Genomic DNA, 57,671 nt, shown 5'->3' with positions numbered 1-57,671 from the left:
ATGTTCTCCACCCCGTTGGCGTGCAGCACCACGTTGTCTTCGATGCGGATGCCACCAAATGGTCGCAGCGCCTCCACCTTGTTCCAGTTGACCCGTTTACCCTGTTCGCCCTGACGCAGCGGCTCCAGCAAACTGTCGATGAAGTAGAGCCCCGGCTCGATGGTGAACACCTGACCCACCTCCATCACCCGGGTGCAGCGCAGATAGGGGAACAGCTCGGGCGCCGCCAGATGGGTGCCGCGCTCATCCTGCATGAAACCGCCCGCATCGTGCACCTGCAAACCGAGGAAGTGGCCGAGGCCGTGAGGGAAGAAGACGTTGGTCACCCCGGTGTTGATCATCTCGTCTACCGACATATCCACCAGCTCGGTCGCTTGCAGCAGGCGCGCCAGCTTGTGATGCATCAGCAGGTGCAGCTCGCTGTAGCGACGACCCGGTTTGATCTCCTTGATGATCTCCTGCTGCTGCTCGTCGAGTGCTGCAATCAGGTCGGCAAACTCGCCGCGGCGCCACGCCCAGGTGCGGGTGATGTCGGAGGCATAACCGTGGAAATCGACACCAGCATCGATCAGGAAGGAGTGGCGCTCCGCATCCGGCACCCGCAAGGCAGACAAATGGGTGTAGTGAAGGATGGCCGCGTTGCGGTTGATGGCGACGATATTGCCGTAGGGCGCCTCATTGGCCCCCTGCCCGACCGCCTTCATGTAGGCTAGATTAATCTCGAACTCGCTCGCCCCCGCCATAAAGGAGTCCTTGGCGGCGATATGGCCGCGTACCCCAATCCGGTTCGCCTCGCGCAGACACTCCAGCTCGTAGGGTGTCTTGTAGGCGCGGTGATAGTGCAGGTAGTTGAGCACCGCCTCCGGATTGGGCTGGGTCAGCCCCAGCAGTTCAGCCACTTCCAGATGACCGCCCAAATAGGCCCACTCCTGCTTGTTGGCAGGTAGATGGTCGGCCACCTGTTCCGGCCGGGTCAGGAAACGGATATCGAAGAACTCGACCCAGAAGGCATTGGGCAGATCCGCGACTTTGTGCCAGAAATCCACCGGGCGGTAGAACAGCAGGATTGGTTTGTTCACCCCGTCCACCAGCAGCCAGCAGTGGGGATTGTCCAGCACCGGCAACCAGGCCTTGAAGTGGGGGTTTACCTTGAACGGGTAATCCTGATCATCGAGGAAGATGCGGTGGGTCTGGCCGGAGTGGATGGCCAGTCCGCTGAGCCCCTGTTGTTGCAGAATGTCGCGGGTGCGCTGCTGCAAGGTATCGAGGTGCTGGGCTAAAAGTTGGCTGTAGCTGCTCATGGCGTCCTGCTCCGAGGTGAATGTGATTGCAGCATAACATCAAGCGCTTGGCGGCTCGACCCGTCAAGCTGCCGCTTCGTGAGGTAACGCATACGTTACAAACGTGTTTGTTATCAACACAAAACCAATCATTAACAAATCAAAAACAATTCAATACACTGCCGGTAGATACATGAAGTCAGGGATTACTCATGGACAACCTCTGCCTGTGGCAACCGGATCCGCTCGGGATGCAGCAATCCAACCTCTACCGTTTTATGGCGGAGGTGAACCGTTTCCACGGCTTGCAGTTGCAGAACTACCCGCAGCTTTATCAATGGTCGGTGGAGAAGACCACCCGTTTCTGGCCGCTGGTATGGCAGCACTGCGGCGTCAAGGGCGAGCTCGGCAACATAGTGGCGGAGAACCGTCAGGATATGCAGCGCACCCGCTGGTTCCCCGACAGCCGCCTCAACTTCGCCGAAAACCTGCTACGCCGCCAGGACGAGAGCCCGGCCATCATCTCCCGCATCGAAGGGAGCCCAAGCCGTCCCCTGAGCTGGCGTGAGCTGGGGGAACAGGTTGCCCGGCTGGCTCAATGGCTGCGCAATCAGGGGATTGGTCGTGGCGATGTGGTTGCCGCCTATCTGCCCAATATCCCGGAAACCGTGGTAGCCATGCTGGCAACCACCAGCCTCGGGGCGATCTGGACTTCCACCAGCCCCGACTTTGGCGAGGCCAGCGTGGTAGAGCGCTTCGGCCAGACCCAACCACGAGTGCTGTTTGCGGTGGATGGCTATCGCTACAACGGCAAAGCTATCGACATTCAACAGAAGGTCGCCAGCGTGGTGAGCCAGATCGGCAGCATAGAGCAGACGGTGATGATCCCGCTGCTCGGCAACCCGCTACTGCTTGGCCACGACTGGCAACAACTGCTGGCGAGCCAGCCGGACGCTGGCCTCCAGTTCGAGCCGATGGCTTTCAACGATCCGCTCTATATCCTCTACTCCTCCGGCACCACCGGCAAACCCAAGTGCATCGTGCACGGCATCGGCGGTACCCTGCTGCAACATCTGAAAGAGCACCAACTGCACTGCGACATCAAGCCGGGGGAGCGGATCTTCTATTTCACCACCTGTGGCTGGATGATGTGGAACTGGCTGGTAAGCGCCCTCGCCTCCGGCGCCACCCTGGTGCTCTACGACGGCTCGCCGTTTTACCCGGATGGCAACGTGCTGTGGGATCTCGCCCGCGACGAGCAGGTCAGCTTGTTCGGCACTTCGGCCAAGTATCTCGATGCGCTGCACAAGCAGGGTTATGCCCCCATCAACAGTCACGATTTGCCGCACTTGCGGCTGATCTGCAGCACCGGCTCTGTGCTGTCGCCGGAGGGGTTCGACTACGTCTATCAGCAGATAAAGCAGGATGTGCAGCTCAGCTCCATCTCCGGTGGCACCGACATCTGCTCCTGCTTCGTCATCGGCAATCCGCTCAGCCCGGTCTATCGTGGCGAAAGTCAGGGTCGTGGCCTCGGTCTCGCGGTGCAGGTATTCAACGAAGCGGGTCAGCCGGTGCAGGGGGAGAAGGGCGAACTGGTCTGCACCAAGCCGTTCCCGGCCCAGCCCATCTACTTCTGGGGCGACGAGAATGGCGACAAGTACCATGCCGCCTACTTCGAACGGTTCGACAACATCTGGTGCCACGGCGACTGGATCGAGCTGACCCCGACCGGCGGCATTCTGTTCTACGGCCGCTCCGACGCCACCCTCAACCCGGGGGGCGTGCGCATCGGCACCAGCGAGATCTATCGCTACGTCGAACAGCTCGACGAAGTGGAAGAGAGCATCGTCATCGGCCAGCAGTGGCAGCAGGACGAGCGGGTGGTGCTGTTCGTCAAGCTCAAGACGGGCTGCAAGCTGGATGAGCCGCTGCGCGAGCGGATCCGTCAGCAAATAAAGCAGCACTGCACCGCCCGCCACGTGCCCGCCCGCATCCTGCAGGTGGATGCCATCCCCCGCACCAAGTCCGGCAAGATCGTCGAACTGGCGGTGCGCGAAGTGGTACACAACCGGCCGGTCAACAACACCCATGCCCTCGCCGATCCCGAGGTGCTGAACCAGTATCGCAACCGGCCTGAACTGGTCAGTTGATAACAAACTCATATTCATCCGAGGCGCCGCAAGGCGCCTCTCTTTTGCCCATTCTGTGATGAAGAGCTTTTACTCGAGCCATGTTAAACAAATGTTTTAAATAGGTGTTGAAAATGTCTCCTTTTGGATCAATAGTGAGCCTCGCCCCCTGCTGGGGATTAAGGAGCACCACTCCCCACTGAGTGGGAACAAGGAGACACTCTCATGATCTACCAAGGCGAAACCCTGTCGGTCAGCTACCTCGAAAACGGCATTGCCGAGCTGAGGTTTGATGCCCCGGGTTCAGTCAACAAGCTGGATCGCGCTACCCTGCTCTCCCTGAGCGAAGCGATCGCCGCATTACAACAAGAACGTGAACTAAAAGGTCTGATCCTCACCTCCGGCAAAGACGCCTTTATCGTTGGTGCCGACATTACCGAATTCCTGGAACTGTTCGATCTGCCGCAAGAAGATCTGCTCGGCTGGCTGAAAAAGGCCAACGACATCTTCAACGCCATCGAAGATTTGCCAGTCCCGACCCTCTCCGCCATCAAGGGACACGCTCTGGGCGGCGGCTGCGAGACCATTCTCTCCACCGACTTCCGTCTGGCTGACACCAGCGCCAAGATTGGCTTGCCCGAGACCAAACTCGGCATCATGCCGGGCTTTGGCGGCACTGTCCGTCTGCCGCGGGTGATCGGCGCTGACAACGCGCTTGAGTGGATCACCACCGGTAAGGATTACCGTGCCGATGACGCCCTCAAGGTGGGCGCCATCGACGCCGTGGTCGCCCCGGATGCACTGCAGAGCGCTGCGCTGCAGATGATCAAGGACGCCATAGCGGGCAAGCTGGACTGGCAGAGCCGTCGCGCAGCCAAGAAAGCGCCGCTGCGCCTCTCCAAACTGGAAGCCATGATGAGCTTCACCACCGCCGCCGGCATGGTTGCCGCCGTGGCGGGCAAACACTATCCAGCACCGATGACTGCGGTGAAAACCGTCGAAGCCGCCGCAGGTATGGGCCGTGACGAGGCGCTGGTCGTTGAAGCACAGGGCTTTATCAAGCTGGCCAAAACCGACGTGGCCAAGGCACTGGTCGGTATCTTCCTGAATGATCAGCACATCAAGGCGCTGGCCAAGAAGGCTGCCAAACAGGCGAGCAAGGCTACTGGCCACGCCGCCGTACTGGGTGCCGGCATCATGGGTGGCGGCATCGCCTACCAGTCTGCCAGCAAGGGCATTCCGGCGGTGATGAAGGATATCAACGAGAAGGCGCTGGCACTTGGCATGGGCGAAGCCACCAAGCTGCTCAACGGCCAGCTCGAAAAGGGCCGCATCGATGGCATCAAGATGGGCCAGGTGCTCTCTGCCATCACTCCGACCCTCAGCTATGACAACGTCAAGCATGTGGACGTCGTGGTCGAAGCCGTGGTCGAGAATCCCAAGGTGAAAGCCGCCGTACTGGGCGAAGTGGAAGGGATCATTGGCGAAGACGCAGTGCTCGCCAGCAACACCTCCACCATCCCAATCTCCCTGCTGGCCAAGGGGCTGAAGCGCCCGCAGAACTTCTGCGGTATGCACTTCTTCAACCCGGTGCACCGCATGCCACTGGTGGAGATCATCCGCGGCGAGCAAACCTCCGATGAAACCATCAACCGCGTGGTGGCCTATGCCGCCGCCATGGGCAAGTCCCCGGTGGTGGTCAACGACTGCCCGGGCTTCTTCGTCAACCGCGTGCTGTTCCCCTACTTCTTCGGCTTCAACAAACTGGTTGCCGATGGCGCCGACTTTGCCGCCGTCGACAAGGTAATGGAGAAGGAGTTTGGCTGGCCGATGGGCCCCGCCTATCTGCTGGATGTGGTCGGTATCGACACCGGTCACCATGCCGGCGACGTGATGGCGCAGGGTTTCCCGGCACGTATGAGCAAGGACGGTCGCACCGCCATCGACGTGATGTACGAGGTCAACCGCTTCGGTCAGAAGAACGGCAAGGGCTTCTACGCCTACGAGCAGGACAAGAAGGGCAAGCCGAAGAAGGTGGCCGACGCAGCTAGCTACGAGCTGCTGGCCCCCATCGCCAAGCCGAAACAGGATTTCGACAAGGAAGCCATCATCGCTCGCATGATGATCCCGATGATCAACGAGGTGGTGCTCTGTCTGGAAGAGGGCATTGTCGCCACGCCAGCCGAAGCCGACATCGCGCTGGTCTACGGTCTGGGCTTCCCTCCCTTCCGCGGCGGCGTGTTCCGCTATCTGGACACTATCGGTCTGGATCGCTACGTGGCCATGGCCGACCAGTATGCCGACTTGGGCCCGCTCTACCGCGTCAGCGACAAGCTGCGTGAAATGGCAGCCCAGGGCAAAACCTTCTACTGATTGCGGAAAGGAGATCCATTCATGAAAGACGTAGTCATTGTCGACTGTATCCGGACCCCGATGGGCCGGTCCAAGGGCGGCGCCTTCCGCAACGTGCGTGCAGAAGATCTGTCCGCGCACCTGATGAAATCCATCCTGCTGCGCAACCCCAACCTCGACCCGAACGAGATCGAGGATATCTACTGGGGCTGCGTGCAGCAGACCCTGGAGCAGGGCTTCAACATCGCCCGCAACGCCGCGCTGCTGGCCGGCATTCCGAAGCAGGTGGGGGCGGTCACCGTCAACCGCCTGTGCGGCTCCTCCATGCAGGCGCTGCACGATGCCTCTCGCGCCATTCAGGTGGGTGATGGGGATATCTTCATCATCGGCGGCGTCGAGCACATGGGTCACGTGCCGATGAGCCACGGCGTTGACTTCCACCCCGGCATGGCCAAGTCGGTGGCGAAAGCCTCCGGCATGATGGGGTTGACCGCCGAGATGCTCGGCAAGCTGCACGGCATCAGCCGCCAGCAGCAGGACGAGTTTGCCGCCCGCTCCCATCGCCGCGCCCACGCGGCAACCGTGGAAGGGCGCTTTGCCAAGGAGATCGTCGGGCTGGAAGGCCATGACGCCAGCGGCGCCCGCTTCTTCTACGACTACGACGAGGTGATCCGCCCGGAGACCACGGTAGAAACCCTGAGCCAGCTGCGCCCGGTGTTTGACCCGGTCAACGGCACCGTCACCGCCGGCAGCTCCTCGGCCCTGTCCGATGGCGCCGCCGCCATGCTGGTGATGAGCGCGGATCGCGCCAAGGCCCTCGGCCTCACGCCGCGCGCCAAGGTTCGTGCCATGGCCATCGCCGGCTGCGACGCCGCCATCATGGGTTACGGCCCGGTGCCGGCGACCCAGAAGGCGCTCAAACGGGCCGGTCTGACTGTCGGTGATATCGACCTGTTCGAGCTGAACGAGGCGTTTGCCGCCCAGTCCCTGCCCTGCGTGAAGGATCTGGGTCTGCAGGATCAGGTGGACGAGAAGGTGAACCTGAACGGTGGCGCCATTGCGTTGGGTCACCCCCTTGGCTGCTCCGGCGCCCGCATCTCCACCACCCTCATCAATCTGATGGAGGAGAAGGATGCCACCCTGGGGGTTGCCACCATGTGTATCGGTCTGGGCCAGGGCATCGCCACCGTGTTTGAACGGGTGTGATAACCAGCCGGATCGACGGGATGCACTACTGAGAGTTGTCCCTTTTCGGGGCCAGTCTGACTGGCCCCTTTTCAAGTCTGTGACGATCGCCACACGGGGTGCTCGTCAGTGGTCAGAAGCTGTCTGTTGGCCGTCCCGTTTGGGTCGGCCTTTTTTCGTTTTAACCTTATCAATAGGCTGTTATTGCCTTAAACCTCACATTAGATAGGGGGCTTGCTTGCTTTTTACTCCCCCGACAGGTTCAATCTGCACAAAAAAATGGGTGGATGCACATACATATGTCAATGAGCAAACAACTGCTGATCGTCGATGACGACCAAGAGATCCGCGAGCTGCTCAATGAGTACCTGACCCGGGCGGGCTTTCAGGTATTGACGGCGGCGGAGGGCAACGAGATGCGCCAGCAACTCGCCCAGCACAGCCCGGACCTGATTATTCTGGACATCATGATGCCCGGCGAGGACGGTTTTACCCTCTGCCAGCAGATCCGTCGTGACTCCCAGGTGCCCATCATCATGCTGACCGCCGCCTCCGACGAAGCGGATCGGGTGATCGGCCTGGAACTCGGCGCCGACGACTATATCGCCAAGCCGTTCAGCCCCCGCGAACTGCAGGCCCGCATCAAGGCGCTGCTGCGCCGCGCCGAATTCCGCCAGCCGGAAAAAGAGAAAGAGCCGAGCCGCCGTCTGCGTTTTGCCGAGTGGACCCTCGACACCCTGAGCCACCAGCTGACCCATGACGATGGCAGCCTGCTGGATCTCTCCGGCAGCGACGCCATGCTGCTCGGCATGTTCCTGCAACAGCCCGGCGTGGTGCTGGATCGGGACACCATCTCGGATGCCACCCGCGGCCGCGAAAGCCTGCCGATGGAGCGCGGTATCGACGTACAGATCAGCCGTCTGCGCCAGAAGCTGGGTGACAACGGCAAGAGCCCGCGCATCATCAAAACCATTCGCGGCAGTGGCTACATGCTGATTGCCGAGGTGCACGAGCTGCCATGAGCAACAAGTGGTCCTGGGGGGCGCTGGTGCCCCGCTCCCTGTTGTCACGGATGATCCTGCTGCTGTTGCTGGCCATCCTGCTCTCCCAGACCATTCTGACCGGCATCTGGATGCAGCAGATCCAGAAGCGGGAACTGGAGGGGATGCTCAGCACCACCCGCAACCTCGCCATGTCTGCCGCTTCCACCGTCAACTTCTTCAAATCCCTGCCGCTGCAGTATCGCCATATCGCGCTGGACCAGTTGCGCAACATGGGAGGCAGCCGCTTCTTCGTCTCGCTCAACGAAGAGGAGATCCACATCAACGCCATCCCCGACAGCGAACGCAAGACGCAGGTGCTGGAGGAGGTTCAGGGAGTGCTGACCCGCAAGCTCTCCGACGCCATGGCGATCAAGGTGGACTTCTCCCGACCCGATGACCTCCACGTCTTCAATAACGACACCCTGCTGGCGGATCTCCCCTCCTCCTGGGCCCGCTACACCCTGTCGCTGGAGCCGCTCAATCCGCCGGTGCTGGTGACCCAGATCGAGATTGAAAAGGGGGAGTGGCTCTATCTGGCGGCCCTGCTGCCCGCCCCCTACATGACCCTCGACGATACCGTGATGCCGAGCAACCAGGTGCGTTTCATCGCCCTGATGACGGTGTTCCTCTGCTTCTTCACCTTTATGCTGGTGCGCTGGCAGACCCGCCCGCTGCGCCGTCTCGCCAAGGCGGCGGTGAATCTCGGCAAGGATATCGATCAGCCTTCGCTCAAAGAGGAAGGAGCGTCGGAAATCGTGGCGGCGACCCGCGCCTTCAACATCATGCAGCACCGCATCCGTCGCTATATCGATGATAGAGAGCGACTGTTCAGCTCCATCTCCCACGACCTCAAGACCCCCATCACCCGGCTGCGGCTGCGGGTCGAACTGCTCGATGACGAGGTACAGATCGCCAAGTTCAACAAGGATCTCGACGAGCTGGAGCTGATGGTGAAAGGGGCGCTGCAGACGGTCAAAGAGACCGACATTCACGAAAATATCGAGGAGATCGACATCAACGCCCTGCTGGAGCAGATGGCGGAGTCGATGAACCTGCACGACGAGCGGCTGACCATCGAAGGCCACTGCAAGTGGCCCTATCGCGGCAAGCTGCTGGCGCTCAAGCGCTGCATCGGCAATCTGGTGGACAACGGCATCAAGTACGGCCAGAAGGTGCGCATCATCATCATGGATGACGAGGAGATGCTGATCCTCTTCATCATGGATGAGGGCCCCGGCCTGCCGGACGATCAGTTCGAGCGCATTTTCGAACCCTATTACCGGCTCAGCACCGATCAGGCCGGCACCGGCCTCGGCCTTGGCATCGCCCGCAACATTGCCCACGCCCACGGTGGCGATCTGGTGCTGGAAAATCGTCCGCAAGGTGGCCTGCAGGCCACGCTCTCCCTACCAAGGCAGTAACCTTATGAAGTGGTTGTCTTTTTCTGTCATCGCCCTGCTCTCTGCTCCCGTTGCCGCCTCCCAGGTGGAAGTGCTGCACTGGTGGACGTCCGGCGGCGAAGCGAAAGCGGTCGAAGTGCTCAAATCCGAGTGGACCAAACAGGGCAACCAGTGGAACGACTTCGCGGTACAGGGTGGCGGCGGCAAGAGTGCCATGACGGTATTGAAGAGTCGGGCACTGGCGGCCAACCCGCCCGAAGCGGCCCACCTCAAGGGCTATGAGCTCAAGGAGTGGGCCGGGCTTGGCTTTTTGCGCGATCTCAGCCCGATGGCCGAACACCTCGGCTGGTACAGTCAGATGCCACCCATGGTGCGTGCCACCCTCAGCCAGAATGGCGCCCTGATGGCGGTGCCCACCGGCATCCACCGGGTCAACTGGTTGTGGCTCAACCGCAAAGTGTTCGAGCAGCAAAAGCTGACTCCGCCCACCGACTGGGCCCAGTTTGTTACCGTCGCCGACCAGCTTAAAAAACGGGGCATCACCCCGCTCGCCATCGGCAACGAGCCCTGGCAGCTGGCGGTACTGTTTGAAACGGTGGCGCTCGGTGAGGGCGGAAAAGAATTCTATCGCAAGGCGTTCCTCGAGCAGGACAGCGCTACCCTGACCGGCCCCGACATAGTTCGGGTGTTGACCCGTTTCCAGCAGCTGCGCGCCTATGTGCCGCAAAAATACGCCGGACTGAAGTGGCATCAGGCCACCAATCTGCTGGAGAGCGGTGGCGCCGCCATGCAGGTGATGGGGGACTGGGTGAAAGGGGAGCTGAGCGCCGGTAACTACCGGCCGGGTGAGGATATCGCCTGTCTGCCGAGCCCGGGCAGCGCCGGACTGTTCAGCTACAACCTCGACTCCATCGCCATGTTCAAACAGCGGGATCCGGCCCAACTGCAGGCGCAGGGGGATCTTGCACAACTGCTGATGACGCCGAAATTCCAGGAGGAGTTCAATCGGGTGAAGGGGTCGATCCCGGCGCTGACCAACCCCGACATGAGCAAGTTCGACCGCTGCGCCGTCCGCTCCTATCAGGACTTCCTGCTGGCGGAAAAGCAGGACAACCTGCTGCCCAGCATGGCGGAAGGGATGGCGACGCCGACCAATATGCGGCAGGCAATCCTCGATGTGCTGAGCAACTTCTTCAACGATCCCAAGGCCAACCCGGAGCAGACGGCGCTGCATCTGGAGCGGGCGATGCGCTCGACCCGCTGATCCGGGCACATTGCCAAACGGCAGAAATGACAAAGGCGGAATTGCTCCGCCTTTGTTGTTGAATCGTCATCCGATTCAGGATTGATCGTTCTCGTCCTCATCCTCGTCATAGTAATCGCTGAGCTCGATCCAGAGCCCCAACCCGACCATCACCATGGAGCCGAACCAGGTACCGGTATTCCCGATAGGGCTACCCATCACTATCATGGCGAAGGACAAGAACCCCATGCCTGCATAGGCTTGTAATCTGCCGTAGGAGACCTGCATATTCACCTCCTTGTTGAATATGGTTCAATTTTTATATTACTCGTCCGGCGCAAGCTGGATAGGGCCGAATAACATTTTGGTTACATATGCTGGTTGATGGGGCGTTTGTTTGATTATTTTTTAGCCCTGAGTATCATTGGCAGCCGAATAGGTTGAAGGTTGATAATAGATGAGTGATTTATTCTGCGGCGCAACTCACGAGTTGGACGCAATCGGGCTTCGTTGCCCGGAACCCGTTATGATGGTTCGCAAGAAAGTGCGGCTGATGGCGGATGGCGAGACCCTGCTGGTCAGCGCCGACGATCCCTCAACCACTCGCGACATCCCCAGTTTCTGCCGCTTTATGGATCACACCCTGGTCGCCAGCGAGACAGAGCAGGCCCCCTACCGCTACCTGATCCGCAAGGGTCAATAAGCCCCCGTACCGGAGCACTCCATGACAACCATTACCCGAATCGGCACCACCCAGCGTTGGTCAGACGTGGTCATCCACAATGGCACCCTCTACGTGGTGGAAGTGCCCGTCAGCGAAGAGGCCGACATCCACCAGCAGACCCGCGAAGTGCTGGCAAGCCTGCAGCGCCTGCTGGAAGCCAACGGCTCCGGCGTAGACAAGATCCTGATGGCCAATATCTATCTCAAAGACATTGGTGACATCGCGGCCTTCAACGAGCAGTGGGATGCCTGGATTCCGGCAGGCACCGCCCCCGTGCGCGCCTGTGTACAAGCCCGCCTCGCCCACGAAGGCTACAAGGTCGAAGTACAGCTGACTGCCGCTGTCTAAGAGGCGCTTATCCCCGCCCCCTCTCCCACAAGGGAAAATGGAGCAAACAACAAGGCGTCATTGCTCGCCACGGCGCCAATAGAAAGGCCCCGCCATTACTGGCGGGGCCTTTTCGTTACCAAGACCTGAGCGACTTAAGCGGTCGGGGTCAGGGTAATGGTCACGCGACGGTTCTGGGCTTTGCCAGCGGCGGTGCTGTTGGTAGCAACCGGCTGATCCGGGCCCACGCCGGTGGTGGAGATGCGGCTACCTGCTACGCCCTGACCAATCAGCTGGGCGGCAACGGCATCGGCACGATCGCGGGAGAGCTTCATGTTCAGATCGCGGGAACCTGTGCTGTCGGTGTGACCGACCACGTTCAGGCGGGTCTTGTCGAACTCGGCAACGACCATGGCGACACCGGAGAGGGTGTTGGCACCGGCCGCTTTCAGCTGGGAGCTGGAGCTGTCGAAGGTGACGTTGTTCGGCATGTTGAGGATCAGCTCATTGCCATTGCGGGTCACGCTGACGCCGGTGCCCTGCAGTTTCTCGCGCAGCTTGGCTTCCTGCACGTCCATGTAGTAGCCGATACCGCCACCCAGCGCCGCGCCAGCAGCAACGCCGGTCAGGATGCCCTTCTTGCGGTCACCCTTGCTGGAGGAGAGCGCACCTACGGCCGCACCGGCAGCGGCGCCAGCCAGCGCGCCCCAGGCACCTTTGGAGGTCTGGGATTCACCTGTGTAGGGGTTGGTGGTACAGCCGCTCAGGGCAACGGTCAGTGCCAGAGCTGGCACCAGGATCTTTGCTCGCATGAAAAAACCTCTGTGAAAACAATCCGGCACCATGCCGGGGGCCGGATTGTAACGCGCTGGCACGCCATTGTCTGACGCAAGCCTGAACAGATGGCGAGAGTGGTGTTTTTTTGGCCAATCGGCGGGCTGTCAGCGCGGTAACTGACACTCGGCGTGGCAAGGACAGCTGACCAGATGATCGTTCACCATCCCCACCGCCTGCATAAAGGCGTAACAGATGGTGCTGCCGACGAAGTTGAAGCCGAGCTTCTTGAGCGCTTTCGACATGGCATCCGACTCCGGCGAGGTCGCCGGAATATCGCCGTTGCCCTGCCGCTGGTTGACGATGGGGGCGCCGCCCACAAAGCCCCACAGGTAGTCGGCGAAGTCGATCCCCTGCTCCTGCAACGCCAGATAAGCGCGGGCATTTCTGATGATCGACTGCACCTTGAGCCGGTTGCGGATGATGCCGCTGTCCTGCATCAGCCGCTCTACATCCTGCTCGTCGAACCGGGCAATCTGCACCGGATCAAAGTCCGCATAGGCGCGGTAATAGCTATCGGTGCGCTTGAGGATGGTGATCCACGACAGCCCCGCCTGCTGGCCGTCGAGGCAGAGCTTGGCAAACAGCTCGCGCGAGTCATAGACCGGCCTGCCCCACTGTTTGTCATGGTATTCAATGTATTCCGGGTCTTTGGTCACCCAGGCGCAGCGCAGTTCCATTTCCTCTCCCTCGTTATTTCAGCGGTTTGCCCGACCCTGCCCACTCTGCAGGCGGCACTGCTCACATCATATACCGGACATCCCGCCCGACCAGCCAGGGCGCAGCACCATCCCGCGAATCCGCTGCAATTTCGCCTATTATCCGACCATGCCAGACGGTATACTCCCTCGGTTCACATTCAGCAAATCTTGCTCTGATTTTCACTTCGCGCGAAAAAAATTATGCAAAAATTCGATGTCAAAACCTTTCAGGGCCTGATCCTGCAGCTGCAGGACTATTGGTCCCGCCAGGGCTGTACCATCATTCAGCCGCTGGATATGGAAGTGGGTGCCGGTACTTCCCACCCCATGACCTGTCTGCGTGCCCTGGGCCCGGAGCCCATCGCCTGCGCTTACGTGCAACCGTCCCGCCGTCCGACTGACGGCCGCTACGGTGAAAACCCGAACCGCCTGCAGCACTACTACCAGTTCCAGGTGATCATCAAGCCTTCCCCCGACAACATTCAGGAACTCTATCTGGGCTCCCTGAAAGAGCTGGGCATGGACCCTGAAATCCACGACATCCGCTTCGTGGAAGACAACTGGGAAAACCCGACCCTGGGTGCCTGGGGTCTGGGTTGGGAAGTGTGGCTGAACGGCATGGAAGTGACCCAGTTCACCTACTTCCAGCAAGTTGGCGGCCTCGAGTGCAAGCCGGTCACCGGCGAGATCACCTACGGTCTCGAGCGTCTGGCCATGTACATTCAGGGCGTGGACAGCGTCTACGATCTGGTCTGGTCTGACGGCCCGCTGGGCAAGACCACCTACGGCGACGTGTTCCACCAGAACGAAGTGGAGCAATCCACCTACAACTTCGAACACGCCGATGTGGAGTTCCTGTTCCACTGCTTCGAGCAGTACGAGAAGGAAGCCCAGAATCTGCTGGCACTGGAAAAACCGCTGCCGCTGCCTGCCTACGAGCGCATCCTCAAAGCCGCTCACTCCTTCAACCTGCTGGATGCCCGCAAGGCCATCTCGGTCACCGAGCGTCAGCGCTACATCCTGCGCATTCGCACCCTGACCAAGGCCGTGGCAGAGGCATACTACGCCTCCCGCGAAGCGCTGGGCTTCCCTATGTGTCAGCGCAGTGAGAACAAGCAAGGTTAAGGAACGGACATGGCACAACATACATTTCTGGTAGAGATCGGTACTGCTGAGCTGCCGCCCAAAGCCCTGCGCTCCCTGGCCGAAGCCTTTGCCGACAACTTCAAAGCCGAACTGACCAAGGCCGATCTGGCCTTTGGCGACGTCGAGTGGTTTGCCTCACCGCGCCGTCTGGCGCTGAAGGTGAGCGAGCTGGCCGGCGAACAGCCGAGCAAGAGCGTCGAGAAGCGCGGCCCGGCCGTAGCGCAGGCGTTCGATGCCGAAGGCAAGCCGACCAAGGCTGCCGAAGGCTGGGCCCGTGGCAACGGCATCACAGTTGAGCAGGCCGAGCGTCTGGTCACCGACAAGGGCGAGTGGCTGGTTCACACCGCCAAGGTCGAAGGTCGTCCGGCCAAAGAATTGCTGGGCGAACTGGTCGCCTCCGCACTGGCCAAACTGCCGATCCCGAAAATGATGCGCTGGGGCGACAAGACCATCCAGTTCGTGCGTCCGGTCTTCACCGTGACCCTGCTGCTGGATGGCGAGCTGGTTCCCGCCCACATTCTGGGTATCGACTCTGCCCGCACCCTTCGCGGTCACCGCTTTATGGGCGAGAGCGAGTTCACCATCGACAACGCCAGCCAGTACCCGCAGATCCTGCAGGAGCGCGGCATGGTGATTGCCGACTTTATGGCGCGCAAGGCCAAGATCAAGGCTGACGTCGAAGCGGCCGCTGCCGCCTTCGGTGGCGTAGCCGATCTGGACGACGCCCTGCTGGAAGAAGTGACCGCACTGGTCGAGTGGCCGGTGGTGCTGACCGCCAACTTCGAAGAGAAGTTCCTGGCCGTGCCGGCTGAAGCGCTGGTGCACACCATGAAGGGTGACCAGAAGTACTTCCCGGTCTATGACAAGAACGGCAAGCTGCTGCCGAAGTTCATCTTCGTCACCAACATCGAGTCCAAAGACCCGAGCCAGATCATCAGCGGCAACGAGAAGGTGGTTCGCCCCCGTCTCTCTGACGCCGAGTTCTTCTTCAAGACCGACCTGAAGCAGACCCTGGCCTCCCGCCTGCCGCGCCTTGAAACCGTGCTGTTCCAGCAACAGCTGGGTACCGTCAAGGCCAAGGTCGAGCGTATCGAGACCGTTGCCGGCTTTATCGCCGAGCGTATCGGCGCCAACGTGGCTCAGGCCAAGCGTGCCGGTCTGCTCTCCAAGTGTGACCTGATGACCAACATGGTCGGCGAGTTCACCGACACCCAGGGTGTCATGGGGATGCACTACGCCCGTCACGATGGCGAAGACGAAGCGGTCGCTGTGGCCCTCAACGAGCAGTACATGCCGCGCTTTGCCGGCGATGCCCTGCCGTCCGGTCTGGTTGCCTGCGCCGTCGCGCTGGCCGACAAGTTCGACACCCTGGCCGGTATCTTCGGCATCGGCATGCTGCCGAAGGGTGACAAGGACCCGTTCGCCCTGCGTCGCGCCGCCATCGGTGCCCTGCGCATCATGACCGAGAAGCAGCTGGACTTGGATCTGGTTGAACTGGTTGAAGAAGCGGTACGCGTCTACGGCGACAAGCTGACCAACAAAACCGTCGTCACCGACGTGGTCGACTTTATGCTGGGCCGCTTCCGCGCCGCCTATCAGGACGAAGGCATCGGTGCCGATGTGGTGCTGGCCGTACTGGCCCGCCGCCCGACCCGTCCGCTCGACTTCGATCGTCGCGTCAAGGCCGTCAGCCACTTCCGCACCCTGGATGCCGCACTGGCACTGGCTGCCGCCAACAAGCGCGTGAGCAACATTCTGGCCAAGGTCGAAGGCGAATTGCCGACTGCCGTCAAACCGGAACTGCTGGTCGATGCCGCCGAGAAGGCGCTGGCCACCCAGGTTGCCGAACTGCAAGCCGAACTGGCCCCGCTGTTCGCCGCCGGTGACTATCAGGCTGCCCTCACCCGTCTGGCCGCCCTGCGCGAGCCGGTCGATACCTTCTTCAACGAAGTCATGGTGATGGCCGACGACGACGCCCTCAAGGCCAACCGTCTGGCACTGCTGAACAACCTGCGCAACCTGTTCCTGCAAGTCGCGGATATCTCCCTGCTGCAGTGATCTTGGTTGGGTAAGTGATATTAAAAGCGGCGCCGTAAGGCGCCGTTTTTTATGAATTGCCGACTACAGTATTATGAGAATTAAGGACTATCAAGTATTTCGTATCTCTTGCGATCATTATCAATGAGGGGTGTGATACCCCTCTAGGGAAGGTGCGAATAAGTCACCAAACATAAAAATGCGCCCTTGTAAGCATTTGAATTTAATAAACTAAATTTTTCAGTTTCGTTGTGGAGGGTGCTTATTCGCACCCTCCCTATGGCACCGACCCCAAAGCAGCGTTTAGCGATGTAGATTTCGTCATGGCCCATATCCGGGTTGGCAAATATCCGATGCGCGAGCTGGACGAGAAGATCCCGCTGCGTCATGGGGTGGTCGGTCAGGAGACCTGCGGCCCGGGCGGTATCGCCTACGGCATGCGCTCCATCGGCGGGGTGCTGGAGCTGGTCGACTATATGGAGCAGTACTCACCCAATGCCTGGATGCTCAACTACTCCAACCCGGCCGCCATCGTCGCCGAAGCGACCCGTCGCCTGCGTCCCAACGCCAAAATTCTCAACATCTGCGACATGCCGATCGGGATCGAGGGGCGCATGGCCCAGATTGCCGGTCTCAAATCCCGCAAAGAGATGCGGGTACGCTACTACGGCCTCAACCACTTTGGCTGGTGGACCCGCATCGAGGATCTGGAAGGCAACGACCTGATGCCGAAGATCAAGGAGCACGTTGCCCGCCACGGCTATGTGCCCAACAGCGCCAGTCATGCCGAAGCCAGCTGGAACGATACCTTCGCCAAGGCAAAGGATGTATGGGCGCTCGACCCGGATACCCTGCCCAACACCTATCTGAAGTACTACCTCTACCCGGACTATGTGGTGGCCCACTCCAACCCGGAACACACTCGCGCCAACGAAGTAATGGAGCACCGCGAGAAGCAGGTCTTCACCGCCTGTACCGAGATCGTCAAGGCAGGCAACTCAGCAGCTGGCGAGCTGGAGATCGATGAACACGCCTCCTATATCGTGGATCTGGCAACCGCCATCGCCTTCAACACTCAGGAGCGGATGCTGCTGATCGTACCCAATCGCGGCGCCATCCCCAACTTTGACCCGGAAGCCATGGTCGAGATCCCCTGCCTGGTCGGCAGCAGCGGGCCAGAGCCGTTGCAGGTGGGCAGCATTCCGCTGTTCCAGCAGGGCATGATGGGCCAGCAGGTCGCGGTCGAGAAACTGGTGGTCGAAGCCTGGGTCGAGCACTCTTACCAGAAGCTGTGGCAAGCCATCACCCTCTCCAAGACAGTACCTAGCGCCTCGGTGGCCAAGTCCATTCTCGATGACTTGATAGAGGCCAACAAAGCCTACTGGCCGGAACTGAAATAAACCGCCCATAAACAAAAACCCCCTCGTGACAGAGGGGGTTTTTCGTGTTGGCAACGGGTGCGGATTAACGCAGCGGTTTGACCGAGCGGCGGACAATCAACTCGGGCTGAACCGTCATCGATTCCACTTCCAGCTCCTTGTTGCGGATCCGGCTGACCAGATGCTTCACCGCCAGCTGGCCCAGTTCGGCCTTCGGGTGACGGATGGTGGTCAGCGGCGGGCTGGAGAAGCGCGCCATCTCCACATCGTCGTAGCCGATGATGGAGATATCGTCCGGCACCTTGACTCCGGCTTCCCAGGCAGCGCAAATCGCGCCGATCGCCATAGGATCGTCGAAGGCAAAGACCGCGGTCGGACGAGGCTGCAGGGCCAGAATGCGCTGCATGGCATCGAAGCCGCTCTGGCTCTCGTAATCCCCTTCAAAGACCTGTTCATCTTTGAGGGTCAGACCGTGCTCGCCCAGCGCATCACGCACCCCGTCCAGTCGCTGCTGGGTGGTCGGCTTGGAGAGCTGGCCAGTGATGCAGACGATGTCGCGGTGCCCCAGCTCCAGCAGATGGCGAACGGCCATGCGGGCGCCGATGCGGGCGTTGTCGTTGATGACGTTGGCGAAATCGCACTCCGTTCCCCAATCCAGTACCACCTGCGGCACGTTCTTGTGGATGCGCAGCATGTCGCGCAACGGGGTGTCGATATCGGTACCCAATACCAGCAGGCCATCCACCCGTTTTTCCATCAGCATTCTCAGGTAATGCTGTTGGCGAGGCGGCTGGTTTTCGGTGTTGCAGAGGATCAGGCTGTAGCCCTGTTCGAAGCAGTACGCTTCAACCCCTTGCACCACTTCTGCGAAGAAGGGGTTTACGCTGGTGGTCACCAGCATACCAATGGTCTTGGTCGAATTTATTTTAAGACTGCGCGCTACCGAGTTGGGCGCGTAGTTGAGTTCTGCCACCGCCTCAATCACTTTCTGGGTCGCGTCTTCGCTGACCCGCCGAGTGTGGTTGAGCACATGTGAGACGGTGGAGATGGATACGCCTGCGCGCGAGGCGACATCCTTGATAGTGGCCATCTCTGTCTCCTGACTGTCAAAGGCGGAACATTAGCAGATTTCCCGAATAAAGGCTTGGTTTTAACGAGCTCTGCCACGGAATTGTCAATGCCGGCTAATTTAGGCGCTCATTTCTGTTTGCGCAAATGGATTGTGGTCAAAATGGGAGCGCCGTCAGAGTAAAATATCGCCAGATTAATCCTCTGGCGTTTGTCAGAATCGCCTCTCGTTACCAAGATGTTAAGTCAACAAATCAAAATTAAGCTCTAATTAGACGAAAATAACAGGTCATTTATTTCAAAATACACCCATCCAACCCCCTCTGGTTAGTATCTTTAACAGCTTGTTATTGCCCCGTGAGGAATGATAGAACCATACCTATAGCCGGATGCACGGGATGTAGATCCGGAATGGCACACGGAAATGAAACAATCCACTGATTAAGGGACGAATCAATGCATAAGTTGAGCAAAATCACAGTTGGCGCAGCGGTTTTTTTGGCTCTGTTTGGATCGATCTCCATCGCCCACGCGGCAGACACCATCAAGATCGGTATCGCAGGCCCGGTCACCGGTCCGGTTGCCCAGTACGGGGACATGCAGTTCACCGGCGGCAAGATGGCGGTTGAGCAGATCAACAAGGCTGGCGGCATCAATGGCAAGCAGATCGAAGCGGTCGTCTATGACGATGCCTGCGATCCCAAGCAGGCGGTGGCTGTCGCGAACAAGGTGGTGAATGACGGCGTCAAGTTCGTGGTCGGCCACCTCTGCTCCGACAACACCCTGCCCGCCTCCGACATCTATGAAGACGAGGGGATCCTGATGGTCACCCCCGCCTCCACCAACCCCAAGATCACCGAGCGCGGTTACCAGCTGACCCTGCGCACCATCGGCCTGGATAGCGATCAGGGCCCGACTGCCGCCAAATACATCATCGAGCAGGTCAAACCCCAGCGCGTGGCCGTTATCCACGACAAGAAGCAGTATGGCGAAGGCATAGCCTCCAGCGTGAAAGCGGCGCTCGACAAGGCTGGCGTGAAAGTGGTGGCCTTTGAAGGGATCACCGCCGGTGACAAGGACTTCTCCGCCCTGATCGCCAAACTGCAGAAAGAGAACGTAGATTTCGTCTACTACGGCGGCTATCACCCTGAGCTGGGTCTGATCCTGCGTCAGGCTGGCGAGAAGGGGCTGAAAGCCAAGTTCATGGGCCCGGAAGGGGTGGGTAACAAGGATATCTCCGCCATCGGTGGCCCGGCTTCTGAAGGCCTGCTGGTGACCCTGCCGAACAAGTATGATCTGGTGCCTGCCAACGCCCCGCTGGTGGCGGCGTTCAAGGCCAAGGGTCAGGACTCCTCCGGACCGTTCGTCTGGACTACCTATGCCGCGGTGCAAACCCTGGCCGCCGGTATCGCCAAGGCGGGTGAAGATGACCCGGCTGCCGTTGCCGCCGCCATCAAGGCCGCACCTATCGATACCGTGATGGGCCCCCTGACCTGGGCACCGAACGGTGACCTGAAAGGCTTCGAATTCGGTGTGTTCCAGTGGCACGCTGACGGTACTTCCAGCCAAGTCAAATAATCTGCCGATCGGGGGTGAGTACGCTCACCCCCTCCTCTCTTTGCGGGCAAGTACAGGGAACGCAGTATGTCCGAACACCTCCTCTATCTGGTTCAGCAACTGCTGAACGGATTAACCATAGGCAGCACCTATGCGTTGATCGCTATTGGCTACACCATGGTCTATGGCATCATCGGCATGATCAACTTCGCCCACGGCGAGGTGTATATGATCGGCTCCTATGTCGCTTTCATGGTGATGGCGGGGCTCATGATGATGGGCATCGACAGCACCTTTCTACTGCTGGGGGGCGCCTTCCTGGTCAGTATTATCATCACAGGCACCTATGGCTGGAGCATCGAGCGGGTCGCCTACCGGCCACTGCGCGGTGGCAACCGGCTGATCCCCCTTATCTCCGCCATCGGCATGTCGATCTTCTTGCAGAACATGATGCGGATGGCTCAGGGCTCGCGGGATATCGCCATGCCCAGCCTGATCTCAGGTGGCTGGACCCTGGGGGGGGAGGATGGTTTTCAGGCCAGCCTCTCTTATATGCAGCTGATCATCTTCGTGGTGACTTTCATCACCATGCTGGCGCTGACCCAGTTCATCGGCCGCTCCCGCATGGGCCGCGCCTGCCGCGCCTGTTCGGAAGATATCAAGATGGCCAACCTGCTGGGCATCGACACCCACGTGGTCATCTCCATCACCTTCGTGCTGGGGGCCGCGCTGGCCGCCGTCGCCGGGGTGCTGCTCGGCATGTATTACGGCGTCATCAACCCCTACCTAGGCTTTATGGCCGGTCTGAAGGCCTTCACTGCCGCTGTATTGGGCGGTATCGGCAGCATTCCGGGCGCCGTACTGGGCGGCCTGCTGCTCGGCGTGGTTGAAGCGCTCACCGCCGGTTATCTCAGCACCGAGTACAAGGATGTGATGGCGTTTGCCCTGCTCATTTTTGTGCTGCTCTTTATGCCTACTGGCATCCTGGGTCGTCCGGAAGTGGAGAAAGTGTGATGAAACATCAATTTATCCACGCCTGTATCGCCAGCCTGGTGCTGCTGGTGCTCTCTTTCTGGCTGCTCGGCTTCAAGCTGGAGACCGATGGCGCCAGCCTGCAGGTAGTGAGCCGCCTCAATGTGTCGCTGGCCTGGCTGCTGGGGGGCGCCACCATTGTTTTCTGGTTCCAGATGCTGCGCGGCCAGATTGCCAAGCTGTTTCAAGCCTCCATCAGCGGCTTCTCGGTCGGCTTTACCAAGCTGGTGCTGCCGAGCCCGGAAGAGGCGCCCAAGCTCTATAACCTCACCGCAGTGCTGGTGCTGCTGTTCGCGGTGAGCTGGCCCTTTATGGCCTCTCGCGGCGCCATCGATCTCGCCACCCTCACCCTGATTTACATCATGCTGGGGCTGGGGCTGAACGTGGTAGTCGGCCTCGCCGGCCTGCTCGATCTCGGCTATGTCGGCTTCTACGCGGTCGGTGCCTACAGCTATGCCCTGCTCAACACCTACTTCGGGTTGAGCTTTTGGGAGTGCCTGCCCATCGCCGGGCTGATGGCCGCTACCTTCGGCTTCCTGCTCGGTTTCCCGGTGCTGCGGCTGCGGGGGGACTATCTGGCCATCGTCACCCTGGGTTTTGGCGAGATCATCCGCATCCTGCTCAACAACATGACCACCCTGACCGGCGGCCCGAACGGCATATCCGGCATCCCCAAGCCGACGCTGGGGGGGCTGGAGTTCAACCGCACCGTCAAGGATGGGGGCTTTGATACCTTCCACAACTTCTTCGGCATTACCTACAACGCCAACCACAAGGTGATCTTCCTCTACCTGATGGCGCTGGTGCTGGTGGTGGTGACCCTGTTCGTCATCAACCGCCTGCTGCGCATGCCCCTTGGCCGCGCCTGGGAAGCGCTGCGGGAAGACGAGATCGCCTGCAAATCGCTGGGGCTCAACCCCACCATCATCAAGCTGACCGCCTTCACCATAGGCGCCACCTTTGCCGGTTTTGCGGGGAGTTTCTTTGCCTCACGGCAGGGCTTTATCAGCCCGGAATCCTTCGTCTTTATCGAGTCGGCCATTGTGCTGGCGATTGTGGTGCTGGGTGGCATGGGCTCGCAGATCGGGGTGGTGCTGGCTGCCATCGTGATGACGGTGCTGCCGGAGCTGGCCCGCGAATTCAACGAGTACCGCATGCTGATGTTCGGCCTCTTGATGGTGTTCATGATGATCTGGCGGCCACAGGGATTGCTGCCGATGACCCGTCCGCATCTGGAGTTGAAGAAATGAGTACACATCAGAAGTTAATGGAAGTCTCTGATTTGTCGATGCGCTTCGGGGGCCTGCTGGCCGTCAACGGGGTAAAACTGGATATCGACAAGGGCGAGGTGATCTCCATCATCGGCCCCAACGGCGCGGGCAAGACCACCATCTTCAACTGCCTGACCGGCTTCTACAGCCCGAGCGGCGGCACCATCCGCTACAAAGGTGAGGAGATCCAGGGGCTGCCCGGCCACCTCATCGCCCGCAAGGGGATTGTGCGCACCTTCCAGCACGTGCGGCTGTTCAAGGAGATGACGGCGGTGGAGAACCTGCTGGTTGCCCAGCACCAGCACCTCAACACCAGCTTTATCGCCGGTCTGTTCAAGACCCCGGCCTTCCGCCGGGCGGAGCAGGAGGGGCTGGAGCGGGCCGCCTTCTGGCTGGATAAAGTGGGGCTCAAGGATCTCGCCAACCGCGCCGCCGGCAACCTGGCCTACGGTCAGCAGCGCCGCCTCGAGATCGCCCGCTGCATGGCGACCCGTCCCGAGCTGCTGATGCTGGACGAACCGGCCGCCGGTCTCAACCCGAAGGAGACCGACGAGCTGGATGAGCTCATCATGAGCCTGCGGGACGAGTTCGGGGTCTCGGTGCTGCTGATCGAACACGATATGAAGCTGGTGATGGGCATCTCCAACCGCATCTTCGTGGTCAGTCAGGGCACCCCGCTGGCCCACGGCAAGCCGGATGAGATCCGTAACAACCCGGCAGTGATCAAGGCCTATCTGGGCGAGTCGTAAGGAAAACAAGATGTTAGAACTTCGCAACGTATCGACCCACTACGGCAAAATTCAGGCGCTGCACGATGTCAGCGTCGAGGTGAAAGAGGGGGAAATCGTCACCCTGATCGGCGCCAATGGCGCAGGCAAGACCACCCTGCTGATGACCCTCTGCGGTGAACCCAAGCCCAGCAGCGGCTCCATCTGGTTTGAGGGGGAACAGATCAGCTCCCTCACCACCGCCCGCATTATGCGCAAGGATATCGCCGTGGTGCCGGAGGGGCGACGCATCTTCGCCCGCCTGACGGTGGAGGAGAACCTGCTGATGGGCGCCTTCTTCGTCGACAAGGCCGAGCAGCATGGCCTGCTGGATCAGGTGTTTACCTTGTTCCCGCGCCTGCACGAGCGCCTGCAACAACGGGCGGGCACCATGTCCGGCGGCGAGCAGCAGATGCTGGCCATCGGCCGCGCCCTGATGAGCAAGCCGCGCCTGCTGCTGCTGGATGAACCCTCGCTGGGGCTGGCCCCCATCATCATCCAGCAGATCTTCGACACCATCGAACAGTTGCGGCAGAAGGGGATGACCATCTTTCTGGTGGAGCAGAACGCCAACCAGGCGCTCAAGCTGGCCGACCGCGGCTATGTGCTGGAGAACGGCCACGTGGTGCTGCAAGACACGGGCGCCGCCCTGCTGGCCAACCCGGCAGTGCGGCAGGCCTATCTGGGCGGTTAACCCACTGCCCCGCATGCCATATCAACAAGGGAGCCGCTGGCTCCCTTATCTTTTGTGGGGTTAGTTTGCGCCCAAGCTTGCGGTACACTGGCCCGTAATCAACCTATTCGCAGGACATCCCGATGGACCAGTTTGCCCATATCAATGCCCATGATGCCTACCAGAAACTGAGCTCGGGTGAAGCCCGTTTGGTGGATATTCGCGACCCGCAATCCTTTGAAGCGGCCCACGCGGTCGGCGCCTTCCACCTTACCAACGGCACGCTGGTGCGCTTTATGAATGAAGTGGATTTCGATACCCCGGTCATCGTGATGTGCTATCACGGCAACAGCAGTCAGGGGGCGGCCCAATACCTGCTGCAACAGGGTTATGACGAGGTCTACAGTCTGGATGGCGGCTTCGAGGCGTGGCGCCGGGAGTTTCCCATCGAGGCAGGCGAGGCATGATCCAGCTGCTGGTGCTCGACAACGCCCGCATGGCACAGGCGCTGGTAGACTATCTGGCGACCTTGGGCATCTCCTGCGAGCTGACCCAGTCCGAGCTGGGGGTCACCATCTGGCTGGCGGACGAGCAACGCCTCGCTCAGGCCCAGCTGGAGGTGAAGCGCTTTCTGGCCGAGCCGGGCCACCCGCGCTACATGGAGGCCTCCTGGCAATCCGGCCGCGCCGATGCCCGCATCGACTACAGCAAGGGGATGACGGACCCCATCACCGATTTCCTCCATCAGGCGGGGCCACTGACGCTGGTGGTCATCATCGCCTGTCTCGCCATCTACGGGATCGAGGCCATCGGCCTGCCCATCTACGATGAACTGGCATTCCACCCGACGCTAGCCCAGTTCACCGACTGGCAGGCGTGGCGCTATTTCACCCCCGCCCTGATCCACTTCTCGGTGCTCCATCTGGTGTTCAACTTGCTCTGGTGGTGGTATCTGGGAGGCCAGATCGAGCAGCGCCTCGGCAGCGGCAAGCTGCTGATCCTGCTGCTGGTGGGCGCCGCCCTGCCCAATATCGCCGAGTTTTTTGCCAGCGGCCCGCTGTTTGGCGGCCTCTCCGGCGTGGTCTATGCCCTGCTCGGCTACTGCTGGCTGCGCAGCAAGCTGCAACCCGCCTGTGGCCTCACTCTGCCACCGGCATTGATGGGTTTTATGCTGTTCTGGATGGTGCTCGGCTTCTTCGACATGCTCGGCACCAGCACCGCCAACATCGCCCACCTGACCGGCCTGCTGGTCGGCCTGCTGCAAGGCTGGCTGGATCGCAACCACCAGCCGGGCTGATTTTTCAGCAGCCGCAGAAACGAGAACGCCGCCCCGAAGGGCGGCGTTTGCTTGCCAGCACAAATGGTAAAAAGCCGCCGCGATCTCGGCAAAGTGAGGGAATTGTCGGTAGAATGTCCGCCAACGCTTAAGGAGGACATCATGATCGACCCGAAGAAACTGGAAGAGATCGCCAAGCAGGTGCACAACTCCCTGCCGCCCGGCATTCGCAGCATGGGTGAAGAGGCCGAGAAGAAGATGCGTCAGGTACTGCAGGCCCAGCTGGGCAAGCTGGATCTGGTCAGCCGCGAAGAGTTCGACGTGCAGACCAAGGTGCTGCTGCGTACCCGTGAAAAACTGGCCGCCCTCGAAAGCAAGCTGGCTCAGCTCGAGCAGCAGCTCGGCGCCAAAGGCGAATAACAAAAACCCCAGCTCGGCTGGGGTTTTTGCTTTGAATTGAACCTGTAAAAAGCATCACACCTGAAGCAGATACCAGGCCCGCTTGCCGCGTGCCTTGGCCTCATACATGGCACGGTCGGCCACCTCCAATGCCTGTCGGAAGCTCAATGGCTCCTCCTCCCAAAGGGCGATGCCGATACTCAGCCCCACCCGTTGCGGGCAACCGGGTTTGGGCACATAGCCGTGCATCCGGCTGATCAGGGCGTCAGCCAGTTGCGCCAGGCCATGGCTCGACACATCCCGGTGCAGATGCACCACAAACTCGTCGCCGCCGTAACGGCCACATAGCGCCGAGCCAGGCATAATAAGGCGCAACCAGTCCGCCATCTGCTGCAACACCAGATCGCCGCAGGCGTGGCCCAGCTGGTCGTTGATCCCCTTGAAATCATCCAGATCGATAAAGAGCAGCGCCCCCGCTCCTTGCGGCTGCAGCTGGGCAAACGCCTTGCCAAACCCCTGCCGGTTGAGCAAGCCGGTCAGCGCGTCGCTGTTGGCACGCTCCGCCAGTCGCTGCTCATAAGCCTTGCGCTGGGTGATATCGATATGGGAGCCCATGATCCGCAGCGGCTTGCCATCGCCATCCCGATCGACGACCCGTCCCCTATCCCACAGCCAGGTGATCTCTCCGGCCGGGCTGATGGTGCGGTATTCGGCTTCATAGAAGGGGGTTTTCCCCTCAAGGTGGGCAAAGTAGCTACCCATGGCATGGGCGCGATCGTCGGGATGGAGCTTGGCGCTCCACTGATCGAAATGAGGAGCCATGTCACCGGCCTGAAAGTTCTGCAGATTGAAGACCCGCAGCTCGCCGGTGGGAATGGTGCCCTGCCAGAGACAGATGCCGGTGCCATCGAGGGCGGCATTGAGCTTCTCCTGCAACAGGCCGTTTTCATGCTGCAAAGCGGCGATCTCTGCCTGCAAACGAGCCATTTCACCGCCATGAGGGGACGGGATCAGCGTTGCGACCCGCTCGACAGAGCCGGTCTCTCCCCTGTCATCCTCCGCAGATGCCCTGCCCTCTTCACTCAACACTGCGCCTCCTTGTGCTTGCTCTATGGATGCTCTTGTCAATCTCTCACAAAGATGCCATCAGCTACGTTTGATTAGTAGCCATTCATAGTCAAAATATTGAAAAATAATGGGATAACGCCGCGATAATCCAACCATTCAGGGCGATCCGATACTGCGGCAGCCACAAAAAAAAGCCCCCGGCAAAACCGGGGGCTGCGTCATCCAAACGGGGATCCCGTCAGATAAATTCGTAGGCATCACCAAAGATGCGCTCCGGCTCGGCGCCGAGGATCTTGAACTCCTCCCGCGCGGCACCCGCCATCTCGAAACGGCCGGCGACATAGATGTCGTAGTCGTGGAGGCTGACGAAGTCATCCATGATCGCCTTGTGTACCAGCCCGCTCTTGCCAGTCCAGTCAGCGTCAGGCTCCTGCACCACCGGGATAAAGGTGAGCGGCGCATAGTCACGCTCCCACTGCTGCATCTGCTCCAGTTCGTAGAGCCAGTGAGCCTGACGCACACCCCAGTAGAAGAACACCGGACGCTTGCTGCCCGTGTCGATCAGGTACTCCAGAATGGAGCGGGCGTAAGAGAAGCCGGTGCCGCCCGCCATCAGGATCAGCGGACGGGGAGATTCATCGCGCAGGAACGCCTTGCCAGCCGGCAATTCGACCTCGATCTCCCCCTGCTCGCGCATGCGGGCAAGCACCTGACCGGCGTAGGCGTTTTCGGGAGTGGCACCAATTTGCAGCTCCAGCACGCCCGGGCGGGTCGGCGAGTTGGCGATGGAGAAGGGGCGCTTGTCCGAATCGCTCATCACCACCAGCAGATACTGGCCCGGCTTGAAGCTGATAGCTTGCTGCGGCGTCAGGGCCACATGCCAGATGGTGTCGACATATTCGCGCAGTTCCTCTACGCGGCATTTGATACGTTGCATTCTTGTCCTTGTGGCGGGCTCGCTCGGCCCGCTTCGCTCATTGTTTCACTATGGAGTGACGACCAGCAGCCCTGGCCCCATCAGTCGAGAATACTCAAATCAGTGCGGATCGCATCACTTTTTGCAGCAAAGCTGTCATGTTTGCCTCATCCGAGGATATTGAGCTCATCCCAGATGGCATCAACCTTCTGCTTCACCGCCTCATCCTGAACTATGGGCTGACCCCACTCCCGATTGGTCTCGCCCGGCCACTTGTTGGTGGCATCCAGCCCCATCTTGGAGCCGAGGCCGGAGACCGGCGAGGCGAAGTCCAGATAGTCGATCGGGGTGTGCTCGATCAAGGTGGTGTCCCGTGCCGGGTCCATCCGGGTGGTAATGGCCCAGATCACATCCTTCCAGTCGCGGGCGTTGACGTCGTCATCACACACCACCACGAACTTGGTGTACATGAACTGGCGCAGGAAGGACCAGACCCCCAGCATCACCCGCTTGGCGTGGCCCGGGTAACGCTTCTTGATGGTCACCACCGCCATCCGGTAGGAGCACCCCTCCGGCGGCAGATAGAAGTCCACAATCTCGGGAAACTGCTTCTGCAGCAGCGGCACGAACACCTCGTTCAGCGCCAGACCCAGCACCGCCGGTTCATCGGGCGGACGGCCGGTGTAGGTGCTGTGATAGATGGCATCGCGCCGCTTGCTGATGTGGGTGATGGTGAAGACTGGGAACTCGTCCACCTCGTTGTAGTAACCGGTGTGGTCGCCATAGGGGCCTTCCGGCGCCATCTCACCCGGCTCCAGATACCCTTCCAGCACAATCTCGGCGCTGGCGGGTACCTCCAAATCGCAGCTGATGGCCTTGATCACTTCGGTACGGCTGCCGCGCAGCAGACCGGCAAAGGCATATTCGGAGAGAGTATCCGGCACCGGCGTCACCGCGCCGAGAATGGTCGCCGGATCGGCACCGAGCGCCACCACCACCGGGAATCGCTCACCGGGATGGGCCTCCTGCCACTCGCGAAAATCGATGGCACCGCCACGGTGATCCAGCCAGCGCATGATCAGCTTGTTTTTGGCGATCTTCTGCTGGCGATAGATGCCGAGGTTCTGGCGCTTCTTGTAGGGGCCGCGGGTGATGGTGAGGCCCCAGGTGACCAGCGGCGCCACATCGCCGGGCCAGCAGTGCTGGATCGGGATCTGGTCGAGATCGACCGCCTCTCCCTCCTGCACCACCTGCTGGCAGGGGGCGGAAGAGAGGCGCTTGGTCGGCATGTTGAGCACCTGCTTGAAGATCGGCAGCTTCTCCATCAGCTCCTTGAATCCCTTGGGCGGCTCGGGCTCCTTGAGATAGGAGAGCCAGACCCCGACCTGACGCAGGGCGCCCACATCGGGCTGGCCCATGCCCATGGCAACCCGATCCGGGGTACCGAACAGGTTGGTCAGCACCGGCATGGTGTAGCCTTTGGGATTTTCGAACAGCAGAGCCGGGCCACCCGCACGCAGGGTGCGATCGCTGATCTCGGTCATCTCCAGATAGGGATCTATCTCGCGGGTGATCCGCTTGAGTTGTCCGTTTTGTTCCAGCTGCGCGATGAAATCACGCAAATCCTTGTATTTCATGCAAGTTCCCAACCGGGTTCAGGAGGTCACGCATTATAACCCTGGCTGCCCATCGGGTGTACCCGAATCGGGTAGCAGACTCGGTGCAATGGGTGGCACGTCACGATGGCCGAGGCGTCTGGCCAGTGCAGAGAGCAGCTGGGGCTCGTCCACCTCCATCAACAGACCGGCCACCAGCGCCCCGTATTGACGGTTGGAGAGTTCCGCCAGCAGGTATTTCTGGGCTTGCGGCGGCAAGGGGGAGAGTGCGCTCAGCTGCCGCAGGGCGGCTCCCTTCAACCCCTCGTTGCCACTGGCGGCAATCAGCAGATCGCTGGCAGCACTGCCGTGATGAAAGCGGTTAATGGTGGAGAGTGCGCGCAGCGCATCCTGATCTGCCGGCCGCCGCCACAGCATGCTATAGAGCGCCGGTTCGCCGGTGCGCTGCAACAGATGGAACAACAGGTGATTGTCGGGCAGATAGATATTCTGGCTGGCCAGCGCTTGCGCCTCCCGCATCCAGATCGGCTGCGGCAAGGTGTCGAGGGCCAGCAACAGGGCTTGCTGCTGCATGGCGAGATCGGGGTTACTGCTGTAGTAGATGGACTTTAGCTGGAAGCTGCCCTGGGCAAGCAGCTGCCGATAGCGATGCATCAGTGATTGCAACTGCCACTCCCCCAGCAACTGACGGGCCTGCGCGGCAAAATCATAGACAGGTTGCTGCACCAGAAAACCGTCGACCTGCTGCTCCATGAGCCACTCGGGGGCCTTGTCGGCCTGAGCCTCGACCCACTGTTGCAACGCAGGGGATGCAGGGGTGGTAGCGGGAATATCCCGCAGCAGCTGCAACAGCAGGAACTCCCGCCGCTCGCGACTCAGGGTCGCCAGCAGAGAGTCGATGGCTGCAAATTGCCCCTCCTGCAGACGGCCCGCCAGATAGCGCTGGTGCGTCTGCAACGTCTCGGCTGTCACCCCGACCGGTGCACTCTGCGCGCAGGCTGGCATTGCACTCAGCAACCCCAGCAATAACCAGAAAACAGGCTTCATGACGTCTCCATCCATGTGACATCGGGATCTCATACTACTAGGGCGACCGGAAAACAGATAAACAAAAACCGCGACCAGGGCCGCGGTTTCGTCATTTTCTGACCGGACTTACTTCTGCTGGCGCCGCATGGCGTCGAAGAACTCGTCGTTGGTCTTGGTCATCGCCAGCTTGTCGATGAGGAACTCGATACCGTCGATCTCGCCCATCGGGTGGACAATCTTGCGCAGGATCCACATCTTCTGCAGCTCGTCACCGGAGGTGAGCAACTCTTCCTTACGGGTGCCTGAGCGGGTGATGTCGATAGCCGGGTAGACGCGCTTCTCGGCAATCTTGCGCGAGAGGTGCAGTTCCATGTTGCCGGTACCCTTGAACTCTTCGTAGATAACCTCGTCCATCTTGGAGCCGGTATCGATCAGCGCGGTGGCGATGATGGTCAGGCTGCCGCCCTCTTCAACATTACGCGCGGCGCCGAAGAAGCGCTTGGGACGGTGCAGGGCGTTGGCATCCACACCACCGGTCAGTACCTTGCCGGATGACGGGATAACTGTGTTGTAGGCGCGAGCAAGACGGGTGATGGAGTCCAGCAGGATCACCACATCTTTCTTGTGCTCGACCAGACGCTTGGCCTTCTCGATCACCATTTCGGCAACCTGAACGTGACGGGAAGCAGGTTCGTCAAAGGTGGAAGCGATCACTTCACCTTTCACCATGCGCTGCATCTCGGTCACTTCTTCCGGACGCTCGTCGATCAGCAGAACGATCAGTTCACAGTCCGGGTGGTTGTAGGCGATGCTCTGGGCGATGTTCTGCAGCAGCATGGTCTTACCGGCCTTGGGCGGCGCCACGATCAGGCCACGCTGGCCTTTACCGATGGGGGAAGCCAGATCCAGTACACGGGCGGTGATATCTTCAGTAGAGCCGTTACCCCGTTCCATACGCAGACGTTCGTTGGCATGCAGGGGGGTAAGGTTTTCAAACAGGATCTTGTTGCGGGAGTTTTCCGGACGGTCGTAGTTGACCTCATTGACCTTGAGCAGTGCGAAGTAGCGTTCGCCCTCTTTCGGTGGCCGGATCTTGCCGGAGATGGTATCGCCGGTACGCAGGTTGAAGCGGCGGATCTGGCTCGGGGAGACGTAGATATCGTCAGGGCCTGCCAGATAAGAGCCGTCTGCACTGCGCAGGAAGCCGAAACCATCGGTCAGGATTTCCAGCACACCGTCGCCAAAGATATCTTCACCACCCTTGGCGTGCGCCTTGAGGATTGCAAAAATAATATCTTTCTTGTGCGCCCGAGCCAGATTTTCCAACCCCATGGATTCGCCAAGCTTGACCAGCTCGGACACAGGAGTGTTCTTTAATTCAGTCAGATTCATAGTGGTGAAAGTCTGTAAGCAAGGATTGAAATGAGGAGACAGTCTGCTGGATTGATGCTGATCGGATTTGATTGCCAGGCTGTGGTTAGCAAAGAGTCAGGCAAAAAGGTTAGCAAACGAGCGATAAACTAGCACCAATCGGGATGAGCGTCTAGGTGATAAAACACAAGGAGCGCATTATTGCAATGCGCTCCTCTTTAATTATTACAGGTTGCCGTCCAAGAACTCTTTCAGCTGAGTCTTGGACAGTGCACCGACCTTGGTCGCTGCCACTTCGCCATTCTTGAACAGCAAGAGGGTCGGGATACCACGAATGCCGTACTTGGGCGGAGTATCAGAGTTATGGTCGATGTTCAGTTTGGCTACGGTCACGCGACCTTCGTACTCTTGGGCAACTTCTTCCAGGATCGGGGCAATCATCTTGCACGGACCACACCACTCGGCCCAGAAGTCGACCAGAACGGCGCCATCGGCTTTGATTACATCTGCCTCGAAGCTGGCATCGCTCAGCTGAACAATCTTGTCACTCATCTCCAACTCCAGTCAGTAATTAAGGCTTTATTGACATATCAACAAAGGCAATAGTTGCCCTATTTGAAATGATCCTGTTTATTATTGCAAGCCTAACCTGATAACCTACCGCCATGAGCAAAACACACTTAACGACCGACAAATTCGCCCAAATGGGCCTCGAACCCGAAGTTCTGGCTGGTCTGGAATCAAAGGGATTTCACTATTGCACGCCCATCCAGGCACTGTCTCTGCCACTGCTGGTAGAAGGCCATGACCTCGCCGGTCAGGCCCAGACAGGAACCGGCAAGACCATTGCCTTCCTGGCCGCGACATTCAACTATTTGCTGACTCACCCGCTGACCAAGCCCCGTCTGGTTAATCAACCCAGAGCCATCATCATGGCACCCACCCGGGAACTGGCAGTACAGATCTATAACGATGCCGACAGCATCGCCGCCTCTACCGGCCTGAAACTCGGCCTCGCCTACGGTGGTGAAGGTTACGACAAGCAGCTGGCCGTGCTGGAGCAGGGCGTCGACATCCTGATCGGCACCACTGGCCGCATCATCGACTACTTCAAGTCCAAGGTGATCGATCTGAGCAACATTCAGGTCGTGGTACTGGACGAAGCGGATCGCATGTTCGATCTGGGCTTCATCAAGGACATCCGCTTCCTGTTCCGCCGCATGCCGCCCGCGACCGAGCGTCTGAGCATGCTGTTCTCCGCCACCCTCTCCCTGCGTGTGCAGGAGCTGGCCTACGAACACATGAACCACCCGGAACATGTGCAGGTAGAGCCGGAGCAGATGACCGGCGTGCGGATCAAGGAGGAGCTGTTCTACCCCTCCAACGAAGACAAGATGTTGCTGCTGCTCTCCCTGATGGAAGAGGAGTGGCCGGAAAAAGCGATCGTCTTCGCCAACACCAAGCATGTCTGTGAAGACGTCCATGCCTGGCTGGAAAACGACGGCCACCGCGTCGGTCTGCTGACCGGTGACGTGCCGCAGAAAAAGCGGATGAAGATCCTCGAGGATTTCACCAAGGGTGCGCTCGATATTCTGGTCGCCACCGACGTGGCCGCCCGTGGTCTGCACATCCCTGACGTGACCCACGTCTTCAACTATGACCTGCCCGACGACGCCGAAGACTATGTACACCGTATCGGTCGTACCGGTCGTGCCGGCAAGAGCGGTCACTCCATCAGCCTGGCCTGTGAAGACTATGCCTTCAACCTGCCGGCCATCGAGGAGTACATCCACCACGCCATTCCGGTCAGCAAGTACGACCGTGAAGCGCTGCTGGATGACGTGACCCCGCCGAAACGGGTGTTCCGCAACCGTCAGCCGGTGAACCGCAACATGCGGGATCGTCAGGGCGGTGGCAACAGCAACAACCGTCGTCGTCCGCCGCGCAAGAGCTAAGGACAGGCCCGTTGCACAACTCGCCTCTCTATGCCGCTATCGACCTCGGCTCCAACAGCTTTCATATGCTGGTGGTGCGCGAGGTCGCCGGTGCCCTGCGCACCGTCGCCAAGGTCAAGCGCAAGGTTCGCCTCGCAGCCGGGCTCGATCCGGAATTTCGTCTCAGCCGTGCCGCCATGGAGCGGGGCTGGGACTGTTTGCGTCTCTTCTCCGAACAGTTGCAGGACATCCCGGCCGACAACATCCGGGTGGTAGGCACCGCAACCTTGCGGCTTGCCACCAACGTCGACGAATTCCTCAGCGAAGCGGAACGGGTTCTCAACCACAGCATCGAAATCATCTCGGGCGAGGAAGAGGCCAAGACCATCTATGAAGGGGTCTCTTGGACCTCTGCCGGGGAAGGAAACCGGCTGGTGATCGACATCGGCGGTGCCAGTACCGAACTGGTGATTGGCGAGCACAGCGAAGCGAAACTGCTCAACAGCCTGCACATGGGCTGCGTCACCTGGCTCAACAATCACTTCGGTGATGGTGAGCTCTCCGAAGCCCGTTTCGAGCAGGCGATTGCTGCCGCCAAGGCGGTGCTGGAGAAGGTGGCGGAAGATTACCGCGCCCTCGGCTGGCGCACCTGCGTCGGCGCCTCCGGCACGGTACAGGCGCTACAGGAGATCATGCTGGCGCAAGGGAAGAGCGAACGGGTCACCCTGCCGAAACTGCAGGAGCTGATGGGTCAGGCCATCGCCTGCGGCAAGCTCGACCGGCTGCAACTGGAAGGGCTGGCGGCCGAGCGGCTGACCGTGTTCCCCTCCGGTCTCGCCATCCTGATCGCCATCTTCGAAACCCTCGATATCGAGAGCATGACCCTCGCGGGTGGCGCCCTGCGTGAAGGACTGATCTACGGTCTGCTTGGCAACAATCACGACTGTGATGCCCGGGATCGCACCGCCGACAGCCTGATCAGCCGCTATCAGCTGGATAAAGAGCACGCCGAACGGGTGCGCGATACCGCCGTCGAGGCGTTCAACCAGCTGCAACCGGCCTGGCGACTCTCCAAACGCTACGGTCGCCCGATTTTGCGTTATGCCGCCCTGCTGCATGAGATCGGCCTCTGTATCGAATACAAGAAGGCACCGCAACACGCCGCCTACATCATCGACAACATCGACATGCCGGGCTTTACCCCTGCGCAAAAGAAGCTGTTGTCGGCCCTGCTGTTCAACCAGCGGGACGAATTCAAGCTGGAACCGCTGGAGAAACAGGGTGCCGTCACCGGTCGTCAGGCGATCCGGCTGGCCCGTATCCTGCGCATCGCGCTGATCCTCTGCATGCGCCGAACTCAGGGCACAGTGCCCAGCTTCACCCTGCAGGCAGAAGAGGAGTCACTGACCCTGAGCCTGCCCAAGGGCTGGATGGATGAACACTACCTGCGCGCCAGCGAGCTGCGCTTTGAAGTGGAACGCCAGCAGAAGATGGGCTGGCCGACCCGCGTACAGGAAGCCTGACTCAGCAACCTGCCTGTTTTGGAGCCGATCATGCCGGATTATCAACCCATCAGCTGCGATCTCTACGACTGGCTCGAAATTGCTGCCAGCTGGCAACTGCCGGTGACCCTCACCAGCCGCGATGATCGCCAATGGGATGACAAGATCCGCACTATCGAAGCCAGCGAAGGGGTCGAGTATCTGCTGCTGCACAGTGGCGAGCGGCTCAGTCTGGCAGAACTGGCGACCCTGCGCCTGAACTGGCAAGGGGAAGAAAAGCTGATCCGCTTCGCGCCAACCAACTGAATCCTATACGAAAAAGGAGGGCCAACATGACGTTGGCCCTCCTCTTTTGCATCCGCAACTCGCACCGACTGTTAACTCGCCGCCAGCGCCGCCATCACATAGACATCGAAGCGGTTGCTCTTGGTCTCGATGGCCATGCTGGGCTTCTGTTCGTTGAGCCAGCCGGCGTAATCCGGCCGCTTCACCACCACCCGTTTCTCTGCCATTTGAAGCGCAGCTGGCAGCAGAGCATCAGCATCAAGATCCGGCCCCACCAGCGACTGGAACACCCGCATCTCCTTTTTCACCAACGCTGACTTCTGCTTGTGGGGGAACATGGGGTCGAGGTAGATCACCTCGGGCCGCTCCGGCAGCGCCAGCAGATTGTCCACCGCCGGGCCTTGCAGCAGGTGCATCCGCTCACTGACCCAGGGGCCAATCTCGGGATCCTGTGCCGCCCGCGCCAGCCCATCCTGCAACAGAGCGGCCACCACAGGGCTTCGTTCGATCAGGGTCACCTTGCAACCAAGGGAAGCGAGCACGAAGGCATCGCGCCCCAGACCGGCAGTGGCATCCACCACGGTCGGTGTGGCACCGGCCTTGAGCCCCACCGCCTTGGCGATGGACTGGCCCCGACCGCCGCCAAACTTGCGGCGATGCGCCACCGCTCCTTCCACGAAGTCCACATAGACGGCACCCAGCTTGGGCTCGTCCAGCTTGCGCAGCTCCAGTCTCTCTTCAGTCAGTACCAGCGCAAACGGAGCCGGAAACTCCACGTCGGCAAGGCGTAAACGCAGGGCGTCGAGCTCGCCATCACGGGCGGGGACTTCACTGAAAACCTGAATATGGGGCATAGGAGACAGACTCATGGCACGTACAGAAGCGGCCATGATAACAGAAGCGGTGGATCAGCTCACGACAGTGAGGTTCATCCCCTGACGGTTGAGAGCGAGGTAATCAATGAGATCGTCATAGGCCAGCGGGCGGCTGAGCAGATAACCCTGGGTGAAGGCGCACCCCTTCTGGCAGAGGAAATTGAGCTGCTCGCGGGTCTCTACCCCCTCGATCACCACCTGCATGCCGAGGTTGTGCACTATGTTGATGATGCCGTCGAGCAGCATCCTATCCTGCTCGTTGAAGGGGATATGGCGCACAAAGGAGCGGTCGATCTTGACCAGATCGACCGGGAAAGTACGCAGATAGTTGAGGGCCGAGTAGCCGGTACCGAAATCGTCGATGGCCAGCTTGCAGCCCGCCTCGCGCAGGGCATCGATCCGCACTCTGTGCTGATCGCTGCTCTCCATCAGCAGAGATTCGGTGATTTCGATGACGATGTCGGCAGGATCGAGCCCGAAGTGCTGGATCACCTTAAGCCACTCACTCGCCTCGGGGTCGATGGTCTGAAACTCCATGGTGGAGCGGTTGATCGACATCTGCAGATCCGGGAAACCGGACTGCTGCAACCGCGCCAGATCCCGGCACGACTGCCACAATACCAGCGCACCCAGCCCCTGAATCAACCCCGCCTCTTCCGCCAGTGGAATAAACTCGGCAGGGGAGACCTGTCCCCATTGGGGGTGATACCAGCGCACCAGCGCCTCCAGCTTGGCGACCCGTCCGCTGCGGTTGTCCCAAATCGGCTGGTAGGCCATCGTCAGCTGCTCCAGCTTGATCGCTTCGGCCAAATCCTGCTGCATCTGGTGGCGCTGGCGCACCTCTTCCCGCATGGATGAGCAGTAGGCACCGAGCAACCGTCCCTGCCGCTTGGCCGCAAACAGCGCCTGTTCGGCATTGCGCAGCAGCTCGTCGCTCTCGCTGCCATCAACCGGGCAGAGGGTCATGCCGATGGTCGCGGTCACATAGAGATGCTGGTTGGCCAGCATAAAGGGGCGGGCGAAACTGCCGATCACCTGCTTGGCAAACACCTCGGCCTGACGGCGGGTGACGATGCCGGGCACCAGGAACGCGAACTCATCGCCACCGATACGGGCCACCAGATCTTCGGTGCGCACCCGGCTCACCAGTCGATCCGACACCTCCCGCAACAGGGCATCGCCAGCATGGTGATCCATGCTGTTGTTGACCGCCTTGAAGTTGTTGAGGTCGAGCACCATGAGCGCGAAGCGCTCGCCCCGCTCGCAGAAGCGGGTGAGGCAGCGGCCAAACAGCCAGCGGTTGGGCAGGCTGGTAAGGTTGTCGTAGTTGGCCTGGGTCGCGATCTTCTGCTCGGCCACTTTGGTCTGGGAAAGATCGCTGAAAATGGCGATATATTGCTGGATTTTGCCAGCTTCGCGCAGGGTGCTGATCATCAGCTGCTGCGGATAGAGCTTGCCGTTCTTGCGCTTGTTCCACACTTCGCCACGCCACACCCCCACTCGCTCCAGCGCATGGTACATGTCGGCATAGAAGGTCTGATCGTGCAGCCCGGACTTGAGCATGCTGGGACGCTGGCCCCGCACCTCGTCGCTGCTGTAGCCGGTGATCTGCTCGAAGGCCGGGTTGACCGAGATGATGCGGCTGTCGGCATCGCACACCAGAATCGCCTCGGAGAGATTGTCGTAGACCCGGTGAGAGAGCTTGAGCTGCTCCGCATGACGCTTGAGAGGATCGATATTCTCCAGCAGCACCATCAGGTAGTCCGGCTGCTGCTGCTCGTCGCGGATCAGGGTGACAGTCACCCGCCCCCACAGGATCTCGCCCCCCTTGCAGAAGTAGCGCTTCTCCTGGGTGAAACTGCTGCGCTCGCCGCGCCGGATCTCTTCGTAGCACTCAAGGCTGCGCTGCCAATCCTCCGGGTGATTGATGTCGGAGATGGAGCGATGAAGCAGCTCGTCGAGGGGATAGCCCAGCATCTTCTCGATGGCCGGGTTGGCCCAGAGAATCCGGCCGGCGAGATCGAGCTTGCCGATCCCCACCGGGGCCTGAAACAGCATGCTCTGCAGCAGCTGGGGGGCATCGGGCACAGGTTGCGGCAATTGCCGCTGCAACATCAGCGCCAGTTCGCGCCCGGCCAGCGGCCCCAGCAACCTGAGCAGCCCCATCACCTTGCCCATATTGGCCTGCGGCTGACGATAGAGCAGACAGCAGACGCCGATGGTCTCGCCATCCGCATCCTTGAGGGCAATCCCGGCGTAGGCCTGGGCTTGCCACGCCTCGGCAAGCGGCATCGCGGGGAACAGCTGCAGCAGACGATCGCTGAACCAGGCCTCTCCCTCCTGCCAGGTAATAGCATCAGGAGTGTCGGTCAGGGGCAGCGTCAGGGTATCGGGGTCAAGGGAGGAGGGGTAGGCAGCCTGCACCGTCAGATGGGAAGCATTTGATTCCCTGCTGGCGATCAGGACGACATCAGCCATCACAGCAGCGGCGATTTCACTCACAAAAGTATCGAAATATCCCTGGCCGCTCGAATGAGCCAGACTGGAGATGATTTGATAGACGGAATCGAGTGCTCGCCTCATGGCAAGTGGCTTTCTCTCCTTGAAGGTTAGAACACGACTCTACTGAAGAGCCGTGGGCAGTGCAAATATGCAATCAGCAAGATATTAAAAAGCCTTGAAAAAAGGGACCAAAAGGTCCCTTTTTGTCGTAAAAATCACGGTTTGATCCCACTATGCCGCAAAAAGTATCTACTTGAAGCTCAGTGCGGTAAGGGGCCCTCAGCCTCAGGCGGCAATCCCACTGTGTCTGAGCAGGGCATCCACCTTGGGCTCGCGACCACGGAAGGCACGGAACAGCTCCATCGGCTCCTTCGAGCCCCCCTTCTCCAGAATATTCTTCAGGAAGGATTGGCCGGTCGCCGGGTTGAAGATCCCCTCCTCCTCGAAGCGGGAGAAGGCATCGGCAGAGAGCACTTCGGCCCACTTGTAGCTGTAGTAGCCCGCCGCATAGCCGCCCGCGAAGATGTGGGAGAAGCTGTGCTGGAAGCGATTGAACGCCGGTGGCGTCATCACGGCTACCTGACTGCGCACCTCGTCCAGCAGCGCCGGAAGCTGCGCCGGATTGGCCGGGTCAAACTCCTGATGGAGACGGAAGTCGAACAGGGCGAACTCCAGCTGACGCAGCATCTGCATCGCCGCCTGGAAGTTGCGGGCCGTCAACATCTTCTCCAGCAGATCGGCAGGCAACGGCTCGCCGGTCTCGTAGTGGCCGGAGATAAAGGCCAGCGCCTCGGACTCCCAGCACCAGTTCTCGAGGAACTGGCTCGGCAGCTCCACCGCATCCCAGGCCACGCCATTGATACCGGCGACCCCGGCCACGTCGATGCGGGTCAGCATGTGGTGGATGCCGTGACCAAACTCGTGGAACAGGGTGACCACTTCGTTGTGGGTGAACAGCGCCGGTTTGCCATCCACCGGACCGTTGAAGTTGCAGGTCAGGTAGGCCACCGGCTTTTGCAGTGAACCATCCTGACGGTAGCGACGACCCAGACAGACATCCATCCAGGCGCCGCCCTGCTTGTGTTCGCGGGCGTAGAGGTCGAGGTAGAAGCTGCCGCGCAGCTCGTCGTCGGCATCGAAGATGTCGTAGAAGCGCACGTCAGGATGCCAGGTGTCGATGCCGAGGCGCTCACGCACCTTCATGCCGAACACCCGCTTCACCACTTCGAACAGCCCTTTCACCACCTTGCTGGCGGGGAAGTAGGGGCGCAGCTGCTCATCGGAGATGGAGAACTTGTGCTGCTTGAGCTTCTCGGCGTAGTAGGCGAGATCCCAGGCTGCCAGCTCGCTCTGACCATGCTGCTCGGCGGCGAAGGTGCGGATCTCCTCCAGCTCGGCCTTGCCTTGTGGCAGGGATTTGGCCGCCAGATCGGTGAGGAAGCTCACCACCTGTTCGGTCTTGTCCGCCATCTTGGTGGCCAGGGAGAGCTCGGCATAGTTGGCAAAGCCCAGCAGCTGGGCCAGTTCGCGGCGCAGGGTGAGCAGCTCGCTCATGATGGCGGAGTTGTCCCACTTGCCCGCATTGGGGCCCTGATCGGAGGCGCGGGTGGTGAAGGCCTCATACATCTCGGCGCGCAGCTCGCGGTTGTCCGCGTACATCATCACCGGCAGGTAGGAAGGGATATCCAGAGTGAACAGCCACCCCTCTTTGCCTTTAAGTTCAGCCATCTGACGGGCAGCGGCACGCACGCTGTCGGGCAGACCGGCCAGTTCGGCTTCATCGGCCACCAGCTTGTGCCAGCCCTGGGTGGCATCCAGCACGTTGTTGCTGAAACGGGATGCCAGCTCGGAGAGGCGGGCCTGAATTTCGCCGTAACGCTGCTGCGCCTCGGCAGGCAGACCGATACCGGAGAGGCGGAAGTCACGCAGGGTATTCTGGATCTCCTTGCGCTGGGCGCCACTCAGCAGCGGGAAATCATCGCTCTGGGAGAGGGCCAGATAGGCCTGATAGAGCCCTTCATGCTGACCAACATAGGTCTGGAATTCGGAGAGCAGCGGCAGGCAGGCGTCATGGGCCTCGCGCAGTGCTTCGCTGTTGAGTACGGAGTTGAGGTGGCTGACCGGTGACCAGATCCGTGACAGGCGGTCATTTACCTCTTCCAGCGGGGCAATCAGGCTATCCCAGGTATGGGGATCACGCTGGGCCAGCACATCGCTGATCTTCTGCTTGCAGTCAGCAATCGCCTGAATCACGGCAGGCTGAACCTGCTCCGGCTTGATCTGGCTGAAAGGGGGCAGCGAATCCATTGTCAGCAAAGGGTTATTCATCCCGGTTACCTCTTGTTTGGTCTTGAACAGACCGCTTTAGCAGCTCTGTATGGCTTTCTAACATGTGGCCAAGCCACGCAATAATCAAGCGGGAATCCGCCGCAACCCTGTACTTTTCCAGCCATTGCGACCCGGATCTCTGCCGTTGCTGCAGATTTGCTATCAACAGCCAGTAACAGAATGAATCTGTGGGCCTTTTTTGGCTCTTACCGCTACTTTCAAGGGACAAAAAGTCGCCATTTACCGGCGCCACAGCTGCCAGCCAATTACCGTCATGCTCAATCATAGAAACGGACAAAATGTGGTGGCCGTAACAAATTATCAATATTTTTCAGTTAATTAGAATCAAAACCAACTATTGATTAATTTGTTTTCAAGCATCTATCATAGGCAACCTGCCATGCAGGTCACTTGATTCTCTGTGCTGCACAGAAATCGGGTGAAAAAGGCAAAGTGACCCGAAAGGGCGCGACGCAAAGCCACCGGTCTAAGGGAAAACACCTATGACAGCGGGGCTGCCCCCGGGGACGTCCGGTCACAACCGACGCCCCATTTGCACCGTACGGAGAGACGATGAACAAACTCAAATTATCCCTGCTTGGCTGCCTGCTCGGCATGGGCGCCCCCATGGCATATGCCGCCAGTGCCGGTCAGGCGATGGTCAACCCCCAGTCCGGCGTAGTGGTCGGCTACTGGCACAACTGGTGTGACGGCTCGGGCTACAAGGGCGGTATCGCCCCCTGCGTCAAGCTCGATCAGGTCAACCCGCAATACAACGTGGTCGATGTCTCCTTCATGAAGGTCTATGGCAGCGATCCCATCCCCACTTTCAAACTCGACCCGGCCATCGGCATGAGCGAAAGCCAGTTTATAGAGCAGATCGCCGAGCTGAACCGTCAGGGCCGTGCCGTGCTGCTGGCGCTGGGCGGTGCCGATGCACACATCGAGCTGCGCAAGGGTCAGGAGCAGGCCTTTGCCGACGAGATCATCCGTCTGGTGGAGACCTATGGCTTCGACGGGCTGGATATCGACCTGGAACAGGCCGCCATCACCGCCGCCGACAACCAGACCGTGATCCCGGCGGCCCTGCGTCTGGTCAAGGATCACTACCGCGCCCAGGGGAAAAACTTCCTCATCACCATGGCGCCGGAGTTTCCCTATCTGACCCAGACTGGCGCCTACATCCCCTATATCCGCAATCTGGAAGGCTACTACGACTGGATCAACCCTCAGCTCTACAACCAGGGTGGCGACGGTATCTACATCGATGGCATCGGCTGGATTGCCCAGAACAACGATGCCCTGAAAGAAGAGTTCATCTACTACATGGCGGATTCGCTGAGCAACGGAACCCGCGGCTTCTACAAGATCCCCCATGACAAGCTGGTGTTCGGCATTCCGACCAACATCGACGCCGCCGCCACCGGCTATGTGCAGGATCCGCAGAAGATCTACAACGCCTTCAACCGCCTGAAGAGCGAGGGGCAACCGCTGCGTGGCGTGATGACCTGGTCCATCAACTGGGACATGGGCCGCAACGCCGCCGGTCAGTCCTACAACGAATCCTTCATCAAGAGCTATGGCCCCTTCATCCACGATCAGGAGATCACTCCCCCGGTCGACAACGGCAAGCCGGTGTTTAGCGGCCTGAGCGATACCCGCATCAAGCAGGGCACCGCCTTTGATCCGCTGGAGGGTGTCAGCGCCAACGACAAGGAAGATGGCGACCTGACTGGCCAGATCCAGGTAGAAGGCTCGGTAGACAGCCAGCGCATCGGCCTCTACCCCCTCACCTACAAGGTGAGCGATCGCGACAACAACGTCACCGAGCAGGTACGTACCATCGAGGTCTACAGCATGAAGCCGGTGTTCAGCGGTGTCACCGACACCACGCTGGAACTGGGTACCCCCTTCGATCCGATGGCTGGCGTCAGCGCCCATGATGAAGAAGATGGCGACCTGACCGCCCAAATCAAGGTCAGCGGCAACGTCGACAGCAGCAAGGTCGGCCGCTACACCCTCACCTATCAGGTGAGCGACAGCTCCGGTCAGCAGGTAACCCAGCAGCGCAACGTGACCGTCAGGGAGCAGGGCGCCGTCTGTGAAAACAGCTGGGATGCCAAGAAGGTCTACGTGGGTGGCGACATCGTCAGCCACAACGGCAAGAACTGGCTGGCAGGCTGGTGGACCCAGAACGAAGAGCCGGGCACCACGGGTGACTGGGGCGTCTGGCGCGTACAGGGCGACAGCGACTGCGGCGGCACAACGCCACCCGCCGAAGGCAGCAGCGACTTCACCGTCAGCGCCATGGGCTCCGACTACACCATAGTCAACGGTCAGGTCAGCATCCGTTTCAACGTGACGACCGCCAACCCGGTCCAAATCACCGCGACCCTGGAGCAGAACGGCCGCAGCCACGGCACCACCAGCAGCCAAGTGAACGGCACCAGCACTCTGGTACTGCAGGGCAGCAATGTCACCGATGGCAGCTACGAAGTAGTCATCACCGGTCTGGCAGATGGCCAGCAGCCGGTGGTGCAACGCTTCCCGGTCACCCTGACCGAAGAGAACAGCGGCGGTGGCGAAGGTGACTACCCAGCCTATGCCCCCAACACCAGCTATCAGGCCGGTGATCGGGTCAGCAATGCCGGTGGCAACTACGAGTGCAAACCCTGGCCCTACAGCGGCTGGTGTGGCGGCTCGACCAGCCATTATGCACCGGGTACCGGCAGCGCCTGGAGCGATGCCTGGATCAAGCTCTGACCTTGCCCCAACCACTAACGGGGGCCGACAGGCCCCCGCCCATATCTTGCCCGTCGGCCACGCTGCCGATGGGCAGGATGCACTGACCCGGACGGGTTAGCCCCTCTCTTTTACATGCTTGCCAAGCACCAAAAAACGTCCAACAACAACCAAGATAAGGAAATCACCATGCCAAGAACCACCAAGCTTGCCACCCTGCTCGGTTTGCTGCTGTCGGCCCATGTCGTGGCCGATGAGCGCGAACAAGCCTATTTCAAACAAACCTATCAGGAGCACTACGAACAGATGACGGCGCGCCTCGCCGCGCTGCACCAGAGTGCGGCTGACGAGCAGAACGTGATCATCAAGGATGGCAAGCGACACCTTGCCATCAACGGCCTGCTCTACCCGCTGACAGCGGATAACCACATCCTGTTCGATCTGCCCAAACCCCACTTTTTCGACGAAACAGCCATTCGTAACGTCTTTGATTTCTTCGATGAGGAGTGGGAGCTGACCTGGTACGACGGTGGGGTCGTAGCAGTCAACAAACGCTTTGGCAACTATGACTACGGCAACGGCTGTCTGCTGGAGTACTTCCCCCACGGCCAGATCCAGAATGGCGAACGCACCCAGGTGGTGATGGAGACCAGCTCCTGCAGCGTCAACTCGTTTGCCACCTCGCTGCAATATCTGGACAAAGGCGAGGAGCTGACGGCCGACCAGCTGGGGCTGGACGCCAGCCTGATTACGGCGGTCGAGCGCTATCAGGATCGGCTCTATGTCAGCCAGAACGGCAATCCGGGCCATGTGGCCATTATCGATATCCCGAACCGCCAGCAGATTGGCGAGATCCGCGGCACCGCAACCGGCAGTGCCACGGCCTACAACCAGGTCAGCGAACTGTTTGTCCGCAACAACCTGCTCTACGTGGTCTCGCGCTACTCGCACCGGGTCGATATCTTCGATCTGGCCGATGAACATCGCCATGTCACCACCCTGGGAACCGGTCGGGATTCCGGCAGCAACAGCCTGCACCGCGCCCAGGCCGTCTTTGCCAATCAGGATTACGTGCTGGTGGCAGATGCGCTGAGCGAGATCAAGGTCTACCGCCAGCAGGATGTGACGCCGGAGAACAGCCTCAAGACCCCCATCGCCGGTCGGCTCGCCTTTGAAGGAAAATGCAGCCACCGTCTGGTGCAACTCCATCAGGTGGGTGACTATCTCCTGGCCCACACCGCCGGCAAAAACTACTACATCTATGACTTGCGCAAACTGGCTGATGCCATCGCCAGCAACACACCGCTGGCGCCTGAGCAGGTGATCGCCGACAGCAATCTGCAAAAAATCGACATGGATGGCGATCGGCTGGTGGTGAACTTCAAGGACCGCATCGAGTGGCATGATGCCGATACCCTGATCGCCAACGACTTTCAGTTCAAGAACCCGACCTTTACTGTCCGGGAGATCAACCAGCAGCCCGTGGCGGCGCTGAAAGATCTCCAGCTGGCGGGATCGGCGCTTGTCACCGCCAACGAGCGCGGCCTGGGTTTCAACCAGCTGCTGAGCAAGGAGATCAGCTTCACGGCCGACGAGCAGTTGCCGGCTCGCCCGCTGATCTTCGATCAGCTGATGCCGGCCGCAGTCAGCTACATACTGCGCAATGACGAACCCTACGAGGTGCTGATCGATCGCGCCCAGCGTTCGGTCAACATCAATTCGCTGGTCAAGACCGAGCTGCTTGATAACGACACGGTGCGCATCACCAACTATGCCGCCAGAGAGCTGCATGACATCAATATCGAGTCACGCCTGAACGGTATCAACAAGTGGCTGATCCTGGGCCAGCTCGATCGCCTGCCCGCCTATGCCCAAATCACACTGCCACTGAGCGCCTTTGGCGAGCAGGGACGCTTCAACAGCGCCAGCCGCGATGGTGTGTTTGATCTCAACAACCTGCTCGACAACAGCATCAATCTGCCCGCCCAGTTCGAGCACAGGTTCAGCTCCAACTCGGATCCGTTTGCCCAGAAGCTGGCACGCCTCAAGCCAAGCTGGAACGTGCGCTTCGCCACCAACACCAGCGGCTCCTGGCGCCCCATCAATGCCCTCTACGCCCGCGAATGGCTGATCATCGCCACCAACCTGGCCTACATGGTCTCGACCGAGGAGTTCAAACACGTCTGGTACAACTTCAAGGCGGTGAACGGCTACGAGATGTTCGGCAATGGCGGCAACAGCTATGTGCCGAACGGGATCTTTACGGCAGCCGATTATGACTACTACTACCACAGCCTGATGAAGCGCCCCTACCTCAACCTGGGGATCACCGCCATGGGGGGTGGGCTGGGGAGTGGTGGCATCACCGGGGTCGATACCTTTAACTTTGTCAGCCACTACTACGGCGGCTGGGGCATCATTGCCCACGAATTTGGCCACGGCTTCGATGGGAAGTCCTACAGCCATGAGAGCGCGTTTGCCCGTGGCAGCCACGGCTGGCATCCCTTGATGACGGGTATGGCCAACTACCATATCCGCAAGGGCGACCTGCCCTATCTGGACGATGATCTCAACGGTTTCCACAAGCCGGAAAACGACATCTATCGCTACAACTCGGTCAGCCAGGGGGCTCGCAAGCACCGCGCTGACAGCCACATGTACTATACCGACCACTACTTCATGCAATTCTCCACCATGCCGCAAGGCTGGGTAGCCAACGGCAGCGACTTCAGTGCCGGGCAGCTGGCGGCCCTGAACAATCAGGAGCGACTGCTGATGGGCTGGATCCCCAAGGAGTCGGAGAAAGGCAATCTCTGCCGGTTCACCTTCCAGGATGGCGAGCAGTACTACGGCTACGTCGAACAGCAGGCTGATGGTCTGCTCTGTGATGCCGGATCCCTGATCCGTTATCGTCAGCCCGATGGCCAGTTTGTGCCGCTGGTCTCGGCCATCAACCAGTTTGACTGGCTGTCACTCCACCACAAGGGCAAGCTGGATCAACCAGTGCTGCACCAGAATGGTCGCCAGCTCTGCTACAAGAATGTGGCGGGCTTTTACGGTATCGGCTTCGTCAATGACAACAAACAGTGCACCCAGTTGCCCAACGTCTATCAGACCAATGGCAAGCACTGGCTGACCAGCTCCGGCTGGACCGGTCTGACCTACCTGAGCGGAGACTTCATCCTGCCCACGACCGGTAGCAGCAGTGACTTCACCGTCACCGACCTGGCGTCTGAATATTCCATCGTTAACGGCGCGCTCGACTTCAGCCTGACGCTGACCACCGCCAACCCGGTGACCGTCACCGCGACCCTGTTGCAGGATGGCAATCCGGTCGCTACCGGCAGCGCTCTGATCGATGGTCAGGGTTCCCTGCAGCTGACGCAGTCAGGCCTAGCGGCCGGCAGTTACGAGCTGTTGCTGGCGGGCATGGCGGAGGGGAGCAAGCAGGGCTTCGAGCGCCGCTTCACCCTGACGTTGGTGGAACAGGCTCCAGGTGGTGACAGTGACGGTGGTAACGGCAGCTACCCGGCCTATGTTGCGGGCACCGCTTATCAGAGTGGTGAACGGGTCAGCAATGCCGGTGGCGACTACGAGTGCAAACCCTGGCCGTACAGCGGCTGGTGTGGCGGCTCGACCAGCCACTATGCCCCGGGTACCGGCAGCCACTGGAGCGATGCCTGGACCAAGCTGTAATCAGCCGCTCGTGACCAAACGAGAGCCATAACGACAGAGGGGGAGCCATCGGCTCCCCCTCTCGTTTCTCTCTTCAACCCGGCTTAACGGGCATCTTCCTTCAGCCACTGCGCCACGCGCTTGGCGAAGTAGGTGAGGATGCCATCGGCCCCGGCCCGCTTGAAGCAGAGCAGGGACTCCATGATGGTCTCCTTCTCTTTCAGCCAGCCGTTCTGGATCGCTGCCATGTGCATGGCGTACTCGCCGCTCACCTGATAGGCGAAGGTCGGCACGCCGAACTGATCCTTCACCTGACGAACCACGTCCAGATAGGGCATACCTGGCTTGACCATCACGCTGTCGGCCCCTTCCTGAATATCCAGCGCCACTTCGTGCAGGGCTTCGTTACTGTTGGCCGGATCCATCTGATAGGTGGCCTTGTTGCTCTTGCCGAGGTTGCCGGCAGAGCCAACCGCATCGCGGAACGGGCCGTAGTAGCAGGAGGCGTACTTGGCGGAGTAGGCCATGATCTGGGTGTTGATGAAGCCGTTCTCTTCCAGCGCGGCGCGGATGGCACCGATGCGGCCATCCATCATGTCGGACGGCGCGACTATATCGACCCCGGCTTCGGCGTGGGAGAGCGCCTGCTTGATCAGGATCTCGGTGGTGATGTCGTTCAGCACATAGCCTTCGTCATCTATGATGCCGTCCTGACCGTGGGTGGTGAACGGATCGAGCGCCACGTCGGTGATGACCCCGAGCTCCGGGAAGCGGGCCTTGAGGGCACGCACGGTGCGCTGGGCCAGTCCGTTCGGGTTGTAGGCCTCTTCCGCCATCAGGCTCTTGCTCTCCAGCGGAGTGACCGGGAACAGGGCAATGGCAGGTACGCCCAGCTCCACCAGCTCGGCTGCTTCCTCCAGCAACAGATCGATGGAGAGACGCTCCACCCCCGGCATGGAGGGAACGGCTTCCCGACGGTTCTCCCCCTCCAGCACGAACACCGGATAGATGAGATCGTTGACGGTCAGTACGTTCTCGCGCACCAGACGACGGCTGAAATCATGTTTGCGCAGACGGCGCAGGCGGCGGCCCGGAAAGGCGCCCGGAAGAGTTGTAGCCATGAATCACTCCTGGAGAGGAAGTTGGAAGAACGCGGCGGAGGTGGCCCGGGTGTGGGCCAGCAAGGCCTCGGGCGCTTCACCACGACAGGCCGCCACCACCTGGGCGATGTGCGGCAAAAAAGCGGGTTCGTTGCGTTTCGGGCGAGGTTTCAGATCCCGCGGCACCAGATAGGGGGCATCGGTCTCGATCATCAGCCGACCGGCCGGAATGCGAGCCACCTGTTCGCGCAGCAGCTGACCGCGGCGCTCGTCGCAGAGCCAGCCGGTCACCCCGATATGCAGCCCCAGCGCCAGACACTCGTCCAGCTCCTCGTCGGAACCGGTGAAGCAGTGCAGCACGGCTCCCGGTAGTTTCGGCAACCAGGGACGGAGGATCTCGATAAAGCGGGCGTGGGCATCGCGACAGTGGAGAAACACCGGCATTCCAAGCTCGGCGGCCAGTGCCAGCTGGGCGTCGAATACCGCATCCTGCACCGGACGGGGGGAGAAGTCGCGGTTGTAGTCGAGACCGCACTCGCCGATAGCCACCACCTGCGGCAAGGCTGCCAGCTCGCGCAAGGCGGGCAGGGTCGCCTCATCGACACTCTTGGCATCGTGAGGGTGTACCCCGGCAGTGGAGAAGCAGTAGCCCGGCCAACGGGCGGCCAACCCGGCGCTCTCGCGGCTGCCAGCCAGATCGGTACCGGTGAGGATCAGCGCTTCCACTCCGGCGGCACGGGCACGGGCCACCAGCTCAGCCTGCTCGCCGGCGAACTGGCTGCTGGTCAGGTTTAAACCGATATCGATCATGGGATGAGACGTTCCGAACAAAAGGAATACATATCAGGTATTTGAAAACCATCTACCGAATGGGGTCTTACCATACGCCTCGAACGGGAGCATGAAAAGAGGAAGGGAGCCTCAGCTCCCCTCGTTCTGCTATTCCTGCGGACGTCGTCATCCTCTCGCCATCCGGCAAACAGGTGACGAACAGAGCCTCAGCTCTCCCCATCCGGTTGTTCCTGTTGCTCTTCATCTTCTTTCTTCACGTAGAAGCGGGCAAAGAACAGACCTATCTCCCACAGCGCCCACATCGGGATGGCGAGCAGGGTCTGGGAGAAGACATCAGGCGGCGTCAGCAGCATGCCGACCACAAACACCCCGACGACAACGTAAGGACGTTTCTCCTTCAGGTTTTGCGGTGTGGTCACGCCGGTCCAGCAGAGCAGTATGGTAGCCACCGGAATTTCGAACGCCACCCCGAACGCGAAGAACAGGGTCAGTACGAAGTCCAGATAGCTGGCGATATCGGTCGCCACCGTCACCCCGGCAGGGGCGGTACTGGTGAAGAAACCGAACACCAGCGGGAACACCACGTAGTAGGCGAACGCCATGCCCGCATAGAACAGCACGGCACTGGAGGCGACCAGCGGCATGATCAGCCGCCGTTCATGCTGGTACAGACCGGGGGCGATAAAGGCCCAGGCCTGATAGAGCAGATAGGGGATCGCCACGAAGAAGGAGACCACCAGGGTCAGCTTGATCGGCGTCAGGAAGGGGGTCGCCACATCCGTCGCGATCATGCTGGTCCCTTCCGGCAACTGGCTGAGCAGCGGCTGGGCCACGAAGTCGTAGATGTTGTTGGAGAAGTAGATCAGCGCCAGAAACACCACGAGGATGGCAGTAATGGAGCGCAGCAAACGGGTTCTCAGCTCAACCAGATGGCTGATCAGGGGTTGTTCGGCCTGACTCATGGCTTCACCTCCCCTTTTACTGCGGAATCGCTGACCGGCACCGGCTCACTCTCTCGCTGGCTATTGACCGGCGGCACGTCGTGGCTCAGCTGCACCGCAGGCTCCACCGGCGTGGCAGGCTCAGCCTGGGCGACCAGATCGGGGCGCGGCGGACGGATCTCGTTCTCCACCTGATAGGGGCGATTGACCGACTGGGCCGCCGCTTTGAGCTGTTCGATGGACTCCTGCAGCTCGGGGCTCAGGTTGCTCATCTGCAACTGTTCGGCCTTCTTGAGGTCGTTATGCAGTTCTTGCAACTTGAGCTCCTGCTCCAGCTCGGACTTGACCGAGTTCGCGGTCGAACGAATGAGGCGGATCCAGTGGGTAGCCGTGCGGATGGCAACCGGCAGCCGCTCGGGCCCCAGTACCACCAGTGCTACCACACCGATAACGACCAGCTCCCAAAAACCGATATCGAACATGGCTTAGGCCTGGTCTTTGTCTTTCTGTTTGGCGGTCTCACTGCTCTGAGTGGCCGCTTCGTTCAGCTGTTTCGGGGGAAACTCGGCATCTTTCTGCTCGGCCTTTGCATCAGCCGGCTCGTCGGAGAGGGCTTTCTTGAACCCTTTGACCGCCGCGCCCAGATCACCGCCAATGCCGCGCAGTTTCTTGGTACCGAACAGCAGCACGACGATGACTGCAATGATCAACAATTGCCAAATACTGATACCACCCATGATTTTCTCTCCAGAACAGGCGCCTGACGGCGCGGTTGTTGATTAATGGGAACGGGTTCGCAACCAGCCGACCAGCCAGCAGAGGGCTGCACCGGCGAGACTGGCTTGTCCCCACTCAATGTGTTGTTTTTGGGTCAGCAAGAATACACCCGCCAATAGTAGGCTGGCTCCAACCCCTAAGAGGTAGCGGGCCTGCCCCTGCCGACGGCTGTGACGGCGGAACTCGGCAAACATCTGGTCGAAATGACGCTGCTGATGACGGGTCTGGCGCAGAGTCTCATAGACCAGCTCCGGCAGCTCCGGCAGCTTCTCCGCCCAGAATGGCGCCTTCTCCTTGATGGCGTTCAATACCGACTTGGGCCCCACCTGTTCGTGCATCCAGTTTTCGAGGAACGGCTTGGCGGTCTGCCACAAATCGAGCTGCGGGTAGAGCTGACGCCCCAATCCTTCCACATAGAGCAGGGTCTTTTGCAGCAGCACCAGCTGCGGCTGCACCGTCATATGGAAGCGACGGGCGGTGTTGAACAGGTTGAGCAGCACGTGACCGAACGAAATTTCGGAGAGCGGCTTCTCGAAGATGGGCTCCAGCACGGTGCGGATGGCAAACTCGAACTCGTCCACCTTGGTGTCTGCCGGTACCCAGCCCGACTCCACGTGCAGCTCAGCCACACGGCGATAGTCACGGTTGAAGAAGGCGAGGAAGTTCTCCGCCAGATAGCGTTTATCTTCCCGATTGAGGGTACCGACGATGCCGCAGTCGATACCGATCCAGAGCGGGTTTTCCGGATGTTCGTAAGAGACGAAGATGTTGCCCGGGTGCATATCGGCATGGAAGAAGCTGTCGCGGAACACCTGGGTGAAGAAGACCTCTACCCCGCGCTCGGCCAGCAGCTTCATGTTGGTGCCGTTGGCTTCCAGCGCCGGTATATCGGAGACCGGAATACCGTAGATGCGCTCCATCACCAGCACCTGCTCGCGGCAGAGGTCGGTGATGATTTCAGGCACATAGAGCGCCTCGGAGCCGGTGAAGTTGCGGCGTAGCTGGATGGCGTTGGCCGCTTCGCGCATCAGATTCAGCTCGTCGAGGATGGTCTTGCGATACTCCTCCACCACCTCGATGGGGCGCAGCCGCGCGCTCTGGGGCACGAAGCGGGCCACCAGACGGGCCAGCGCCTGCATCAACCGCAGGTCAGCCTCGATGACAGGCTCGATGTCGGGACGGATCACCTTGATGACGATCTCGCGGCCACTCTCCTTCAAGCGGGCGGTATGCACCTGCGCGATGGAGGCCGACGCCAGCGGCGTCTCGTCAAAGTCATCAAACAGGGTTTCGATGGGACAACCCAGGCTCAGCTCGATCTGCTGGCGCGCCGCCTGACCACAGAAGGGGGGCACCCTGTCCTGCAGCAGGGCCAGCTCCTCGGCGATATCCGGCGGCAGCAAGTCACGCCGGGTCGAGAGCATCTGACCAAACTTGATGAAAATGGGGCCGAGCGCCTCAAAGGCGAGGCGGATACGGGCGCCACGGCTGAGATCAGGTTGCTTGTTCTTGAGCCAGAACAGGGAGCGACGGGCCAGACGACCCGGCCAGGGCTGATAGCGGGCGGGCACCAGTTCGTCGATGCCCTGCTCCAGCAGGATGGTGATGATGCGATAGAGGCGTTTGAACTCCTTCGGGGTCATCAGGTCACCTGCTGTTCGAAGCGGGCCAGCCGCAGTTCGACGGCCTTGAGCTGCTGGGCCAGCACCTCGACGTCATCGTTGAAACTAGCCACTTCCAGCGGGCCGGGGGCGAGGCGGGCCTCTTCGGTCAGATATTCCGCCAGCTGGCTGCGGGTGCGGCACAGCTCGCGACCGACCAGGCGACGCGCCTGACGGGCACCGCTGAACAAGGTGTGGGCCAGCACGTCGCCGGTATAGCGCGACAGCTCCTCTTCCCAGTCGATATCCAGCTCACCCAGCAGCACGCTGAATGCCTGTACCAGCTGGGGATCACCGCTCAGATCCAGCTTCTCCTCGCGGATATAGCGGGTCAGAGCGGACGGGTCTTTCAGCAGACCGAGGGCGGTCAGCGACAGGCTGAGCACCGCATCGGCCTCCCCTTCATGCTGGGCCAGCACATCCAGTCGACGCTCGGAGAAGACGAACCAGAGCGGCTTGAGTTCACGCAGCTCCAGCTTGAGCACCTTGCCCACCAGTTTGCGCAGCCGCTCCGGGCTCTGTTTGTCCAGCGCCAGCAACTGGTTGAGGCTGGTTTCGATCACCGCGGTGACCATGGCATCCATCGGCATAGGCAACCTTAAAACTTGTAACCGCGGTGCAGGGCGACCACACCCTGAGTCAGATTGAAGTACTCCACCTGCTCGAAACCGACATTTTCCATCATGCCTGCCAGAGTCTGCTGATCCGGGTGCATGCGGATGGACTCTGCCAGATATTTGTAGCTTTCACTGTCGTTCGCGACAATTTCGCCCATTTTCGGCAGCAATTTGAAGGAGTAGAGATCATAGAGCTTGGCGATCACTTCACTGACCGGCTTGGAGAACTCCAGCACCAGCAGACGGCCACCCGGCTTGAGCACCCGGAACATGGAGGCGAGCGCCTTGTCCTTGTCGGTGACGTTGCGCAGGCCGAAACCGATGGTAATCACATCGAAGTGGTTATCCGGGAAGGGGAGCGCCTCGGCATTGGCCTGCACGTAGGAGACGTTGTTGGCGACCCCCAGATTGCGCAGCTTGTCGCGGCCCACTTTCAGCATGGAATCGTTGATATCCGCCAGCACCACCTGACCAGTCTCGCCGACGATGCGGGAGAACTTGGCGGTCAAGTCACCGGTACCTCCGGCCAGATCCAGCACCTTCTGGCCCTTGCGCACACCGGAACAGTCGATGGTGAAGCGCTTCCACAGGCGGTGGATGCCGAACGACATCAGATCGTTCATCAGATCATACTTGGCTGCCACCGAATGGAAGACACCTGCTACCAGAGTTTCCTTCTCGGTCGCGGCCACGGTTTTAAAGCCAAAATGCGTTGTCGTTGCTTGTTCTGACATCCCTTAAACACCCATAGAGCAAAGAATGGCCGCCAGTTTACCAGAGCCACTGGCGTCCGGACACCTTAAACCCGGCTCGCAACCAACTGCATGCCCAGCACCACCATGGCCAGACAGAGGAAGAGATTGAGACCGATATTGAGCAGCGCTTTCAGATAGGCTCCATGTTGAGCCAGCACTACCGTATCGAGGGCAAAGGAAGAAAACGTGGTCAGGGCACCGAGGATCCCCACCATCAGCAGCGGCTTCATCGGGTGTTCTACCACATGACCGTGGCTGATGAGGGCGAACGCTACCCCCATGATGAAAGAGCCCACCACGTTGACCACCAGAGTCCCGTAAGGAAAGTGGCGCCCCAGCAGCAAGGCCATCAGTTCGGCAATCCCAAAACGAAGGCAGGCGCCGATGGCGCCCCCTGCAGCAACATAGAACCAGGTTTGCATGGTGTCACTCCCTCAGGGTCAGACCGCCATTATGTCGCAATGGCGGCCCTTGTGCCCAGAGGCGGAACTAATCGTCATCCAGCCTGATTGAAATCTCAGCGGCGAAAATCGATGGGCTCTGGCTCACCCAGCACGATTTCGGTCTGGGCCGGGCGGGTCTGGGCAATCACCTTGCCGTGGCGGATCGAGTAACGCACCGGCACCTGACGGCGCACCGCATCGAAGCCGTTGTCGGCAGGCAGGATCAACAGGTTGGCCGGTTTGCCCACCTCTATGCCATAACGATCCTGCACGTTCAGGGTGCGGGCGCTGTGGCTGCTGATCAGCTTCAGACCGTCGTTGATCTGCTCGTAACCCATGATCTGGCAGACATGCAGCCCCATGTGCAGAACCTGCAACATGTTGGCGGTGCCCATGGGGTACCAGGGATCGAACACGTCATCGTGACCGAAGCAGACGTTGATGTTCGCCTCCAGCATCTCCTTCACCCGGGTAATACCGCGGCGTTTGGGATAGGTATCGAACCGCCCCTGCAGGTGAATGTTCACCAGCGGATTGGCCACGAAGTTGATATCTGCCATCTTCAGCAGCCGGAACAGGCGGGAAGCATAAGCGCCATTGTAGGAGTGCATGGCAGTGGTGTGGCTGGCCGTCACCCGATGGCCGATACCCCGCTCGTAGGCCAGGGTTGCCAGCGTCTCGATAAAGCGGGACTGCTCGTCATCGATCTCGTCGCAGTGCACATCGACCAGAACCTGATACTTCTCCGCAAGATCGAAGATGTAATGCAGACTTTCGACCCCATATTCCCGGGTAAACTCGAAGTGGGGGATCGCGCCAATCACGTCAGCCCCCAGCTTGAGCGCCTCCTCCAGCAGTGCCTTGCCGTTGGGGTAGGAGAGGATCCCCTCCTGCGGGAAGGCGACGATCTGCAGCTCGACCCACTCCTTCATCTCCTCCCGCACCTCCAGCATCGCCTTGAGCGCCACCAGATTGGGGTCGGAGACATCGACATGAGTACGCACAAACTGGATGCCGTTGGCGATCTGCCACTTCAGCGTCTGGATGGCACGCTGTTTCACATCCTCATGGGTCAGCAGCGCCTTGCGCTCGGCCCAGCGCTCGATCCCCTCGAACAGAGTGCCGGAGAGATTCCAGCTCGGCTCGCCCGCCGTCTGGGTGGTATCGAGGTGAATGTGGGGTTCGATAAAGGGGGCAATCGCCAGACCGCCCTCCCCGTCCAGCACCCGACCGGCGACGGCATGTTCGTCATGGGGTTCGATGGCGGTGATGACCCCATCCTGACAGCGGATCTGCCAAAACCCTTCCCGATCGGCCAAACGAATATGTTGAATCAGCATTTGTTAGCTTCCTGTACCAGAACCGGCCGCTGGGTGAGGCGAACCAGAATGAAATAGGTGAAGGCGGCGCCCAATACCGCGTTGAGTGGCACTATGCCCGGCAACCACTTGCCGACAGCCACCCCGACTGCCGTGGCGACCAGCGCCTGCCAGCGCACCGTCTCGAACTGCTGATCGGCAAATTGACGGTAACGCTCACGATTGAGCAGGAAATCCATGATGATAATGCCACCGATCGGCGGAATTGCCGTACTCAAAAAGGCCAGCCAGCCGACAAAGTTGTTGTAAAGCCAGAGGGCGCAAGCCGTACCGATGAGGCCGTTGATCACGCTGAGGGGCTTGCTCTTGAGGCCGGTAATGTTGGCAAAACCGAGGCCGGAGGCATAGAGCGCGTTGTCGTTGGTGGTCCAGATATTGAGGCCCAGCACCAGAATGGCGGGGATCAGCAGTCCCTGCATCAGCATCACTTCCGAGATATCGGCCTGACCGGTCACGGCCGCACCGGCTGCGCCGAAGACGAACATTAGCGTGTTGCCCAAAAAAAACGCCACCATGGTAATCATGACAGCGCCCCAGGGTTTGCGACCAAAGCGGACAAAGTCGGCGGTCAGAGTTCCTGCACTGATAAAGGAACCGACCACCATGGTCAACGCCGTGGTGAACTCGATGGGATTGCTTGGTTGTACCTGCTGCAGTGCAGCCATGCCACCGGTCGAGGTCACCGCCAGCCAGACCGAGTAGCCACCAAGCAGTGCAATGGCCGGTACGGCCACAAAGCTCAGCACCATCAAAGCCGAGATCCCGAAGTAGACGGTCACCGTCATCAACATGCCCGAAATGGCGATCAGCCAGTTCACATCTATGCCGGTCGCCTTCTGCACCGGCAGGGCAAACATCGCCACGCCCACGCCAAACCAGCCGACCTGAGTACCGCCCAGCAGCAGGGATGGCAGCCAGGAACCTTTGACGCCGAAGGAGTATCGCGCCAGCAGATGGGTAGAGAGACCGGTTGAAGCACCGATATAACCGAGACAGGCAGTATAGATCCCCAGCAACAGGTTGCCGATCAGTACCGCCTTGATGAAGTCGTCAAACACCAGACCGGTACCCAGCGCACCGCCGGTCCACATGCTGGCAGAGAAGAACGTCAGGCCAAGCATCACCAGCATCAGCGAAAGCACACCTTTGCGCCCTTTGGCGGGTACCGCCCCCAAACAGTATTCGTTATCCTGCGCCATGCTCTCTCCACGTAATAGGCAAAACGCGCCGGATTTTACACGTAAAACGTTTTACGTCAATCAATCATGGTTAAATCTCTGGATAAAACCATCAATAGCAGTCAAATGAGTAACACATTAGGACTCAAACCAGCAGATAAACAGTGTCGGCTGCAAGCAGAAGGGGGGCGGGAATAGGGAATGTAAGGGGATATCAAAAAATGACGGATGCAAAAAAGCCTCCCTTTTCAGGGAGGCTTTCTATTTAATGGTGCTGATACCCAGAATCGAACTGGGGACCTCATCCTTACCAAGGATGCGCTCTACCGACTGAGCCATATCAGCACACTAACCGGTAAAGA

General features: G+C 60.1%; 48 protein-coding genes, 1 tRNA gene, 1 pseudogene and 1 riboswitch (1 of these 51 running past the window's edge). Of the genes and pseudogenes, 24 read left to right on the top strand and 26 right to left on the bottom strand.

The window, feature by feature from the left end:
* Positions 1–1,301, bottom strand: partial view of a Xaa-Pro dipeptidase gene (pepQ, locus tag AB5Y90_RS12130; RefSeq protein ID WP_307895822.1) — the 5' portion only. The gene continues 22 nt to the left of window position 1, outside the view; only the first 1,301 of its 1,323 coding nucleotides appear in the window; the start codon lies at positions 1,299–1,301; the stop codon falls past the left edge of the window.
* 191 nt (positions 1,302–1,492) lie between these two features.
* Between pepQ and AB5Y90_RS12125 the strand changes: the two genes are divergently transcribed.
* The 6 genes from AB5Y90_RS12125 to AB5Y90_RS12100 all read left to right on the top strand — a co-directional run bounded on the left by AB5Y90_RS12125 (position 1,493) and on the right by AB5Y90_RS12100 (position 10,653).
* Entirely contained in the window at positions 1,493–3,430 is a 1,938-nt protein-coding gene (locus AB5Y90_RS12125; protein WP_307895823.1) for an acetoacetate--CoA ligase, read from the top strand.
* A gap of 204 nt (positions 3,431–3,634) precedes the next feature.
* Positions 3,635–5,782, top strand: a complete 2,148-nt coding sequence (gene fadB / locus AB5Y90_RS12120; RefSeq protein ID WP_307895824.1) for a fatty acid oxidation complex subunit alpha FadB — start codon at positions 3,635–3,637, stop codon at positions 5,780–5,782.
* Positions 5,783–6,967: an acetyl-CoA C-acyltransferase FadA gene (gene fadA / locus AB5Y90_RS12115; RefSeq protein WP_201906638.1), complete on the top strand. Its 1,185-nt coding sequence runs from the start codon at positions 5,783–5,785 to the stop codon at positions 6,965–6,967.
* Positions 6,968–7,245: 278 nt separating this feature from the next.
* The gene (locus tag AB5Y90_RS12110) at positions 7,246–7,968 is read left to right on the top strand and encodes a response regulator (protein ID WP_005339475.1); all 723 of its coding nucleotides are present in this window, start codon (positions 7,246–7,248) and stop codon (positions 7,966–7,968) included.
* Positions 7,965–9,410, top strand: coding sequence for an ATP-binding protein (locus AB5Y90_RS12105; protein ID WP_005357365.1), 1,446 nt, complete (start codon positions 7,965–7,967; stop codon positions 9,408–9,410). The genes AB5Y90_RS12110 and AB5Y90_RS12105 overlap by 4 nt, the downstream gene beginning before the upstream one ends.
* Before the next feature lie 4 nt (positions 9,411–9,414).
* Positions 9,415–10,653 carry an ABC transporter substrate-binding protein gene (locus AB5Y90_RS12100; protein ID WP_307895826.1) on the top strand — a complete coding sequence of 413 codons (1,239 nt, stop codon included), beginning with the start codon at positions 9,415–9,417 and terminating at the stop codon, positions 10,651–10,653.
* Positions 10,654–10,728: 75 nt separating this feature from the next.
* Here AB5Y90_RS12100 and AB5Y90_RS12095 read toward each other — a convergent pair whose 3' ends face one another.
* The gene (locus tag AB5Y90_RS12095) at positions 10,729–10,920 is read right to left on the bottom strand and encodes a hypothetical protein (protein ID WP_005339471.1); all 192 of its coding nucleotides are present in this window, start codon (positions 10,918–10,920) and stop codon (positions 10,729–10,731) included.
* Positions 10,921–11,089: 169 nt separating this feature from the next.
* Between AB5Y90_RS12095 and tusA the strand changes: the two genes are divergently transcribed.
* On the top strand, positions 11,090–11,335 hold the full coding sequence (gene tusA / locus AB5Y90_RS12090) for a sulfurtransferase TusA (RefSeq protein ID WP_005339470.1): 246 nt from the start codon (positions 11,090–11,092) through the stop codon (positions 11,333–11,335).
* A 21-nt stretch (positions 11,336–11,356) separates the two neighbouring features.
* The gene (locus AB5Y90_RS12085) at positions 11,357–11,704 is read left to right on the top strand and encodes a RidA family protein (RefSeq protein ID WP_021229265.1); all 348 of its coding nucleotides are present in this window, start codon (positions 11,357–11,359) and stop codon (positions 11,702–11,704) included.
* Positions 11,705–11,838: 134 nt separating this feature from the next.
* Here the strand turns inward: AB5Y90_RS12085 and AB5Y90_RS12080 are convergent, their stop codons facing one another.
* Positions 11,839–12,495, bottom strand: a complete 657-nt coding sequence (locus AB5Y90_RS12080; protein WP_005339468.1) for an OmpA family lipoprotein — start codon at positions 12,493–12,495, stop codon at positions 11,839–11,841.
* A 129-nt stretch (positions 12,496–12,624) separates the two neighbouring features.
* A complete protein-coding gene (locus tag AB5Y90_RS12075; RefSeq protein ID WP_236297797.1) occupies positions 12,625–13,197 on the bottom strand; it encodes a DNA-3-methyladenine glycosylase I in 573 nt (190 codons plus the stop codon).
* A gap of 222 nt (positions 13,198–13,419) precedes the next feature.
* Here AB5Y90_RS12075 and glyQ point away from each other — a divergent pair, with 222 nt between their 5' ends.
* From glyQ to AB5Y90_RS12060, 3 genes and pseudogenes are all read left to right on the top strand, one after another.
* Complete coding sequence (gene glyQ / locus AB5Y90_RS12070; protein WP_005339464.1) at positions 13,420–14,343, top strand: glycine--tRNA ligase subunit alpha; 924 nt, start codon at positions 13,420–13,422, stop codon at positions 14,341–14,343.
* A gap of 9 nt (positions 14,344–14,352) precedes the next feature.
* The gene (gene glyS / locus AB5Y90_RS12065; RefSeq protein ID WP_307895828.1) at positions 14,353–16,422 is read left to right on the top strand and encodes a glycine--tRNA ligase subunit beta; all 2,070 of its coding nucleotides are present in this window, start codon (positions 14,353–14,355) and stop codon (positions 16,420–16,422) included.
* A gap of 263 nt (positions 16,423–16,685) precedes the next feature.
* Positions 16,686–17,801, top strand: a pseudogene (locus tag AB5Y90_RS12060) (6-phospho-alpha-glucosidase); the annotation flags it as partial.
* 64 nt (positions 17,802–17,865) lie between these two features.
* Here AB5Y90_RS12060 and AB5Y90_RS12055 read toward each other — a convergent pair.
* Positions 17,866–18,870, bottom strand: a complete 1,005-nt coding sequence (locus AB5Y90_RS12055) for a substrate-binding domain-containing protein (RefSeq protein ID WP_005355925.1) — start codon at positions 18,868–18,870, stop codon at positions 17,866–17,868.
* A gap of 434 nt (positions 18,871–19,304) precedes the next feature.
* Here AB5Y90_RS12055 and AB5Y90_RS12050 point away from each other — a divergent pair, with 434 nt between their 5' ends.
* From AB5Y90_RS12050 to AB5Y90_RS12015, 8 genes are all read left to right on the top strand, one after another.
* The gene (locus AB5Y90_RS12050; protein WP_307895830.1) at positions 19,305–20,426 is read left to right on the top strand and encodes a branched-chain amino acid ABC transporter substrate-binding protein; all 1,122 of its coding nucleotides are present in this window, start codon (positions 19,305–19,307) and stop codon (positions 20,424–20,426) included.
* Between the two features lie 66 nt (positions 20,427–20,492).
* Positions 20,493–21,419: a high-affinity branched-chain amino acid ABC transporter permease LivH gene (livH, locus tag AB5Y90_RS12045; RefSeq protein ID WP_005339439.1), complete on the top strand. Its 927-nt coding sequence runs from the start codon at positions 20,493–20,495 to the stop codon at positions 21,417–21,419.
* Positions 21,419–22,687, top strand: coding sequence for a high-affinity branched-chain amino acid ABC transporter permease LivM (locus tag AB5Y90_RS12040; RefSeq protein WP_201948260.1), 1,269 nt, complete (start codon positions 21,419–21,421; stop codon positions 22,685–22,687). Before livH ends, AB5Y90_RS12040 begins: the two co-directional genes overlap by 1 nt.
* A complete protein-coding gene (gene livG, locus AB5Y90_RS12035) occupies positions 22,684–23,457 on the top strand; it encodes a high-affinity branched-chain amino acid ABC transporter ATP-binding protein LivG (protein ID WP_005357323.1) in 774 nt (257 codons plus the stop codon). The genes AB5Y90_RS12040 and livG overlap by 4 nt, the downstream gene beginning before the upstream one ends.
* 10 nt (positions 23,458–23,467) lie before the next feature.
* The gene (locus AB5Y90_RS12030; RefSeq protein WP_368166907.1) at positions 23,468–24,169 is read left to right on the top strand and encodes an ABC transporter ATP-binding protein; all 702 of its coding nucleotides are present in this window, start codon (positions 23,468–23,470) and stop codon (positions 24,167–24,169) included.
* A 122-nt stretch (positions 24,170–24,291) separates the two neighbouring features.
* The gene (gene glpE, locus AB5Y90_RS12025) at positions 24,292–24,615 is read left to right on the top strand and encodes a thiosulfate sulfurtransferase GlpE (RefSeq protein WP_201948262.1); all 324 of its coding nucleotides are present in this window, start codon (positions 24,292–24,294) and stop codon (positions 24,613–24,615) included.
* Positions 24,612–25,445 carry a rhomboid family intramembrane serine protease GlpG gene (gene glpG / locus AB5Y90_RS12020; protein WP_005342430.1) on the top strand — a complete coding sequence of 278 codons (834 nt, stop codon included), beginning with the start codon at positions 24,612–24,614 and terminating at the stop codon, positions 25,443–25,445. Before glpE ends, glpG begins: the two co-directional genes overlap by 4 nt.
* 141 nt (positions 25,446–25,586) lie before the next feature.
* Positions 25,587–25,844, top strand: coding sequence for an accessory factor UbiK family protein (locus AB5Y90_RS12015; RefSeq protein ID WP_005339429.1), 258 nt, complete (start codon positions 25,587–25,589; stop codon positions 25,842–25,844).
* Between the two features lie 54 nt (positions 25,845–25,898).
* Here AB5Y90_RS12015 and AB5Y90_RS12010 read toward each other — a convergent pair whose 3' ends face one another.
* The 6 genes from AB5Y90_RS12010 to trxA form a co-directional block, all read right to left on the bottom strand.
* Positions 25,899–26,912, bottom strand: a complete 1,014-nt coding sequence (locus AB5Y90_RS12010; RefSeq protein WP_193861386.1) for a sensor domain-containing diguanylate cyclase — start codon at positions 26,910–26,912, stop codon at positions 25,899–25,901.
* A gap of 217 nt (positions 26,913–27,129) precedes the next feature.
* Positions 27,130–27,828, bottom strand: coding sequence for an NAD(P)H-flavin reductase (fre, locus tag AB5Y90_RS12005; RefSeq protein ID WP_042054686.1), 699 nt, complete (start codon positions 27,826–27,828; stop codon positions 27,130–27,132).
* Positions 27,829–27,974: 146 nt separating this feature from the next.
* The gene (ubiD, locus tag AB5Y90_RS12000) at positions 27,975–29,444 is read right to left on the bottom strand and encodes a 4-hydroxy-3-polyprenylbenzoate decarboxylase (protein ID WP_368166906.1); all 1,470 of its coding nucleotides are present in this window, start codon (positions 29,442–29,444) and stop codon (positions 27,975–27,977) included.
* 33 nt (positions 29,445–29,477) lie between these two features.
* Positions 29,478–30,470 carry a hypothetical protein gene (locus AB5Y90_RS11995; protein WP_151286472.1) on the bottom strand — a complete coding sequence of 331 codons (993 nt, stop codon included), beginning with the start codon at positions 30,468–30,470 and terminating at the stop codon, positions 29,478–29,480.
* A gap of 108 nt (positions 30,471–30,578) precedes the next feature.
* Positions 30,579–31,844 (bottom strand): transcription termination factor Rho, encoded by a 1,266-nt coding sequence (gene rho, locus AB5Y90_RS11990; protein WP_005339417.1) that lies wholly within the window; start codon positions 31,842–31,844, stop codon positions 30,579–30,581.
* Positions 31,845–32,048: 204 nt separating this feature from the next.
* On the bottom strand, positions 32,049–32,375 hold the full coding sequence (trxA, locus tag AB5Y90_RS11985) for a thioredoxin TrxA (protein ID WP_005339416.1): 327 nt from the start codon (positions 32,373–32,375) through the stop codon (positions 32,049–32,051).
* A gap of 113 nt (positions 32,376–32,488) precedes the next feature.
* On the opposite strand from trxA, the gene rhlB reads away from it, so the two are divergent.
* The 3 genes from rhlB to AB5Y90_RS11970 are packed head-to-tail and all read left to right on the top strand — an operon-like array spanning position 32,489 to position 35,565.
* A complete protein-coding gene (rhlB, locus tag AB5Y90_RS11980; protein WP_005339414.1) occupies positions 32,489–33,778 on the top strand; it encodes an ATP-dependent RNA helicase RhlB in 1,290 nt (429 codons plus the stop codon).
* An 11-nt stretch (positions 33,779–33,789) separates the two neighbouring features.
* Complete coding sequence (gene gppA, locus AB5Y90_RS11975; RefSeq protein ID WP_307895836.1) at positions 33,790–35,280, top strand: guanosine-5'-triphosphate,3'-diphosphate diphosphatase; 1,491 nt, start codon at positions 33,790–33,792, stop codon at positions 35,278–35,280.
* A 30-nt stretch (positions 35,281–35,310) separates the two neighbouring features.
* Positions 35,311–35,565 (top strand): Rho-binding antiterminator, encoded by a 255-nt coding sequence (locus tag AB5Y90_RS11970; RefSeq protein WP_042054704.1) that lies wholly within the window; start codon positions 35,311–35,313, stop codon positions 35,563–35,565.
* A 71-nt stretch (positions 35,566–35,636) separates the two neighbouring features.
* Here AB5Y90_RS11970 and AB5Y90_RS11965 read toward each other — a convergent pair whose 3' ends face one another.
* The 3 genes from AB5Y90_RS11965 to prlC all read right to left on the bottom strand — a co-directional run bounded on the left by AB5Y90_RS11965 (position 35,637) and on the right by prlC (position 41,249).
* Entirely contained in the window at positions 35,637–36,389 is a 753-nt protein-coding gene (locus AB5Y90_RS11965; RefSeq protein ID WP_064341322.1) for a class I SAM-dependent methyltransferase, read from the bottom strand.
* Between the two features lie 63 nt (positions 36,390–36,452).
* Complete coding sequence (locus tag AB5Y90_RS11960) at positions 36,453–39,002, bottom strand: putative bifunctional diguanylate cyclase/phosphodiesterase (protein WP_368166905.1); 2,550 nt, start codon at positions 39,000–39,002, stop codon at positions 36,453–36,455.
* A 204-nt stretch (positions 39,003–39,206) separates the two neighbouring features.
* Entirely contained in the window at positions 39,207–41,249 is a 2,043-nt protein-coding gene (gene prlC / locus AB5Y90_RS11955; RefSeq protein ID WP_259584446.1) for an oligopeptidase A, read from the bottom strand.
* A 437-nt stretch (positions 41,250–41,686) separates the two neighbouring features.
* A riboswitch (cyclic di-GMP riboswitch) is annotated at positions 41,687–41,772 on the top strand.
* A 50-nt stretch (positions 41,773–41,822) separates the two neighbouring features.
* Here prlC and AB5Y90_RS11950 point away from each other — a divergent pair.
* Positions 41,823–44,012 carry an immunoglobulin-like domain-containing protein gene (locus AB5Y90_RS11950; RefSeq protein WP_307895840.1) on the top strand — a complete coding sequence of 730 codons (2,190 nt, stop codon included), beginning with the start codon at positions 41,823–41,825 and terminating at the stop codon, positions 44,010–44,012.
* 168 nt (positions 44,013–44,180) lie between these two features.
* Positions 44,181–47,687: a hypothetical protein gene (locus AB5Y90_RS11945; protein WP_368166904.1), complete on the top strand. Its 3,507-nt coding sequence runs from the start codon at positions 44,181–44,183 to the stop codon at positions 47,685–47,687.
* An 83-nt stretch (positions 47,688–47,770) separates the two neighbouring features.
* On the opposite strand, the gene hemB is transcribed toward AB5Y90_RS11945, so the two are convergent.
* The 12 genes from hemB to AB5Y90_RS11885 all read right to left on the bottom strand — a co-directional run bounded on the left by hemB (position 47,771) and on the right by AB5Y90_RS11885 (position 57,654).
* Positions 47,771–48,787: a porphobilinogen synthase gene (hemB, locus tag AB5Y90_RS11940; RefSeq protein WP_005357271.1), complete on the bottom strand. Its 1,017-nt coding sequence runs from the start codon at positions 48,785–48,787 to the stop codon at positions 47,771–47,773.
* Positions 48,788–48,790: 3 nt separating this feature from the next.
* On the bottom strand, positions 48,791–49,576 hold the full coding sequence (locus tag AB5Y90_RS11935) for a TatD family hydrolase (protein WP_071914751.1): 786 nt from the start codon (positions 49,574–49,576) through the stop codon (positions 48,791–48,793).
* A 188-nt stretch (positions 49,577–49,764) separates the two neighbouring features.
* The gene (gene tatC / locus AB5Y90_RS11930) at positions 49,765–50,520 is read right to left on the bottom strand and encodes a twin-arginine translocase subunit TatC (RefSeq protein WP_307895845.1); all 756 of its coding nucleotides are present in this window, start codon (positions 50,518–50,520) and stop codon (positions 49,765–49,767) included.
* A complete protein-coding gene (gene tatB, locus AB5Y90_RS11925) occupies positions 50,517–50,981 on the bottom strand; it encodes a Sec-independent protein translocase protein TatB (protein WP_307895846.1) in 465 nt (154 codons plus the stop codon). The genes tatC and tatB overlap by 4 nt, the downstream gene beginning before the upstream one ends.
* A gap of 3 nt (positions 50,982–50,984) precedes the next feature.
* Positions 50,985–51,236, bottom strand: coding sequence for a Sec-independent protein translocase subunit TatA (gene tatA / locus AB5Y90_RS11920; protein WP_005339385.1), 252 nt, complete (start codon positions 51,234–51,236; stop codon positions 50,985–50,987).
* A gap of 42 nt (positions 51,237–51,278) precedes the next feature.
* Entirely contained in the window at positions 51,279–52,919 is a 1,641-nt protein-coding gene (gene ubiB, locus AB5Y90_RS11915) for a ubiquinone biosynthesis regulatory protein kinase UbiB (RefSeq protein WP_005339383.1), read from the bottom strand.
* Positions 52,919–53,527 carry an SCP2 domain-containing protein gene (locus AB5Y90_RS11910; RefSeq protein ID WP_005339380.1) on the bottom strand — a complete coding sequence of 203 codons (609 nt, stop codon included), beginning with the start codon at positions 53,525–53,527 and terminating at the stop codon, positions 52,919–52,921. The genes ubiB and AB5Y90_RS11910 overlap by 1 nt, the downstream gene beginning before the upstream one ends.
* 8 nt (positions 53,528–53,535) lie before the next feature.
* Entirely contained in the window at positions 53,536–54,288 is a 753-nt protein-coding gene (gene ubiE, locus AB5Y90_RS11905) for a bifunctional demethylmenaquinone methyltransferase/2-methoxy-6-polyprenyl-1,4-benzoquinol methylase UbiE (protein ID WP_005342396.1), read from the bottom strand.
* A 65-nt stretch (positions 54,289–54,353) separates the two neighbouring features.
* On the bottom strand, positions 54,354–54,731 hold the full coding sequence (gene crcB, locus AB5Y90_RS11900) for a fluoride efflux transporter CrcB (RefSeq protein ID WP_005339378.1): 378 nt from the start codon (positions 54,729–54,731) through the stop codon (positions 54,354–54,356).
* A gap of 95 nt (positions 54,732–54,826) precedes the next feature.
* Complete coding sequence (locus AB5Y90_RS11895) at positions 54,827–56,092, bottom strand: cytosine deaminase (protein WP_307895848.1); 1,266 nt, start codon at positions 56,090–56,092, stop codon at positions 54,827–54,829.
* A complete protein-coding gene (gene codB, locus AB5Y90_RS11890; protein WP_005355867.1) occupies positions 56,086–57,330 on the bottom strand; it encodes a cytosine permease in 1,245 nt (414 codons plus the stop codon). Before codB ends, AB5Y90_RS11895 begins: the two co-directional genes overlap by 7 nt.
* 248 nt (positions 57,331–57,578) lie before the next feature.
* A tRNA-Thr gene (locus AB5Y90_RS11885) sits at positions 57,579–57,654 on the bottom strand.
* Positions 57,655–57,671 lie beyond the last annotated feature (17 nt).

Origin of the sequence: Aeromonas sp. R4-1 (assembly GCF_040908325.1) — a bacterium.
In the GTDB taxonomy this organism is placed as follows: domain Bacteria; phylum Pseudomonadota; class Gammaproteobacteria; order Enterobacterales; family Aeromonadaceae; genus Aeromonas; species Aeromonas veronii.
Note: the sequence above shows the minus strand (reverse complement) of the source record. Positions and strands in the feature narration are given on the sequence as shown.

What these genes read in the sequence shown, in the direction of transcription:
- AB5Y90_RS11910 (WP_005339380.1), bottom strand. Translation starts at nt 53,527, where the DNA reads ATGCCGATGGATGCCATGGTCACCGCGGTGATCGAAACCAGCCTCAAC.
- AB5Y90_RS12125 (WP_307895823.1), top strand. Translation starts at nt 1,493, where the DNA reads ATGGACAACCTCTGCCTGTGGCAACCGGATCCGCTCGGGATGCAGCAA.
- AB5Y90_RS12030 (WP_368166907.1), top strand. Translation starts at nt 23,468, where the DNA reads ATGTTAGAACTTCGCAACGTATCGACCCACTACGGCAAAATTCAGGCG.
- crcB (WP_005339378.1), bottom strand. Translation starts at nt 54,731, where the DNA reads ATGCAAACCTGGTTCTATGTTGCTGCAGGGGGCGCCATCGGCGCCTGC.
- AB5Y90_RS11945 (WP_368166904.1), top strand. Translation starts at nt 44,181, where the DNA reads ATGCCAAGAACCACCAAGCTTGCCACCCTGCTCGGTTTGCTGCTGTCG.
- codB (WP_005355867.1), bottom strand. Translation starts at nt 57,330, where the DNA reads ATGGCGCAGGATAACGAATACTGTTTGGGGGCGGTACCCGCCAAAGGG.
- AB5Y90_RS11935 (WP_071914751.1), bottom strand. Translation starts at nt 49,576, where the DNA reads ATGATCGATATCGGTTTAAACCTGACCAGCAGCCAGTTCGCCGGCGAG.
- AB5Y90_RS12085 (WP_021229265.1), top strand. Translation starts at nt 11,357, where the DNA reads ATGACAACCATTACCCGAATCGGCACCACCCAGCGTTGGTCAGACGTG.
- AB5Y90_RS12080 (WP_005339468.1), bottom strand. Translation starts at nt 12,495, where the DNA reads ATGCGAGCAAAGATCCTGGTGCCAGCTCTGGCACTGACCGTTGCCCTG.
- rhlB (WP_005339414.1), top strand. Translation starts at nt 32,489, where the DNA reads ATGAGCAAAACACACTTAACGACCGACAAATTCGCCCAAATGGGCCTC.
- livG (WP_005357323.1), top strand. Translation starts at nt 22,684, where the DNA reads ATGAGTACACATCAGAAGTTAATGGAAGTCTCTGATTTGTCGATGCGC.
- tatA (WP_005339385.1), bottom strand. Translation starts at nt 51,236, where the DNA reads ATGGGTGGTATCAGTATTTGGCAATTGTTGATCATTGCAGTCATCGTC.
- glyQ (WP_005339464.1), top strand. Translation starts at nt 13,420, where the DNA reads ATGCAAAAATTCGATGTCAAAACCTTTCAGGGCCTGATCCTGCAGCTG.
- tatC (WP_307895845.1), bottom strand. Translation starts at nt 50,520, where the DNA reads ATGAGTCAGGCCGAACAACCCCTGATCAGCCATCTGGTTGAGCTGAGA.
- AB5Y90_RS11950 (WP_307895840.1), top strand. Translation starts at nt 41,823, where the DNA reads ATGAACAAACTCAAATTATCCCTGCTTGGCTGCCTGCTCGGCATGGGC.
- fre (WP_042054686.1), bottom strand. Translation starts at nt 27,828, where the DNA reads ATGCAACGTATCAAATGCCGCGTAGAGGAACTGCGCGAATATGTCGAC.
- AB5Y90_RS12095 (WP_005339471.1), bottom strand. Translation starts at nt 10,920, where the DNA reads ATGCAGGTCTCCTACGGCAGATTACAAGCCTATGCAGGCATGGGGTTC.
- ubiB (WP_005339383.1), bottom strand. Translation starts at nt 52,919, where the DNA reads ATGACCCCGAAGGAGTTCAAACGCCTCTATCGCATCATCACCATCCTG.
- AB5Y90_RS12100 (WP_307895826.1), top strand. Translation starts at nt 9,415, where the DNA reads ATGAAGTGGTTGTCTTTTTCTGTCATCGCCCTGCTCTCTGCTCCCGTT.
- AB5Y90_RS11970 (WP_042054704.1), top strand. Translation starts at nt 35,311, where the DNA reads ATGCCGGATTATCAACCCATCAGCTGCGATCTCTACGACTGGCTCGAA.
- AB5Y90_RS11895 (WP_307895848.1), bottom strand. Translation starts at nt 56,092, where the DNA reads ATGCTGATTCAACATATTCGTTTGGCCGATCGGGAAGGGTTTTGGCAG.
- glpG (WP_005342430.1), top strand. Translation starts at nt 24,612, where the DNA reads ATGATCCAGCTGCTGGTGCTCGACAACGCCCGCATGGCACAGGCGCTG.
- AB5Y90_RS12050 (WP_307895830.1), top strand. Translation starts at nt 19,305, where the DNA reads ATGCATAAGTTGAGCAAAATCACAGTTGGCGCAGCGGTTTTTTTGGCT.
- tatB (WP_307895846.1), bottom strand. Translation starts at nt 50,981, where the DNA reads ATGTTCGATATCGGTTTTTGGGAGCTGGTCGTTATCGGTGTGGTAGCA.
- livH (WP_005339439.1), top strand. Translation starts at nt 20,493, where the DNA reads ATGTCCGAACACCTCCTCTATCTGGTTCAGCAACTGCTGAACGGATTA.
- AB5Y90_RS12110 (WP_005339475.1), top strand. Translation starts at nt 7,246, where the DNA reads ATGTCAATGAGCAAACAACTGCTGATCGTCGATGACGACCAAGAGATC.
- AB5Y90_RS11960 (WP_368166905.1), bottom strand. Translation starts at nt 39,002, where the DNA reads ATGAGGCGAGCACTCGATTCCGTCTATCAAATCATCTCCAGTCTGGCT.
- fadB (WP_307895824.1), top strand. Translation starts at nt 3,635, where the DNA reads ATGATCTACCAAGGCGAAACCCTGTCGGTCAGCTACCTCGAAAACGGC.
- AB5Y90_RS12075 (WP_236297797.1), bottom strand. Translation starts at nt 13,197, where the DNA reads ATGGAACTGCGCTGCGCCTGGGTGACCAAAGACCCGGAATACATTGAA.
- prlC (WP_259584446.1), bottom strand. Translation starts at nt 41,249, where the DNA reads ATGAATAACCCTTTGCTGACAATGGATTCGCTGCCCCCTTTCAGCCAG.
- AB5Y90_RS11995 (WP_151286472.1), bottom strand. Translation starts at nt 30,470, where the DNA reads ATGAAGCCTGTTTTCTGGTTATTGCTGGGGTTGCTGAGTGCAATGCCA.
- glyS (WP_307895828.1), top strand. Translation starts at nt 14,353, where the DNA reads ATGGCACAACATACATTTCTGGTAGAGATCGGTACTGCTGAGCTGCCG.
- AB5Y90_RS12040 (WP_201948260.1), top strand. Translation starts at nt 21,419, where the DNA reads ATGAAACATCAATTTATCCACGCCTGTATCGCCAGCCTGGTGCTGCTG.
- hemB (WP_005357271.1), bottom strand. Translation starts at nt 48,787, where the DNA reads ATGGCTACAACTCTTCCGGGCGCCTTTCCGGGCCGCCGCCTGCGCCGT.
- rho (WP_005339417.1), bottom strand. Translation starts at nt 31,844, where the DNA reads ATGAATCTGACTGAATTAAAGAACACTCCTGTGTCCGAGCTGGTCAAG.
- ubiD (WP_368166906.1), bottom strand. Translation starts at nt 29,444, where the DNA reads ATGAAATACAAGGATTTGCGTGATTTCATCGCGCAGCTGGAACAAAAC.
- ubiE (WP_005342396.1), bottom strand. Translation starts at nt 54,288, where the DNA reads ATGTCAGAACAAGCAACGACAACGCATTTTGGCTTTAAAACCGTGGCC.
- glpE (WP_201948262.1), top strand. Translation starts at nt 24,292, where the DNA reads ATGGACCAGTTTGCCCATATCAATGCCCATGATGCCTACCAGAAACTG.
- AB5Y90_RS12055 (WP_005355925.1), bottom strand. Translation starts at nt 18,870, where the DNA reads ATGGCCACTATCAAGGATGTCGCCTCGCGCGCAGGCGTATCCATCTCC.
- trxA (WP_005339416.1), bottom strand. Translation starts at nt 32,375, where the DNA reads ATGAGTGACAAGATTGTTCAGCTGAGCGATGCCAGCTTCGAGGCAGAT.
- tusA (WP_005339470.1), top strand. Translation starts at nt 11,090, where the DNA reads ATGAGTGATTTATTCTGCGGCGCAACTCACGAGTTGGACGCAATCGGG.
- AB5Y90_RS12015 (WP_005339429.1), top strand. Translation starts at nt 25,587, where the DNA reads ATGATCGACCCGAAGAAACTGGAAGAGATCGCCAAGCAGGTGCACAAC.
- AB5Y90_RS12105 (WP_005357365.1), top strand. Translation starts at nt 7,965, where the DNA reads ATGAGCAACAAGTGGTCCTGGGGGGCGCTGGTGCCCCGCTCCCTGTTG.